Genomic DNA, 57,196 nt, shown 5'->3' on the forward strand with positions numbered 1-57,196 from the left:
CCGCGTAGGCCGGCCCGCTGCGCGTGGGCGTGCGCGGCGGCGTGGACGAGGAAATCTGGGAAGTGGTGACCCGCGTGGCACGCGAGCAGGGTCTGCAGGTCAAGCCCGTGGTCATCAGCGGCGCGGCCAGCCCCAACGAGGCGCTGAACAACGGCGACATCGAGGCCAACTCCTTCCAGCATGTGCCGTTCCTGCGCGACCAGAACCAGCAGCGCGGCTACCGGCTGGTGGCGGCGGGCGACACCTACATCTCGCCCATCGCCTTCTATTCGAAAAAGCACAAACGCCTGGCCGACCTGCCCGCTGGCGCGCGCCTGGGCATTCCCAACGATCCCAGCAACCAGACGCGCGCGCTGGTGGTGCTGCAGGACCAGGGCATCCTGAAGCTGCGCGAGGGCTTCGACCCCTTCAAGGGCACGGCGGGCCTGGCCGACATCGCCAGCTACCAGAAGAAGGTGCAGCTGGTGGAGGCGGCCTCGGTGGTGCTGGCGCGCTCGCTGGACGATCTCGATGCCTCGGCCATCGTCAACAGCTTTGCCTACCAGGCGGGGCTGATCGCCACGCGCGATGGCATTGCCGTCGAAAGGCGCGAGCGCAATCCCTACGTGAACATCATTGCCGTGCACGAGCGCGACCGCGCTGCACCCTGGGTCGCGGCCCTGCTGCGCGCCTACCAGTCCGAGCCCGTGCGCCAGTTCATCGTGAGCAGGTACCAGGGCTCGGTGCTGCCGGCCTTCTGAGGCGTGTAAGGCAATGAAGGTGGAACAGGCGGCGGCCGGCGAGCCCCATGCAATCGATGCGCTGCAGCGGCCGCACATCGTCTTCGAGGGCGTGCGCAAGCACTACCCGGGAACGGGCAGGGGCGCGGGAAGGAGCGCGGGCGAGCCCGTGCACGCACTGCAGGCGCTGAGCTTCGAGGTGGCGCGTGCCGAGGTGTTCGGCATCATCGGCCGCAGCGGCGCCGGCAAATCCACGCTGCTGCGCACCATCAATGCGCTGGAGCGGCCCAGCAGCGGCCGCGTGCTGGTGGACGGCACCGATGTCGCCACGCTGGACGAGGACGCGCTGGTGGCGCTGCGCCGGCGCATCGGCATGATCTTCCAGCACTTCAACCTCCTGTCCTCGCGCACGGTGTACGAGAACGTGGCCCTGCCGCTGCAGGCCGCAGGCTGGCGGCCCGCGCTCGTGCGCGCACGGGTGGACGAGCTGCTGGCCCTGGTGGGGCTGGCGGACAAGAGCGGCGCCTATCCGGCCCAGCTCTCGGGCGGGCAAAAGCAGCGCGTGGGCATTGCGCGCGCGCTGGTGCACGAGCCCGAAATCCTGCTGTGCGACGAGGCCACCTCGGCCCTGGACCCCGAAACCACGCAGTCCATCCTGGAGCTGCTGCGCGAGATCAACCGCAAGCTGCGGCTGACCATCGTGCTCATCACGCACGACATGGCCGTGATCCGCGAGGTCTGCGACCGCGTGCTGGTGCTGGACCAGGGCCGGCTGCAGGAGATCGGCGAGGTCTGGCAGCTGTTTGCGGCACCGCGCTCGGAAGCAGCGCGTGCGCTGCTGCGGCCGCTGCGGCAGGCCTTGGCGGCGGACCTGGAACTGGTGGCAGCGGCCGATGGCCCGGAGGCCGTCGCCGTGCTGGCCATCGGATGGGCCGACGGCGGCAGCCAGCAGGGCCTGCCGCTGGCGCAGCTTCAGGTGCTGGGCCCGCGTGCCCGTTTGTTGCAGGGTGGCCTGGACTGCATGCGCGGGCGTTCGCAGGGCCGCCTGCTGGTGGGCGTGCCGGTGCAGGATCTGCCCTCGTCGCTCTCCCCGCTCTCGCCGGCCGCGCTGTCTTCCCTTCAACAGGCGCTGGGCGCCGATTCACTGCAACTGCTTGGCCATGTCCCTGCCCCCGCTCGATAAATACCTGCAGGCCTTTCTGGAAACCCTGCTGATGGCGGGCGCGTCCTCGCTGATCGCCATCGTTGCCGGGCTGGCGCTGGCCATCGTGCTGCACACCACGGCGCCGGGCGGGCTCTATGCCAGGCCGCGGCTGTACCGGGGGCTGTCGGCGGCGGTGAACATCGGCCGGGCCATTCCCTTCATCATCCTGCTGGTGGCCCTGCTGCCGGTGACGCGCGCCATCGTGGGCACCACGCTGGGCACCTGGGCGGCGGTGGTGCCGCTGTCGGCCAACCTGATTCCGTTCTTTGCGCGCATCGCCCAGGTGAGCCTGGGCGAAGTGGACGGCGGCCTGGTGGAGGCGGCGCGCGCCATGGGCCTGCGCCGCCCGCAGATCGTGCGCCAGGTGCTGCTGCCCGAGGCGCTGCCGGGCCTGATCGGCGGCATGACCGTGAGTGTGATCGCCATGGTCAATGCCTCGGCCATGGCGGGCGCCGTGGGGGCGGGCGGCCTGGGCGACCTGGCCATCCGCTACGGCTACGAGCGCTATGAGACGCGCGTGATGTTCGAGGTCATCGTCATCCTGGTGGCCCTGGTGTCGGTACTGCAGTTCGGCGGCGAATGGCTGGCACGCCGTGCCGACCACCGGCGTTCGATCTCTTGAGATGATTTGGAAATAATAGACTGAATTTTTATTATTTTTGGTTTTTTCGACTTGTCTCGACAATGGCCTGCAGCAGCATTCGGGCTGCTGATTCTTTTCCGAGATGCTTCGATGACCCACACCACACGCCCCGCCTGGCCTTCCCCTCTTGCCGGCCGCACTGCCATGAAGCCTGGCGTGGCCATCGTCTGTGGCGTCCACCATGTCCAGCTGTCCTTTCCGGCGCGCGCCCAGGCGGCCATGGAGCGCTTTTATGGCGAAGTGCTGGGCCTGTCTGCCCTGACCGTTGCCGGGCGTCCGGGCCTGAGCTTTCTGGCCGGCGGGCAGCGCATCGATCTCGTGCCCTACAAGGGGCAGTCCGGCGGCACCGAGCGCGCGGCGGGCAACCTGGTGCACCTGGCGCTGACGGTCAGCGACGTGGATGCGCTGCGCCAGCAGTTGCTGGTGCACGGCGGCCTGGCGCTGGAGGTGGCGCCCGTGAGCGAGGGCCGGCGCTGCTATGCGCGAGACCCCGCAGGCAATCTGATCGAGCTGCTGGAGCTGCCCCGCGAGGCAGCGGCCGATGCTCCGGATGAGCCGGCCGTGGCCTGTTCGGCCTGAAGCCTCTCGCCGTCCCCCTCTCTCTTCCCTTTCTGCTTTTGCCTTCCACAGGCCCGGGCCGCACCGGCCCCGGGCGGAGCCTTGCCCATGAACTTCCAGCAACTGCGCTATGTGCGCGAAACCGTGCGCCGCGGCTACAGCCTGACCGAGGTGGCCCACACGCTGCACACCTCCCAGCCTGGCGTGAGCCGTCAGATCCGCGAGCTGGAGGAAGAGCTGGGCGTGGAGATCTTCATCCGCGCAGGCAAGCGGCTGACCGGGCTGACGCCGCCCGGCGAGGCGCTGCTGCCCATCGTCGAGCGCCTGATGCTGGAGGCCGACAACCTGCGCCGCGTGGGCGCCGACTTCAGCGCCAGCGAGCAGGGGCGGCTGTCGATTGCCGCCACCCACTCGCAGGCCCGTTATGCGCTGCCCCATGTGGTGCGCGACTTCCGCCAGCGCTATCCGCAGGTGCGCCTGCACCTGCACCAGGGCTCGCCCGAGCAGGTGGCGCAGATGCTGCGCAGCGGCGAGGCCGACATCGGCGTGGCCACCGAGGCGCTGGCCGGCTATGAAGGCCTGGTCGCGCTGCCCTGCTACCGCTGGACGCACGGCGTGGTCGTGCCGCCCGGCCACCCGCTGCTGCAGTCGCAGCAGGCGCTGACGCTGGAGGCGCTGTCGCGCTTTCCCATCATCACCTACGAGCAGGGCTATACGGGCCGCGCCCACATCGACGAGGCCTTTGCGCGCGAGGGCCTGGAGCCCGACGTGGTGCTCACGGCCATGGACGCCGACGTGATCAAGACCTATGTGGAGCTGGACATGGGCGTGGGCATCGTCGCCTCGGTGGCGCTGGATGCCGAGCGCGACCAGGGCCTGCGCACGCTGGACGCCGGCCACCTGTTCGAGGTCAACACCACGCGGCTGGGCCTGCGCAAGGGCGCCTGGCTGCGCGGCTATGCCTATGCCTTCATCGAGACCTTCGTGCCCACGCTGACGCGCGAGGTGGTCGAGCAGGCCGTGCGCCAGGGCGTGGAGCCCGAGTAGGCAGACGAAGGGGGCCGGCCTCAGGCCGGCTCGCGCGCCATCTCCAGCAGGGTGTCGCCCGTCACGCGGTAGCGGATCCACTCGGTCTGGGGCAGGGCGCCCAGGCGGTCGTAGAACTCGATGGAGGGCAGGTTCCAGTCGAGCACGCTCCACTCGAAGCGGCCGCAGTCCTTCTCGACGGCGATCTGCGCCAGGCGGCGCAGCAGCGCCGTGCCCGCGCCCAGGCCGCGCGCCTCGGGCGTGACGTAGAGGTCTTCGAGGTACAGGCCGTGGCGGCCCTGCCAGGTCGAGTAGTTGAAGAAGTAGACCGCAAAGCCCACGGGCTGGTCGCCATGCAGGCAGATCAGGCCAAAGACGGCGGGGTTGTCGGCAAACAGGGTGCGCTTCACATGCTCTGGCGTGGCCAGGACTTCATGCTCGGCTTTTTCATAGACGGCGAGTTCGCGCACGAAGCGGACGATGAGCTCGGCGTCATCGGGGGTGGCGGGTCGGATCTGTAGGGTGGTAGTCATTCAAACGCGGGGGGACACGGGGAGCCCGGAAAAACGGTATTGCGACGCAAGATGGCGCCGCAATCTCCGGTTTTAGCCGATTTTCACGGCCGTGTCCGCCAGGGGCTGTTGCACCGGAAGGGGCAGGAACTGGCGCAGGATCTGGAAATGGTCCTCGAAGAACGCGCTTTCCATGGCGGGCAGGTCGCAGACGGCCACCCAGCGCGCCAGTGCCGCATCGTCGTCGCCCTGCACGGGCGGCAGCGAGGGCAGCACGCCCAGGTCCAGATAGTGCACATGGGTGATGGTGCGTCCGCGCAGGCTGCGGTCGGGATGGTCGAAGACCTGCACGGACTGCAGGGCCGCCTGCAGGTCGGCCTCGCTGAGCGTGGAGCAGGTCTCCTCGCGCAGCTCGCGCAGGCAGGACTGCCACAGCGTGTCGCGCGGCTCCAGGAAGCCGCCCGGCAGCGCCCACAGGCCCAGGCCCGGGGCATGGGCGCGGCGTATCAGCAGGATGTGGTCCTGTTGCGCGCCTTCGTGCGGCACGCGGCAGCGCAGCAGTGCGTCCACGGTCACGAAGACGGGCGGGTAGGGCGCCGCAGCCCAGGCCTGGCGGTACCGGGCCAGCATGCGCCATTCCTCGCACATCTGCGCATGGACGGGCGTGGTGGCCCATTGGCGCAGGAACTGCAGGGTGGCGGGCGGCACCTGGGCGGCCAGGGCCTCGAAGTCCACGCCGGATTCGCCGAAGTAGATGTCGCGCAGCGGCGTGGCGTCGAACTGGCCCAGGCGCGGCAGGCTGATCAGTTGCCAGCGCGGAAAGCGCGCCAGGTAGCCGCTGGTCGCGTCCTTGAAATGGCCGACCAGGGCCACGCTGGCGCCTTCGGGCACGCAGGACTGCACGGCCTGCTGCACGGCCTGTACCCACAGCGGTTCGTTGTAATAGTCGCGCACGGGCACGCAGTGCAGGCGGGCCGCGTCCGCGGGCGGCAGCGCCTCGCGCAGCATCTGCGCGCGTTCCTGCCAGCTGAAGGGATTCTTGGGATTGGGCGCCTGCCAGGCGCTGCCCAGCACGACGACGATCTGCTCGGCACGCTCCAGCGCCGCGCGCAGCAGGGCCATGTGGCCGTTGTGCAGCGGCTGGAAGCGCCCGATCAGCACGGCGGTGTGCACGCGCTCGCTGGTGGCCGGGGTTTCGGTGGGGGCGTCCATGGCGGCAGTCTCTTGCATAAACAGGCTCGGTGGCTTCACTCTGGCTTCATTCGTAGTGGGCGGCAATGGGCATCTGGCGGCCCGTGCCGAAGGCGCGCGGGCGCACGCGCAGTATGGGCGGGGCCTGCCGGCGCTTGTACTCGCTGCGGAAGATCATGCGCTTGACGCGGTCAACCAGCTCGGCACCGCCGGGTTGGCCCAGCAGCTGGGTCACAAAGCGCTCGGCCGTGCCGTATTCGGCGGTGGACAGGTGCCGGCCTTCGATGGCGTATTTGAGGATTTCGTCCAGCACCGCATAGGGCGGCAGGCTGTCCTCGTCCTTCTGGTCGGGCGCCAGCTCGGCCGAGGGCGGCTTGTCGATGATGGCCTGGGGAATCAGCTCTCGGCCCGCACTGTGGTTGATGTGGCGCGACAGCTCGAAGACCTCGGTCTTGTACAGATCGCCCAGCAGGCCCAGGCCGCCGTTGGTGTCGCCATACAGCGTGCAGTAGCCCACCGAGATCTCGGACTTGTTGCCCGTGGTCAGCAGCAGGTGGCCGAAGGCGTTGGAGTACTCCATCAGCGTGGTGCCGCGGATGCGTGCCTGCAGGTTCTCCAGCGGCAGGCCTCGCAGCGGCTGGCCGAAGCTGGCCTCGAACTGGCGCGCATAGCCGTCAACCAGCTCGCGTATCGGGTGCTCATGCAGCGTGATGCCCAGGTTGCGGCACAGGATCACCGAGTCATCGACCGAGCCGCTCGACGAAAAGCGCGAGGGCATGGTGACGGCCACCACGTTGTCCGCGCCCAGGGCCTCGGCGGCCAGGGCCAGGGTCAGCGCGCTGTCTATGCCGCCCGAGCTGCCGACGACGGCGCGCGTGAAGCCGCAGCGGCGCGCATAGTCGCGCAGGCCCAGCACGATCTGGCGGCGGTAGAACTCCATGGTGGGCAGGCCTTCGGCCGTCACGCTCATGCAGGGCTGGCCGGCCGCGTCGAGGAAGCGCCCGTCGTCGAACTGCAGCGTGCGCAGGTCCTCCACGAAGCGCTCGGCCTCGAAGACCACGCCGCGCCCGGGCTCCACCGCGAACGAGGCGCCATCGAACACGATCTGGTCCTGGCCGCCGATCTGGTTCACGTAGAGGATGGGCAGGCCGTGGCGCGTGGCCGCCTGGCCGAAGATCTCGTGGCGCTGCTCGCGCTTGCCCAGGTGGCTGGGGCTGGCGTTGATGCTGACCACCAGGTCGGGCGCGGCGTCGGCCATGCGCGCGAAAGGGTTGGTGGCGTAGTCGGCACCGGCGTCGTTCCAGCCGTCCTCGCACACCAGAAAGCCCACCTGGGCCTGGCCTATGCGCAGCACCTTGGCCGCGTCGGGGCCGGGCTCGAAGTGGCGGCGCTCGTCGAAGATGTTGTAGGTGGGCAGCAGCTGCTTGTCGTAGCGCAGGCGCACGGCGCCGTCCTTGAGCACCAGCAGGCTGTTGTGCAGCGGCTTGCCGGGCCCGCTGGCGCGCGTGGGCGCGCCGATGACCCAGTGCAATTGCGGCCACTGGCGCGTGGCCTGCAGCAGCTGCTGCAAGCCTTGCTCCAGGCGCTCGCGAAAGGCGGGCTCGTCCAGCAGGTCGCCAGGGTAGTAGCCGCACAGCGACAGCTCGGGAAAGACCAGCAGGTCGGCCCGCTCGTGCGCGGCGCGGGCAGCGGCCTCGGCCATGCGGGCCACGTTGCCGGCGATGTCGCCGACGGTGGGGTTGAGTTGGGCAATGGTGATGCGCAGCATGAATGGAGCCTTGGCGGTGTCAGGCGGTGTCAGGCGGTGTCAGACGGCGACAGGCTGGGCCAGGCCGAAGACCTGGCGCAGATAGGCCAGATAGGTTTCGTCGTTGCACAGCGTCTTGCCCGGCGAGTCCGAGATCTTGGCCACGGGCTGGCCGTTGGCATGGGTGAGCTTCATCACGATGTTGATGGTCTCCAGCCCCATGTCGTTGGTCAGCCGCGTGCCGATGCCGAAGCCCAGCTGTATGCGGTCGGCAAAGCGCTGGTACAGGGCCAGGGCCGTGTCCAGGTCCAGCCCGTCGGAGAACACCAGGCGCTTGGCCTGCGGGTCTATGCGCAGCTTCTGGTAGTGGGCGATGGCCTTCTCGCCCCAGGCATACGGGTCGCCCGAGTCGTGCCGCAGCCCGTCGAAGAGCTTGGCGAAGTACATGTCGAAATCGGCCAGGAAGGCATCCATGCCCACGGTGTCGGTCAGGGCCACGCCCAGGTCGCCCCGGTACTCCTGCACCCAGGCCTCCAGCGCGGCGATCTGGAAGTCGCGCAGGCGCACGCCCTGGGCCTGGTAGCTCTGCAGGTACTCATGGGCCATGGTGCCTATGGGCACGATGCCGAAGTCGCGCGCCAGCAGCACGTTGGACGTGCCCTTGAACCACTGCGCCGTCTGCGTGGCAAAGGCCTGGACCACCTCGCGCTGCCAGGCGCCCGAGAAGCGCCGGCGCACGCCGAAGTCGAACAGCTCGAACGGGTTGCGCAGCCTGGCCTCGCAGGCCAGGTGGCGCAGGCGCTCGATCTTGCCGGCCAGGCGCCTGCGGCCTTCGGCCAGCGCCGCCTCGGCGTCGAAGCGCCGGAAATACAGCTCGTTGACGATGGCCAGCACATAGATCTCGAAGCCCATCACATGGACCTGGGGGCCCTTGGCCTCGATGTGCAGGGTGTCGCCATCGGCCCAGGCACGGATGAAGGCGCGCTGGAACTGGAAGATGCGCAGAAAGTCGATGAAGTCGCTCTTCATGAAGCGCAGCCCGCCCAGGTAGGCCAGGTCTTCGGGCGTGAAGCGCAGCGCGCACAGCGCGTCCAGCTCGCGCTCCACCTCGGGCAGCAGCTCGGCCAGCGGGAAGGCGGTCTTCGTGCGGCAGACGAATTCGTATTCGGCCTCGGTCTGGGGATTGCGGTGCAGCATGGCCTGCCACATCGTGAATTTGTAGAGATCGGTGTCGAGCAGGCTGGTGATGATGGGAGCCATGGTGCGATGCTGGGGAAACAGGAAAGGGGGCTACGCGCGTGAAGGCGGTCCGCCCCTACAGGTGGAGTTCTTGGCTGGAGGCCAGCCGCAATCCGCGGGCCTGCATGGCTGCAAGGAAATCATGGTGCGCGGACTCGAAGCCCGGCACCGGGCTCATGGCGTCGTGCATCAGCACGATGCGCTCAGGATGGGGAAGGTGCTCGACCAGATGCTCGACCGTGGAGCGCACGCAGTGACTGCTCGCCTCGCCCGCGACCACCAGCATGTCTGCCTGGGCCAGCCGCTCCAGCAAGGCCGTATTCAGCAAGGTCGCCGGATCGGCCGGGTCGGGGACCTCGGCCAGCAGCGCGCTGTAGTGCTCGGTCCAGGGATTGAGCCCCTTGAAAACGTTGTACACGGCGCGCTGGCGCTGCTGCTGCCAGTCGCCGCAGGCCGCCAGCACATCGGCATGGATACCGTGGCCCCAGCTGCCCACTTCGCAGTGCACGGGCCAGACCATCAGCATGTAGCGGCTGTTGGCTTCGAGTGCATCCAGATATTCCAGGCTGCGCTGCAGCGCCTCGGCGTTGCGCGGCCGGAACACCCCCGCCCGCACCTGCGCCGCCGTGATCGCGGTGAACGGCACCACATCGCCGCTGTCGTCGCCATTGCCCTGTTGCCAGAAAGCCGGATGGGCGATGTCGTAGCGCTGGTGCGAGTCCAGCGTCACCGTGATGGCGTCCACCTTCGCCCCCTCGCGCCGTATCCAACCGGCAAGCCGCTGCATGTCGGCATGAGCGCCCGCCACGGGAAGGCTGGGACGTTGCCGGCCAGGACACCAGTCCTCAGGCAGATCGCAGAAGTCGTTCTGGGGGTCTATGACCAGGAGCTGGGTGGTGGAAGATGGCATATATGAAGGTGCACGCAAGCAACAGTGCGTGGTCGGTGCATCAGGTCAATGCTTCAGTGTAGTGCTGCAGGAGCGTCGCCTGTCACCAAGGCTTGATCCTTCCGCTTCTGCAGGGGCTGTGAAATACGGCGCCACATCCCTGTCAAGGCCAGGGCGAAACGAGAGGGGGAAGCGACTTCGGAACATGATGCGGAACCTACAATGGGAGGTTTTACGTATTTCGTTGGCGGCTTGGCCTGTTTCAGACCGCCATTGCGCTGTTTTCAGGCGTGCCCTGCATCAACCGAATGGGTTCATTCGGTAGCTTTTGATTATCAATATGGCATCCCTTCAGGTAACAACGACTTTCATGGGTGTAGGGTTGGCCGCGCTGATTCTGTACCTGATCCGGCGCGACCATCTCTACCTCATGCACGGCCTGTTCTGGGTGGTCGTTGCCGTTGCCGCCGTCGTGCTGGGCGTCTGGCCCGGGATGATCAACCGCCTGGCAGCGGTGCTGGGCATCAGCTATCCACCGGCCATGCTGCTGCTGCTGGCCAGCATCGTCCTGCTCATCAAGGCCTTGCATGCCGACATGGTCAACACCCGCATCGAGCGTGATGTGCGGCGGTTGAATCAGCGGTTGGCGATGCTGGAGGCGGATGCTGAGGATTTGCGTCTGCCTCTTTCTAACAAGACCCCGTCATGAGCACCCCCTTGCTTCCCGTCATCTTTTGCGGCGGCTCTGGAACCCGCCTGTGGCCGCTTTCCCGTGAGAGCTACCCAAAGCAATTTTTGGCGCTTCACGGGGACGGTATCTCCATGTTGCAGAAAACTGTCGAGCGCTTAGACGGTATGGCCGAACATATACCGAAGGCTGCTCCCGTCGTGATCTGCAATAACGAGCACCGTTTTTTGGCCGCGCAACAACTGCAGGAGACTGGAATAGAGGGCGCCAGGCTGGTGTTGGAGCCTGTTGGTCGAAACACGGCTCCGGCTTTGACCCTGGCGGCCCTGATTGCAGAGCCCGGCACCGTCATGCTGGCCATGCCTGCAGATCATGTCATGACCAAGCTTTCGGACTTTCACGATGCCGTGTCTGTGGCTTGGCAACTTGCAAAGGAAGGCTCTATGGTGACGTTTGGCATTGTGCCCAGCCGTCCCGAGACTGGTTTTGGCTACATAGAGAAGGCTGAAGCTATCGATTGCGGTGCATTCGCGATAAGCAGCTTTACTGAGAAGCCGAGTCAGGAACTGGCAGAAAGCTATGTGAGAAGCGGCAATTATCTCTGGAACAGCGGTCTTTTTATGGTGCGAGCAGACGTGTGGCTTAAGGCTATCGCAGAGCTGCAACCGCAGATTCTGCACGCTTGTCGAGCCTCGATAATTCAAAGCAGCCAAGATATGGACTTCATCCGTCCCCATGGCGAGCTCTTCGCTGGATGCCCTTCAAACTCGATCGACTACGCAGTAATGGAGCATTTGCCAGGTAACAAAGATCTGGGAATACCTGCATCGGTAGTGCCGCTGGACGCGGGCTGGTCGGACCTAGGGGCTTGGGACTCTCTGTGGGACGTGTTGCCACGAGATTCATGTGGCAACGCCCACGTGGGCCACACGCTGGCTATTGACACTCAAAACAGCCTTCTCTTCTCGGAGAGTTGCCTAGTGACTACCGTTGGAGTAGACAACCTAATCATCGTGGAAACTCCAGACGCCGTCCTAGTGGCTGACAAGAGCAGGAGTCAGGATGTAAAAAAGATCGTCACCGAATTGAAGGCGCAAAATCGGCAGTTGGCAGCCTCGCATCGTAAGGTGCATCGCCCCTGGGGTTGGTACGACAGCATAGATCGCGGTGACCGCTTCCAAGTCAAGCGTATCGTTGTCAATCCGGGATCCAAGCTTAGTCTTCAGATGCATTATCACCGGGCTGAGCATTGGATCGTAGTGAAAGGAACTGCAGAAGTGACTAATGGCGATAGAACTTTCCTGCTTGGGGAAAACGAATCCACTTTCATCCCTGTCGGACATGTTCACCTTTTGTCAAATCCAGGAAAACTACCGCTTGAAATCATCGAAGTACAGTCGGGCGCGTATTTGGGCGAAGACGATATTGTTCGCATTCAGAGCGAATACTAGTTTTTTAAAAAAAATCAATTCATCAATATATGGCTTTAGACAGTGTAAATATATTTGCTCCTATAATAATATTTTTTAAATACAGAGGGCTTATTGCGGATTTGGCTAAGCGAGAAATTGTAAGCCGTTATAAAGGGTCGATTGCTGGATTGCTTTGGTCTTTTTTAAATCCATTGTTGATGCTGGCTGTTTATACCTTTGTGTTTAGTATAATATTTCAGTCTAAATGGTCGGGTGGTAATGGGTCGAGAACAGAGTTTGCATTGGTTTTATTTGCAGGATTAATAATATTTGGATTATTTTCGGAAGTGATCAGTCGTGCACCAGTGCTAATTATTGGTAATATTAACTATGTTAAGAAAATAATTTTTCCCATTGAGATATTGCCGTATATTGCATTGGCTTCGGCCTTTTTTCAATTTATGGTGAGTACTTTTGTTTGGATAATATTTTATATTATTTTCTTTGGCGTTCCGCATGCAAGTATTTTTTTGTTGCCAATTACTCTTTTGCCATTGATATTACTCACTTTGGGGATCTCGTGGATTCTTGCATCATTAGGTGTTTACATTCGAGATACGCCACAGTTTGTTGCAATCATAATCACAATACTTATGTTTCTATCTCCTATTTTCTATTCGACGACTTCAATTCCCGTTGAGTACAGAAAATTGCTAGAGATTAATCCGCTGACCTTTTCAATAGAAACTGCTCGCGACGTGATGCTGTGGGGGAAGTCTATTAATTGGAAGGCATGGTTTCAGCAAGCTGTCGTGTCAGCATCTGTCTTTTGGATAGGGTTTGCTTGGTTTCAAAAAACCAAGGGGGGGTTCTCTGATGTCCTTTAAATCTATCATTGAAGTCGAAAATATAAGTAAGTGCTACGAGATTTACAAAAAGCCGCTTGACCGTCTGAAGCAATATGCCACTCAGGGAGTGGGGGCTATTAGTCAAAGCTCGAAAAAAAAATATTATCGTGAGTTCTGGGCATTGAAAGATGTTTCTTTTAAGATTGGCAAAGGGGAAACGGTTGGTATTATTGGGCAAAATGGCAGTGGCAAATCTACGTTACTACAACTTATTTGCGGCACATTAAAGCCAACTAGTGGTCGTGTCAAAGTTCATGGCCGTATTGCTGCGCTGTTAGAATTGGGTGCTGGATTTAACCCTGAATTCACTGGACGCGAGAATGCATATCTCAATGCGGCAATTTTAGGTATTCCTCGTGAGGCTATGCAATCACGAATGCAAGATGTTCTGGAATTTTCCGAACTAGGGGATTTCCTTGAGCAACCAGTTAAAACCTATTCCAGCGGCATGTACGCACGCTTAGCGTTCGCTGTTGCTATCCATGTGGATCCGGAAATCTTGATTGTTGACGAGGCACTGGCTGTCGGGGATGCTCGCTTCATTGCTAAATGTATGCGTCGGATAAAGGATATACAAGCACAAGGTACATCTATCTTATTCGTAAGCCACGATGTTGGATCTGTTCGAACCTTGTGTCAGCGAGCTATTTGGATTAATCAAGGTAAACTGATTGATGATGGAGATGTTTTTCCCGTTACTGGCCAATATATGGCGTATATGTTTCGCGATGAGGTGGTTGAAGAACAAAAAAGAATGCAGGATGAAGATGTTTCTACAAGTATGCCTGCCTTGTCGGATCGAATAGATTGTCCAGCATTGGAAAATACTAAAGATGATTCTCTCAAGCCAATCAACCATTGGGGTTCTGAGGTTGGTATTGTTAAAGTCGCAGAGCTTTTGGATGCAAGTCAAGTCAGGAAAAATGTATATGCTTGGGGCGAGTCACTTAAAGTTGTTATAGAAGTGGCACTGCCTTCTCATTTGCCTAAAGAGAATATCAGCTTGGCATTTTCTATCAAGGATCTGAAAGGAACAGATCTTATCGTGTCGACTACGCATGATTTCACCAAGCTTGATTTCTCAAAGGGAGAGTGCTTTAAAGTATCTTTTGGCTTTACTAACTATCTTACAGCGGGAAAATATCTTTTGGTTGTAGCTGTGGAGAATAGAAAAAATAAAGATATCCACTACTATGAATATATAGAGGGAGTTCAGTATTTTGCCTCCGAATCGGAGCATCGCCTGTTTGGCGTATTCCAGCCTTCTGTCACACAATCATCCATTCAGCTAGTGCCATGACTACCGATAAAAAAATCAATTCTCAACCCTACTGGGATATGCGTTTTGTCACTGACTGGGAAAAAATGAGTGGTCCTGCTCAATCAAGAGAATTTTCTTGGCTTGCTGTGAATCAATTACCTGAGTGGATTTTTCGAGCCCTGCAGCGAGATGCTCTGACATTAGTGGATTGGGGTTGCGCGCAAGGAGATGGTACGGATGTGTGGGCTAGTCAAATGCCAGTCGCAAATATTTGCGGGGTGGATTTTTCTGCTCCCGCGATAGAACAGGCATCTAAGAGATATCCTGCCATAAATTTCAAATGCCAGAATTGGCTCAACCCGATTCAAGATACTTTAGATGAGTATGATATCGTTTTCTCATCGAACACACTGGAGCATTTTTCTAATCCATATGAAGTATTGCGACGCATAACTGAGCATGCTAGAAAAGCCATAGTGCTGCTACTGCCTTATCAAGAGTTCCAGAGGATTGATGAGCACGAGTTTACTTTTCTTGCGAAAAATATTCCTACTAAACTGGATAACGGTTTTTCTTTAGTGTGGAGTAAGGTTTCTGGACCACATAAATTTTGGGCAGGGGAGCAAATACTCTTGATTTATGGCAAAGATCAATGGATTGCTGAGCAGAAACTGACGTTAAACGATGTTTTTATAGATAAAAATAATATAAATAGTCAGAGCCATGAATTGCATCGCCAACATGAGGAAATTGCTGAACTGAACCAGCGCCTAAAAGGTCTTAAGGACAATAGCCAAAGCGCACAAGCTGAATTTGAAAAGCGGTTAGCTGATGTCATCCACACAAGTCAAGAAGCACAAGCTGGATTGGAGAAACGGTTAGCTGATGTCATCAACACCAGGCAAGGGGCAGAAGCTGAACTTGAGCGGCGGTTAACGGATGCGATCCATGCCAGTAAAAGCGCACAAGCTAAGGTCGAAATACTTGAAAATTCCATTGCTGAACATTCAAGACAATCTGAAAGAAATCTGAAAAAAATCGAGAATCATGAGATTGAGCTAAACTCTGCTGCCTTGGTTGCAGAGGAGATGCATCAAGCCAATGCCGAATTGCAAAACATCCTTGTTTCGCGTAATGCAGAAATTGAGAAACTGCAAAAAGAACTACAGAATTTCAGGACATCTGCCTCTTGGCGGATCACCCGGCCGTTGCGCGCTACTTATTCACACATAAGTAGACTAGGAACGCCTGTTTTTCTTAAGCTACCGCCACACATCAGGCGCAATATATTGCATAAGATCAATCCAACAATACATCCGATTGATCTACAGCAGGTGTCCTTGCCAACGGTGACTCATCCAGTTCTTTCGGAATATCCGAATCAGCACCATAAAGGTATATATATAGCAGATCAAGCTCTTTTGGATGACGATTTAGTTATCATTGCCGGGGTGCCTTTTGATGATATCGGTGGCGGGCAGCGCTCTGCACAACTGGCTCGCTGTGCTTTGAAAACTGGGCGGCGAGTTACCTATATACATATCTATAAGAAGTTTGATTTTGAAGTCAATGATTATGTTGACTCTAATGTCTCCCTTTATGGATTGAATCATGTGCATATAGACTCCATTTCTCCGGACGCACTGCTTAAAAAGATTTCAAGTAATGCAACTCTGTTAGTAGAGTTGCCTCACCAAGCTGCGTTGGAGTATCTGAATAAATTCAGCATTTGCGGTATGCGTACCGTATTTGAATTGATAGATGATTGGGAAACAAGCCTTGGCGGTGATTGGTTTAATCGGGATGTTTATTGCGAAATTGTAAAAAAATCTCAAATTGTGGTTGGTACAGCAAAGCTTCTAGTTCATCGCCTTAATAATTTGGGGCGTGACGATGCTTTATATCTACCTAATGCTGCGAATGAGTATATTTTCGATAAGTATAAAAGTTATACACGCCCTGATGATCTCCCGAGAAATGGGGGGATCGGCCTGTATTTTGGTTCGCTTTATGGTGAGTGGTTTGCTTGGGATTTCCTTGAAGAGGCGGCACGCAAAAACCCTAGTATTAACTTCGTGCTGATCGGTGATCGCCCGCAAAGAGAGAATCTTCCAAAAAATATTTATCTTTTGGGTTCTAAGCGCATTGAGGATTTGCCCGCCTACTTGGCGTACTCGGATTTCTGCTTGCTTCCATTTTCCCCTGGGAAGATCTCTGATGCTGTATCTCCCATTAAGGTCTTTGAATATTTGTTTGCCGGTAAACCTGTCGTCTCCACTGATTTGCCAGAAATAAATGGATACCCTGGCTTGATGATTGAGAAAAATCCAGAAGATTTTGCCCAGGCTTGCGCTAGGGTCATACATAGAGATAACAGTAGCATCAAGGAATATGGTGATCAGTTTATTTGGGAGAATTCATGGTTTTCTCGGCTTGATGTCATCACTGCAAAGCCGGAAGTAACAAATTTTCGAAATTCAGTTAGTGTTGTAATTCTTATACATAACAATCGAAAAATCATTGAGCGTACGCTAGCCTCTTTGTTGCACCATTGCTCCGTATATATAAAAGAATTGATTGTTGTAGATAATTGCAGTACTGACAATGGAGCTGAATTTGTCCAAGAAAATTTCCCTTTGGCACGAGTGATTCAGAACCCCGTGAATGGTTGCGCATCCGGGCGTAATTTAGGAATCGCAGCTGCTACTGGAAAATATATCTCCTTCTTTGATTCCGACCAATGGTTTACTTCATCAAGCTGTTTTGAAGAGGCTCTCTCTATTCTGAGTCGTGATGCCAATGTGGGTGCTGTTGGATGGGCTGCAGGTTGGTTCGATGCTGGTCGAACGGATTTTGGTGGAATGATCACGGACTATTGTCCTAATCGTGCCATGAATGCGAAGGCCATTCGTGAAGGCTATCGATCAGATATCGCATATTTGGGTACTGGTGGTTTTTTCACGCGAACGGCAGTGATCAATTCTACTCAGGGATTTGATACCGCTTATGACCCGACTTGCTTTGAAGATACAGATATTTCACTTCAGATAAAACAATTGGGTCTGGATATCTGTTATCGCGACTTGACGGGTATTCGCCATCAACCACATCAAACTACCAATGCCAGTGCTAGCTCTGATTCTTATGCAAATCTTTTTAAAAGAAATGCTGACTATTTCAGAGAGAAATGGAAGCATCGCAGCGATTTTTTTATTGATTACACTGAGTGAAAATGTCTAATATTCATACTTCAAAAAAGAATATTCTTTGTGTTGTAGGAACTCGCCCGGAAGCTATTAAGATGGCTCCGGTCATCATTGCTCTTAAAAAAGAGCCATGGGCACGGGTCCGCGTATTAGCTACGGCGCAGCATCGCCAGATGCTGGATCAGGTATTGGATTTTTTCGGAGTGAAGCCTGATATTGATTTGAACATAATGCGGCCAAATCAAGCACTGACAGAGCTTACGGGACGTTTGCTCTTGGAGTTGGATGCGGTGCTTAAAGAAGAGAAGCCAGACGTTGTATTAGTTCAAGGGGATACCACTACGGTAATGACTGTGGCTTTGGCTTGTTTTTATCATAGGGTTCCGATTGGTCATGTTGAAGCTGGTTTGCGTACATGGGATATGCAGAACCCCTTCCCAGAGGAAGCAAATCGTGTAATTGCTGGAAAACTTGCTCGTTGGCATTTCGCTCCAACAGAAGAATCAAGAAAGAATCTTCTTAGGGATGGGATTGTGGATAAGGATATTATCGTGACCGGCAATACGGTCATAGATGCACTGTTAGCAACTGCTGAAAAGAAATTTGAGCTAGATTTGCCGTTAGACCCTGAAAAACGTCTTGTGCTTGTTACTTCACATCGTAGAGAAAATTTTGGTGAACCATTTAGGAGTATTTGTCGTGCGTTGAAGGAATTGGCTCGGAAGAATCCTGAGATTCAATTTCTTTATCCTGTTCACCCAAATCCAAATGTAAAGAATGTGGCTTACGAGTTTTTGAGTCAAGAACCCAACTTCCTTCTTTGCGAGCCTTTGGATTACGCACCTTTTGTTGCAGCAATGAAGAGATCAGTCCTGATCTTGACCGATTCCGGAGGCGTTCAGGAAGAGGCTCCTGCACTTGGCAAGCCTGTACTTGTATTGCGCGAGGAAACAGAACGCCCTGAAGCAGTTGCTGAAGGAGTTGTGGAATTGGTGGGATCTGATAGTGAGCATATTGTTCAAAGAGTGCAGTGCTTGCTAGATGATGAAGCGGAATACAAGAAAATGGCACGAGGTGTTTCTCCATACGGAGATGGAAAGGCCGCTGAAAGAATAGTTGCCGTTCTGAGAGAGCAAGCTTAGTGAAAGTATTGCTTATTGCATATGAGTTTCCTCCAATATTGGCTGCCCAGGCATTGCGTTGGTTTTATTTATCCAATGAGCTGGCCGATATTGGTGTAGACATCCATGTCGTATGTCCAGATATTTCGACAGAAAACGCGTTTCCCATGGATATGGATGCGCGTATTACTATCCATCGAGTCTGGCCAGGGCCTTTTATCGGATTTAGCCAGAGATTGGCAGGAAATGTCTGGAGAAATAGTAAAGCTGAGAATGGCAGAAATGCGTCAAAGCCATCTCGGCTATTTCAGGCTTATCGAATAGTTCGATCGATTTTGAATGCTATTTTTTATCCGGATGTAAGGTCTGAATGGTATCCTTTCGCACTTCGAAAGATAAAGAAGTTGTTGAGGGATGAAAAATTCGATGCCGTAATAAGCTCACATGAGCCGGGTGTTGATATTTTTGTTGGAAATTATGCTCGTAAGTTGGGAATTCCTTGGGTTATTGACATGGGTGATCCATTGCTAACCCCATACTCGCCAAAATGGAGGCGCGGAATTGATCTGAAAGTGGAGCGAAAGGTTATTCACTCAGCCTCTTCCATCTGGGTAACGGCTGGCAGTGTGTTGGATTTGTTGATAAGTCGTCATGGTGCCAGTGTCGAGAGAAAAATATCAGTATTGCCTCAAGGTTTTTCGTATAGGCGAGTAGGTCGGAAAACTAAAGAAAGTGAACAACGCTTTCTTCTGGTGTTTACAGGAAATTTCTACAGAGATTTCAGGAATCCGATAGAGTTGGCAAAGGCACTTGTTGGATTGCAGGATCTAGAAATATCTTTTGTCATTGCTGGGGATAATTCTGAATTTGAGCCCATGTTTCAAGGGATTTTTGGTGTTGAGTTTGCTGGGAAAAAAAGTCATTTTGAGTGCCTTGAGTTGCAAAGAAAGGCAGATGTACTAGTGAATATTGGAAATGTCCAAAGCTACCAGATTCCAGGAAAAATATATGAATATCTTGGTGCTGAGAAGGCCATACTACACATAAAGACTGCTGAAGGTTTTGACCCAAGTGTCGAACTTTTGGAAGAGACAGGTTCAGGGATTGTTGTGAAAAATTGCAGCAGACAAATTGAGGCTGTGCTAAGAGATATGTATAGGCAATGGGCAGATAATCCAGAGCAACTGACTGATGGAAGAAAAGAGGATGTTATTAAGGCTCATTCTTGGAGTCATCGAGCTCGTACTTGTAAGGAGCTGTTGAAAGAAATATTGCATTGACACTGATCGCTCTGATAGGGTAATAGATTTTTAATATATTCTGGTGTCAGATAATGCTCTTATGAGACTTGATGTAATTTTTGCCGCTGATGCGCTTCGCCCACCACTGACTGGTATCGGGCGATATACCTATGAGCTGGCGAAGCGGCTGGGTTGTCATGAGCGTATTGATAGATTGCGGTATTTTTCTTCCGGGCGATGGGTTGATGATCCCATGGCTGCTTTGGAAACCACCGCCCCTTTGAAATTATCCGTAACTAAGACCAAAGCGGCTTTGCGGGATAGGGTTGCGGGGAGTAGATTGGCTGTTCGTTTATACAAAAGGATCACCCCTGCTCTTTTTGGATGGCGGCTGCGTGGAAATGACGGGTGTGTATATCATTCACCTAATTATATTGTTCCGAATTTCAGTGGTAGGACTGTAAGCACAATACACGATCTCTCTCATATCGTTTATCCGAATTTTCATCCCCAGGCCCGTGTTGAATATATGAATATGGCTTTGGGTGAAAGTTTGGCGAGGACAGATCATGTAATTACGGTATCCGAGACTGTTCGCCAGGAAGTGCTGGCTCATGGATTGATGTCGCCAGAACAAGTGACCGCTATACATTTGGCGGCGGGTAATGATTTCCGACCTCATACATCAGAGATGCTAGACTCTGTACTTAATGCTTTGGGGCTTAAGTCTGGGAGGTATAGCCTATTTGTCGGTACCATAGAGCCACGGAAAAATATCCAACGCCTTGTTGAGGCATATGGAATGCTACCCAAAGAGGTGCGGCACAATTGGCCTTTGGTGATTGCCGGGGGAAATGGCTGGAACTCTAGTGCGATTCACTTGTGCCTTGCAAAAGCACAAGCCCAAGGCTGGTTGCAATATATATCCTATGTCGACCAAAGCTGGCTTCCGGCATTGTATGCGGGGGCGCGGCTGATGGCCTATCCATCACTTTATGAAGGTTTTGGATTACCTATTGTAGAAGCAATGGCGAGTGGAACTCCTGTGCTCACATCCAACGTTTCCTGCATGCCAGAGATTGCCGGAGGTGCCGCTAGGCTGGTGAATCCCTTGAATCTGGAGGAAATCTCGTATGGCCTTCAGACCTGCCTGACTGATGAGCATTGGCAAAGGCAGGCGCGAACCTTAGGGTTGGTGCGATCTGGTCAAATGTCTTGGGATCAATGCTCCGAGCGAACAATAGAAATCTATGCCAAAGTAGCTCAATTGGTTCGATAAATCAGCGGGAGGTTTGAAGTGGATTTCGCCTATCTCTGCCATGTGCAATACTCAGTAATGAAGATACAGCTACATATCTCACTGCATTGCCCCATGATCTGAAGATTTTCGATCGATTGACTTTCGCAGTATGTAGTGGCAGAGCGATCTCTGTAACTTGTAGTCCCTGCCTGCGCATAAGCAGCAGCGTGCCGATGTCTTGATAGTCAAGCATTGTGGCCTCCGTAGAGGCTGCTACCTCCAATGCTTGGCGGTTGTACAACCGGAAACCGGACACAAAATCCCGCAGTCCAAACCCCGTCAACCAGCGAAACCACTGCCACGCGATGCGGCGCACCAGGCTGTTGCGCTCGGCGAAGTAGGCTACGACCATGTCCGCCTGCTGGCGTTGTGCCAGCAACGTGGGCAGCTCCTCCACCTCATAGCGACCTTCGGCGTCGATGGTGACGACGGTCTGGAATCCATGTGTCTGCGCGTAGCGCAGGCCCGTCTGCAGGCTGCCCCAGTTCGTCATGGCCAGCAAGGGGCGCAGCACTCGTGCGCCGCATTGCTCTGCTTCATGGCAGGTGGCGTCGGTACTGCGGTTGTCCACGACGAGCACGCTGGCCTCTACCAATGCATGCACGCGGCGTATCAGGTGCGCAATCTCGGCCTCGTTGTTGTGCGTGGAAATGACAACCAACAAGTCCTCGCGCGCTCTTGCAGGGCGGGTGTCAGGCGCGAGGCTGCGGTAGTGGCGCGCCACGCTGCGTTCACAAGGGCCGATGCTGAAAAACCGATGCAAGGCCTTGTGGCCCGATTGGCCCAGTCGTTGCCTGAGGGCCGTGTCGTGCTGCAGGCGAGCAATGCTGCTGCGCCAGGCATCAATGTCTTCAAACGGTACATGCAGGCCGGCGTGCGAGTGGGCTACCACCCAGGGCATGCCCGAACCGGGAAGGTCGGTGACCAGGCAGGGCCTGCCGTGCAGCATGGCCTCCAGCAATACTATGCCGAAAGCTTCCGTGCGTTCGCGCGAGGCAAGGCAGAAGATGTCGCACCCTGCGAACAAGGCATGTTTTTCCTCGTCCGAGACCGAGCCCACCAGTCGCACGCAGGCCTGTCTGCCCTCTGGAGTGCATTGGCGTATCAGCTCTTGCAGGGATGCTCGCAGCTCGCCTTCTCCCGCAATCAGCAACTCCACGCCAGGCATGGCCGAGACGGCTCGGATCAAGGTCTCGAAGCCTTTGTAGTAGGTCAATCGGCCGATGGACAACAGGCGCAGCCGGGTGTCGGGGCGCCAGCCTTGGCCGTGCTGCAGCGGTGCTGGTGCGGGAATGGTTTCGAGGTTCAGGCCCAGCGGAACGATCTCGCATTTGCTGCGCCAGGTACGCAGGGCATTGCTGGCCTCAAGATAGGGTGGCGACGTTGCGAATACCTGTTGGGCGCGTTCCAGCAAGGCCTGCTCGAACGGCCGGTACAGCATGTAGGCCAATGCCACGGACCACTTGATGTTGGACACCACCACATCGGAGTGCCAGTGGATGACCCAGGGCACGCGCCGCGCGATGGGCAGGGTCAGTGCCCAAAGCGCCGAGTTGTTGGGCAGATGCAGGTGCAGTACGTCGGGCTGAATGCGTTCGATGGCGCGGCCCAGTGCGCGCCGGAATCCCATGGCCATGGGGGCATAGACCAGATTGAATTGAACGGGCACGCGTTCCAGCCAGGCGGGATCATCTGGCTCCGGATCACCATGGACCAGGGCATGGGCATCGACACCCTGGCGTCGTTGCTCGTGTATCAGGTCGGCCAGAAAGACTTCCATGCCGCCCCGGTAGGGAGGGAAGAATTTACCGACGTGAAGTATGCGCAGGGCCATGGCGGACAGCGCCTACTTCGTCGTCTGAGGCTTTGCGGTAGCCGGGCTCAGCTGATTGCGGACCTGCCGGTACTGCGGATTCTGTGGCTCCAGGCGTATTGCCTGATCCAGACTCTTCAGTGCTTCCGGCAGGTTGCCCAGGCCGTGATAGGCCATTGCACGCCCGTAGAAAGCGGGCGCGCTGGGGCTGCGAGCAACCAGTGGTTCCAGCAGCTCTTTGGCTTGAGCGCTATCACCCTGGCCGACAAGGGCCAGCCCCAATCCGACGATCAGGCGAGGGGCGTTTGGCGAGGTCTGCAGCAGAGTTCGGAAGTCGTCGGCTGCAACTTTGTATTGCTGCGCACCTATGGCCGCCTCTGCGCGTTTCAGGCGCAGCGTCTGCTCCATTTGCTTGGCGTTGGCACTGTCTTCAGTGGGCTCGCCCAGGGCGCGCGAGTATTCCTCGAATGCTGCGCGCAACTGGCCTGTGGCCATCAACGCTTCGGCTTTCTGGTAGTACAGGGCTTGGCCATTGAAGCCTTTGGCCTGGGCTGCGGCAAAGGCATTGAGGGCTTCGGGGAATTTCTTTTGCTGGGACAGAACGGCACCCATATTGAACAGCGCATTACCGCCCAAGTCTCCAAGTGCGTTGGCCGTGGCGAAGTCTTGCAGCGCCTGGTCGAGCATGCCCTTGTCTGCGTGTGCTGTTCCTACGTTCAGGAAGGCACGGCCACGTCCCACGGCATTGGCGGGGGCTTTTTTGTCGATTTTTTCAGCGGCATCGGCCCAGGATGTGCCTGCATCCTGCAGAGAGAGCACGCGTTCGAAAGCGAGGGCTCCGAACACCACGCCGATGACGATGCCGACGATGTAGATGGTGCGTGGCTTGACCCCCGTCAGCGCAATGGCCGCCAATCCCGGGATGGCCACAGCCCACAGATAGCTGCGATACAGAACGAAGGGGTCCTGCAGCCAGACCGTGGCGAATTCGGTCGCATACCAGAGCAGGGGAAACAGGAGGCAGAGCGCGACCAAGCCAATGACACCGGGACGCCTAAGCACGGCCCAGATTGAGCAGGCCAGCAGGGCCAGGTAACCGAGCGCGCCGGCTAGGTGCCAGATCGAGCCGAAGCCGAGAGGAAATGCCGGTCTCAGGTCGATGGACATCCAGCCCACATAGGGAACGATCCACAGAAAGCCATAGGCAAAAAACAGGGCCGCTTCATTGAGGATGCTCAGGGGATAGATCTGTGAGGTGATCCCGGGCCGAAGGGCTTCCAATTGCCTTGCATAGCCTTGGGATTGCTCGTCGAAAATCTGGCCCACCAGACTGCCGAAGAAATGAAAGACTGCCGCCGAGGCAACGGCCAGCAGCAGCAAGGCCATTCCCACAATGACCATGGCAGCCTTCAGGCCGGGGCGCTGCACAAAGATATAGAGCGGCACCACCATGGCGACCGTCAGAAAGGCATGCTCCTTGGACAGGATGGCGAGCACATAGCAGATCAATGCCGCGATATGCCAGAGGGCTCGCCCGCCCTGAAGCCCGCGCACAAAGGCCCAGCATGCCATAACGGCAAAGAAGGTTGCCATGACGATGGATCGCTGCACCAGGTATCCAACGGCGTAGACCGCGACAGGGTTGAGCGCGAAAAGGACCAAGCCCAGTTGCAGGGCTGCATCGCGCGACGCGTGGAAGTGGGGTTGCTCCTCGATGTCGTGCGGAAAGCGCGTCTGTGTCAGCAGTGCCTTGAACAATGCATAGAGAGCCGCCACGGTCGCGAGATGCAAGGCGATATTGAAGACGCGCTGCTTCCACCAGCCGTCTCCGAAAATCTGTTCGATCCAGACGAAGCTGCCATACGACAGCGTGCGCTGCTTGAAGTCCAACAGGCTGCCATAGTTGCCGAAAATCGTTCCATCCGTCAGACGCATATCGTCGAACAGCAGCCCGTTGTTCAGGCCGGGCAGATACACCCCCAATATGGCCAGCAAAAGAAGGGCACTGAACCAGTAAATCGCTTTGGAGGGGGCAGCCATTGCTTCTTGTCTTGTCTCGGATGTGGCGGAACTTGGAATGGTGGGCCGGGAAATGGCCGCTCTTGGGAAGAGCGCAGGCAGTTTACCAGCCGAGCAACCCGCTACCGCAGCCTGCTGCGCCGGTTTGACGTGAGTGTTGTGAGAAGGACCGAGATGAAAAAAGCCCCATGCTGCGTCAGGCGCGGCATGGGGCCGGGAGGCCATCAGATGGGCGTGGACGCCCCTGGCATTTTGCTTACAGGCCAGCCGCAGCACGCAGCGCCGCTGCCTTGTCCGTCCGCTCCCAGGTGAACTCGGGCTCTTCACGGCCGAAGTGGCCATAGGCAGCGGTCTTGCTGTAGATGGGGCGCAGCAGGTCCAGCATCTGGATGATGCCCTTGGGACGCAGGTCGAAGTGGGCGGCCACCAGCTTGGCGATCTCGGCGTCGGGGATGACGCCCGTGCCTTCGGTGTAGACCGTGATGTTCATCGGGCGTGCCACGCCGATGGCGTAGGCCACCTGGATCTGGCACTGGCGCGCCAGGCCGGCGGCCACGATGTTCTTGGCCACGTAGCGCGCGGCGTAGGCGGCGCTACGGTCCACCTTGGTTGGGTCCTTGCCGCTGAAGGCGCCGCCGCCATGGGGGCAGGCACCGCCGTAGGTGTCGACGATGATCTTGCGGCCGGTCAGGCCGCAGTCACCCTGGGGGCCGCCCACGACGAAGCGGCCCGTGGGGTTGATCAGGTACTTGGTGTCCTGCAGCCACTCGGAGGGCAGCACGGGCTTGATGATTTCCTCGATGATGGCTTCGGTGAAGCTGGACTTCATCCTGGTGGCCGATTCCGACTGGTCGGGGCTGTGCTGGGTGGACAGCACCACGGTGTCGATGCTGTGGGGCTTGCCGTCCACGTAGCGCATGGTCACCTGGCTCTTGGCGTCAGGACGCAGGAAGGGCAGGCGGCCGTCCTTGCGCAGCTGGGCCTGGCGCTCGACGAGGCGGTGCGCGTAGTAGATGGGCGCGGGCATCAGCTCGGGTGTCTCGTCGCAGGCGTAGCCGAACATCAGGCCCTGGTCGCCGGCGCCGGTGTTGAGCTCGTCATCGCTGGCCTTGTCCACGCCCTGGGCGATGTCCTGGCTCTGCTTGTCGTAGGCCACGAGCACGGCGCAGCCCTTGTAATCGATGCCGTAGTCGGTGTTGTCGTAGCCGATGCGCTTGATGGTGTCGCGTGCGACCTGGATGTAGTCGACGTTGGCGCCCGTGGTGATCTCACCTGCCAAAACCACCAGGCCCGTGTTGGTCAGTGTCTCGGCCGCCACGCGGCTGTACGGGTCTTGGGCGAAAATGGCGTCCAGGATCGCGTCAGAGATCTGGTCGGCCACCTTGTCCGGATGGCCTTCAGAGACGGATTCCGAGGTGAAAAGAAAATCGTTCGCCATGTGAATAAACTCCTTGGTTGCAGCTTTTTTTGATGGGCGTTGCCCAAGCTGCAGGAGCCCTGGCGAACGCTTTAGCAGACTTGTTTTACGTCGCTCTGCAAGTTGCTCAGTTAACTCAGCGACCCGCACATTTTAATGCCTTCCTTGTTCCGACTGTTTGCTGCACTGCCTTTGTGGCTATTGCACCCCCTTGGCGCGCTCATCGGCTGGGTGGCTTTCGTGGCCTCCGGCACGTACCGGCGCCGCTTTCTGGCCAATGCCCGCCAGGCCGGCTACGGCTTCGTCGCCGTGGCGCCGGCCGTGGGGCACGCGGGGCGCATGGTGGCGGAACTGCCGCGCATGTGGATGGGCAGGCAGCCGAGCTGCCAGATGCACAACGAGGAATGCGTGCGCCGGGCCTACGCTGCCGGGCGCGGAATCATCTTTCTGACGCCCCACCTGGGCTGCTTCGAGCTGTCGGTGCAGCATGCGGCACGGCAATGGTCGGCCGAGCATGGCGAGATCACCATTCTTTACCGGCCCGCGCGCCAGCCCTGGCTGGCCCGCGTCATGGAGACGGCGCGCAACCGCCCCGGCGTGCAGGCCGTGCCGACCACGCTGGCTGGCGTGCGCCAGATGATCAAGGCGTTGCGCAAGGGCATGGCCGTGGGGCTGCTGCCCGACCAGGTTCCGCCCGAGGGGCAGGGCGTCTGGTTGCCGTTCTTCGGCCGTGATGCCTATACGATGACGCTGGCGGCGCGCCTGGCGTTGCAGACGGGGGCCGCGGTGATCGTGGCCCGTTGTGAGCGCTTGTCCTGGGGGCGGGGCTATGCGCTGTATCTTGAGGAGTTGCCCGTGCCCTTGTCCGAGAATCTGGAAGCTGCGGTGCAGCAGATCAACGAGGCGATGGAACACACCATCCGCCAATGCCCGCAGCAGTACCTGTGGGGCTATGCGCGCTACAAGCAGCCGCGCCGTGAAGCAGCTGCCGGCGAGGTGGGTGCATGAGCGGGCGCATCGGCGTGTGGCTGATGCGGTCGCTGGCGTGGATGCCGCTGCCGTGGCTGCGGGGGCTGGGTGCGTTTCTGGGGCGGCTGCTGTTCGTGCTGGCCGCGCCGCGCCGCAAGGTGGCGCTGCGCAATCTGGCGATGTGCTTTCCCGAGCTGACCGAGGCGCAGCGCGTGGATCTGGCGCGCCGCAACTTCATCGTCTTTTGCCAGACCTGGCTGGACCGCAGCTGGCTGTGGGCGGCGCCGCGCGAGGTGGTGGCCGAGCGCGTGAAGCTGCAGGGTGCCGTGCATGAGCTCGATGGCGACACCCCGACCATCCTGTTCGCGCCGCATTTCTACAGCATGGACGCGGGCGGGCTGGCCTTGCCGCTGCACACCACCCGGCCCTTCACCTCGATCTTCTCCACCCATCCGGACCCGGCGGTCGATGAGTGGTTCATGTCGGGGCGCCAGCGCTTTGGCGACGTGCGCATGCTCAACCGCGCCGACGGGGTCAAGCCCATCATCTCCAGCCTGCGCAAGGGCGGTTTGCTGTACCTTTTGCCCGACATGGACTTCGGTCGCAACGACTCGGTCTTCGTGCCTTTCTTCGGCGTGAACGCGGCCACCATTCCCTCGCTGTCGCGCTTCGCGCGCCTGGGCCGGGCCAAGGTGCTGGGCATGTACACGCGCATGACGCCCACGGGCTATGTGGCCGAGATCACGCCGGCCTGGACGGATTTCCCCACCGACGATGTCGAGGCCGATACGGCCCGCATGAACCGTGAGCTGGAGGCGGCCATCCGCACCATGCCCGACCAGTACTACTGGGTGCACAGGCGCTTCAAGACCCGGCCCGAAGGCGAGTCTTCGGTCTACTGAAGGGGGCGGGACAGGAACTGCTCCAGCGCTTGCCGCACCGCATCGGGCTGCTCGTGCACGACCCAGTGCGAGGTGCCGGCCAGGTGCTGCACCGTCAGGCGCGGCACCCACGGCTCCAGGCCTTCGACCAGGGCGGGCTGCAGCGCCGGGTCGCTGTCGCCCCAGAGCACATGCGTGGGCACGCCGATGTCCAGCATCTCGGGCGGCAGCCTCAGGTTGCGCAGTGCGTCGGCTGAGGCCGGATCTTCGGGCCGGGGCGGCACCAGGGGACTGGCGCCATAGTAGTGGCAGGAGCCTTGCACGCCCAGGTCCCAGTGCTCGCGGTAGCGCTGCTGCAACTGCGGCGTGAGCCATCCGGGCAACTCGCCCTGCGGCGTGCGGAAAAAGCCCAGCATGCGCTGCCAGTCGTTCGCGGCCAGCAGGGTGGGCGCATCAGGTCGGCGCAGAAAATGCATGTACTGGCTTGCGGCCTGCTGCACGGGATTGTGCAGCAGTTCGCGCAGAAAGGCGCCCGGATGCGGGGCGTTGAGGATCATCAGCCGCTGCATCAGCCCGGGATGGCGGTTGGCCAGACCCCAGGCCAGGGCACCGCCCCAGTCGTGGGCGATCACGCAGGCTGCGGGTGCGCCAGGGCTTTCGATGGCGATCAGCGCCGCCAGATCCTGCAGCAGGTGCTTGGCCTTGTACTGCTCCACACCGGCCGGCTGGCTGGAACGGCCAAAGCCCCGCAGATCGGGGGCGACGCAACGCCATTGCGTGCCGAACTGCTCCAGCATGCCTTCCCAGATGAAGCTGCCTTCAGGAAAGCCGTGCAGGAACAGCAGCAGTGGCTGGCCGGGTTCGCCGCTGACGCGGCAGTGCAGATGGATGCCGTGAGGCAGCTCGCGAATGCAGGTGGTCACCATGTTGCGCTCCTTGCGGGGCGCTGGCTACACGAGCGCCTCCAGGCGCTAATCTTGGGGGCTGTCGGTCGCGGCGGGCGTCGCAGTTGCGACGTTCGTGACGTTCGCGACGTCGGAGGGCCCGTCCGTGGCCGCCGGCGGATTCAGGCCTTCGGGATGGCTCCAGTGCCACAGCAGCTGGGCCACCTCGTCCACGCCCTGCTTCTTGAGCGCGGAGAACATGCGCACTTCGCCACCACCGGCGTTGAGCCGCGTGATGGACAGTACCTTGGCCTGCTCGGCGCGCGTGAGCTTGTCGGCCTTGGTCAGCAGCACGAGGAATTTCAGGCCTTCCTGCACGCGCGGGCGCATGGCGTCGAGCAGGGCTTCGTCCAGCTCCGTCAGGCCCAGGCGCGGATCGCACAGCAGCACGATGGCCGACAGGCTCTCGCGGCTGACCAGATAGTTCAGCATCACGCGCTGCCAGCGCTGCTTGTCCGTGCGCGAGACGGCGGCATAGCCGTAGCCGGGCAGGTCGGCCAGCACGGCGTCGGTCACGCCCTGCTTGCCCAGGGAAAACAGGTTGATGTGCTGCGTGCGGCCAGGCTTCTTGGAGGCGAAGGCCAGCTGCTTTTGCTGCGTCAGCGTGTTGATGCAGGTGGACTTGCCGGCGTTGGAGCGGCCCACGAACGCGATCTCGGGCACATCGACCTTGGGAAGATGGTGCAACTGCGCAGCCGTCGTCAAAAAGCGCGCCGTGTGCATCCAGCCCATGGCCAGCTTGGGATCGATCAGGGAGGAAGTGGGGGCGGCATCGCCAGCCGGCGCAGCAGGATTCATGGTGTGGTCAGTCTCTCGGGGCCTCATTGTAGGTTCCCCCATGGAACCGGCGCGCCCAGCGGGCTATAGGCAACGGTGCTGACAAAGAGTGGCGCACGAAACTGGCGCACTCCAAAGTCGGAGACAGCGAGCAAGGGCCGCCCCGCCGCGAAGCTGTCGTCCCCCTCCCCCGCGAAGCGGGCAGGGAGGGGGAAGGCGCGAAGCGCCTCAGGGGGAGCCTAAACCTCTTCGCTCCAGCAAAAACCATCCCTCGCAATCATGGCGCTGGCTGCGCTGGGCCCCCAGCTGCCCGCCGCATAGCCGCGCGGCCCCGAGGTGTCGCTGCGCCAGTGCTGGAGGATGGGTTCCACCCAGCGCCAGGCCTGCTCCTGCTCGTCGCTGCGCACAAAGAGGTTCAGCCTGCCGGCGATCACGTCCAGCAGCAGGCGCTCGTAGGCGCCCACGCGCTTGGCACCGAAGCGCTGGTCGAAGTCCAGGTTCAGGTGCACGGGGGCCAGCGAAGGCTCGGCCTGCTGCTGGGTGGCGCCCTGTGCCAGCAGGTGCAGCTCCAGCCCGTCCTTGGGCTGCAGATTGATCACCAGGCGATTGGCTTCGGACAGGGGCGAGCGGAAGATCGGGTGGGGCACGGGCCGGAAGTTCACGACGATGCGCGCGTCCCTTCCTGCCAGCCGCTTGCCGGTGCGGATGTAGAAGGGCACGCCGGCCCAGCGCCAGTTGCAGATCTCGGTGCGCAGGGCGACGAAGGTCTCGGTCTGGCTGCCCGCCGCCACGCCTTTTTCCTGCTGGTAGGCGGATACGGGCTGGCCCTGGCTGGCGCCGGCCAGGTACTGGCCGCGCACCACGTGCTGGCTCAGGGTTTCCGGCGTCCAGGGCCTGAGCGACTGCAGCACCTTGAGCTTTTCGTCGCGGATGGCATGGGCCGATGCGTTGATCGGCGGCTCCATGCCGATGGCGCACAGCAGCTGCAGCGCATGGTTTTGCACCATGTCGCGCAGCGCGCCGGTCTGTTCGTAGAACGCGCCCCGGCTTTCCACGCCCAGTTCCTCGGCGATGGTGATCTGGATGTTGGCAATGGTCTCGCGCCGCCACAGCGGCTCGAACAGCGCATTGCCAAAGCGCAGCGCCAGAAGGTTCTGCACAGAGGGCTTGCCCAGGTAGTGGTCTATGCGGAACACCTGCTCTTCGCGCAGCACCTTGCGCAGCGTGGCATTGATGGCCTGGTTGGAGGCCAGGTCGTGGCCCAGCGGCTTTTCCAGCACCACGCGGGTGCGCGGGCCGTTCAGGCCCACGGCGGCGATCTGCTCGCAGACCGTGGTGAACAGGCTGGGGGCGGTGGCCACGTACATCACCACCGTTTCTGCGTCGCGCGCGGCCAGCGCCTGTGCCAGCTTCCCGTAGTCGGCGGGCTGCGACAGGTCCATGCGCAGGTAGTGCAGCAGGTCTGCGAAGCGGGCGAATTCCTCGGGGCTGGGGCGCTTGGACAGCTCGACGCCGTCAAAGCGCGACTGGATGAGGGCGCGGTACTGGTCGTCGCTCAGGTCATCGCGGGCCACGCACAGGATGCGGCCGCCCTCGGGCAGGGTGCCGTGGCGAAACGCCTGGAACAGCGCCGGCATGAGCTTGCGCCATGCCAGATCGCCCGTGCCGCCAAACAAGACCAGATCGAAACCCATGTTGCCTCCCGAGGTGAATATTTTGGTAACTTAGTTACCAATTTTTGAGGAAATCGAATAAATTATAGAGGCACCACGTCATTTGATTGAAGCTTCAGATGATGATTGTTGTAATTTGATTACTTCTCTGCAAGCAGCCCTGTCGGTGAACCCCATGCTTATCCGTTGCGATCACGCCCTCGCCTGGCCTCTTTTGCAAAACCACGCCCGGGCCGTGATGCCCGATTTCGACCTGCGCGGTGCCTTCGCCTCTGACCCCGCCCGGTTCGCGCGCTTCAGCCAGGAGGCTCCGCACTGCTTTGCGGACCTGTCCAAGAATCTGTGGGACGCGCAGGCCGAAGACCTGCTGCTGCAGCTGGCCCGCGATTGCGAGGTGGAGCGCCAGCGCGACGCCATGTTCGCGGGCGAGGCCGTCAACTCCACCGAGGGGCGTGCGGCGCTGCACACGCTGCTGCGCCATCCGCCCGGCAATGCGCCGCCGGGTCTGGCCTGGGCGCTGGCCCAGGTGCACGAGACGCTGGATGCCATGCTGGCCTATGCCGAGCGCGTGCGTGCGGATGCGGATATCACCGACGTGGTGTGCATGGGCATAGGCGGATCGGGTCTGGGGCCGCAGATGGCGGTCCAGGCGCTGCAAGGCCTGGGCGATGCGCGCCGGCGCATGCACTTCGTCTCGAACGTGGATGGCCACGCGCTGCAGGCCGTGCTCGTGGGCCTGCAGCCGCGCAGCACGCTGTTCATCGTGGCCTCCAAGGTGTTCAACACGCAGGAGACGCTGACCAATGCGCGCAGCGCACTCGACTGGTTCCACGCAAACGGCGGCAGCGAGGTGTCCCGCCATTTCGTCGCGCTGACCACCCATGCCGCTGCGGCGGCGCAGATGGGCATCACCACCACCTTCGGCTTCTGGGACTGGGTGGGCGGGCGCTATTCGCTGTGGTCGTCCATCGGACTGCCGGTGGCCGTTGCCGTAGGCGCTGCCGCGTTTCGCGCCATGCTGGCCGGTGCGCACGCCATGGACATGCATTTCCGCACGTCGCCGCTGCAGGCCAATCTGCCCGTGCGCCTGGGCCTGCTCGACGTCTGGTACCGCAATCTGCTGGGCTTTGGCAGCCGCTGCATCGCGCCCTACCACGCAGGCCTGCGGCGCCTGCCGGCCTATCTGCAGCAACTGGAGATGGAGAGCAACGGCAAGCGCGTGGACCGGCAGGGCCGGCCGCTGGCGCTGGGCTCGGCACCCGTGCTCTGGGGTGAGCCCGGCACGGATGGGCAGCATGCCTTCTTCCAGATGCTGCACCAGGGCAGCGACATCGTGCCGCTGGAGATCATTGCGGTGAAGCAGGCTTCGCACACCTTGCCAGGCCACCAGGAACAGTTGCTGGCCAACGCGCTGGCCCAGGCCCAGGCCCTGATGCAGGGGCGCGCCAGCGACGACGGGCACCGCCATTTCCCCGGCAACCGTCCCAGCAGCTTCCTGCTGCTGGACGCGCTCACGCCTGCGGCGCTGGGCGCGCTGGTTGCGCTGCAGGAGCACCGCGTGTTCGTGGCCGGCGCGCTGTGGGGCATCAACAGCTTCGACCAATGGGGGGTGGAGCTGGGCAAGCTGCTGGCGCGTGACCTTCAGCTGCGCCTGGGCAATGGCGACATGGCGGGGCTGGACGCCTCCACCGCCGGCCTGCTGCAGCGGCTGCGGGCCTGATGGCCTGAGGGCCTGGCCCCGCTCTACGCCTCCCGGAAGCAGTTGACCGGCAGCCCTGGCACCTCGACGCGGCAATGCATCAGCGCCCCGGCAGGCACGGCGGCCCGGCGTTCTTCCTCGGGGCGGCCGTGCGCGGCGGAGGTGATGTAGAGCGTGCGCAGGTCTTCTCCGCCCAGGCAGACCATGGTGGGGCAGCGCACGGGCGTCTCGATGCGCTGCACGACTTCGCCCTGCGGGTCCAGCCGCAGCACGCAGCCGCCTTCGTACATGGCCACCCAGTAGTGGCCCCGGGTGTCGACGCAGGCACCATCGGGCCGGCCGCCGTACAGGCGCCCTTGCGTGCGGGGCGCGAAGGCCTTCCACAGTGCGCGGGCGCCCAGCGTGCCGGTGTCCAGGTCGAAGGCAAAGCGGTCTATGCGGTGTGCGGGCGTGTCGGCCCAGTACAGCCATGCGTCGTCGGGGCTGAAGGCCAGCCCGTTGGCCGTGGTGCAGTCGCCTGCCATGCGCTGGACCGCGTAGCCGCCGTTGTCCACCGCGCGCAGGCACCACAGTGCCGCCTCGGGCGCGGTCTTGGGCGCGAACAGGGAGCCCGCCCAGAAGCGGCCGGCTCGGTCGCAGCGGCCGTCGTTGAGGCGGAACTGGCGTGGATCGTGGTCCAGGCCGGCCAGCATGGTGATGTGGCCGGTGGCCGGCTCCAGCAGGCCGAAGCCGTCTCGCAGGCCGATGACGATGCGGCCCTGGTCCGTGGGCGCGCAGCAGCCGGGCTCGCTGGGCGTGGCCCAGCTTTGCTGCTGGCCGCTGGCCGGGTCCCAGGCATGGATGCGCAGGCCCTGGATATCGCACCAGTAGAGCCGGCGATCAGCGGGGTGCCAGAAGGGCGATTCGCCCAGGGCGCTGGGAGGAACCGGGGCGATCTGCATGGCCATGGTCTGCTCGCTGGAAGTCATGGCCAGCATTCTAGGAGCGGCTCCCGCCAGACCGCTGCTCGCAGATAGTGTGTTGCGCAGATCAGGGATATCTCTAGCCAGGCATGTGCATAGAAGTATCGGCGGCCGGGCTGCCCGTACCAATGCACCCGCAGGCCTGTCCCCACAATCGGTCACCAGCGGCAGGGATGGACCGCGAAGACCACAGCATTCATTGCGAAGGAGACAGACATGCACAGCTTGCTCAGGGCGGGCGCGGCGCTGGCGGTGGCCGCATCGGCCGCCGGCGCACAGGCCGACACCGAACTCGTGATTGCGACCGTGAACAACGGCCACATGATCGAGATGCAGAAACTCTCTGCCCGCTTCGAGCAGGCCCATCCCGGCATCACGCTCAAATGGGTCACGCTGGAAGAGGGCATGCTGCGCCAGCGCGTGACCACCGACATCGCCACCAAGGGCGGCCAGTTCGACGTGATGACGGTGGGCCTGTACGAGGTGCCGATCTGGTCGAGGAATGGCTGGCTGCTGCCGATTGCCACCGATGCCGCCTATGACGCAGACGACTTGCTGCCTTCCATCCGCAAGGGCCTGTCGCACGAAGGCAGGCTCCACGCCCTGCCGTTCTATGGCGAGGCATCGATGCTCATGTACCGCCGTGATCTGGCCGAAAAGGCGGGTTTCACCATGCCCGCGCAGCCGAGCTGGGAGCAGGTGCTGGAATTTGCCGCCAAGGCCCATGATCCCAAGGCTGGCGTCTACGGCATCTGCCTGCGCGGCAAGCCGGGCTGGGGTGACAACATGGCCCTGGTCACCACCATGGTCAACACCCACGGTGGCCAGTGGTTCGACATGCAATGGAAGCCGCAGCTGGACACACCGGCCTGGAAGAAGGCGGTGGGTTTCTATGTGGAGCTGCTGAAGGCCTACGGGCCGCCCGGCGCATCGGCCAACAGCTTCAACGAGAACCTGGCGCTGTTCAACGAGGGCAAGTGCGCGGCCTGGGTCGATGCCAGCATTGCGGCCTCGTTCGTGGGCGATCCACGGCAGTCCAAGGTGGCCGGCAAGGTGGCGTATGCGGCCGCTCCCGTGGCTTCCACGCCCAAGGGGGCGACGTGGCTGTGGACCTGGAACCTGGCCATTCCCGCCAGCTCCAGGAAGGTGGATGCGGCCCAGGCCTTCATCAAATGGGCCACTTCCAAGGAGTATGTGCAGCTGGTGGCGCGCGAGCATGGCTGGCGCGCCGTTCCCACGGGCACGCGGCAGTCCACCTATGCGAGCGCCGAGTTCCAGAAGGTCGCGGACTTTGCCGGCGCCGAGAAAAGCGCCATCGACAGCGTGAGCCTGAGCGATGCGACCGAGCCGCGCTCACCCTACATCGGCGTGCAGTACGTGGCCATCCCCGAGTTCCAGGCCATAGGCATTGCCGTGGGGCAGCAAGTCAGTGCGGCGCTGTCGGGCAAAGCCACGGTGGAGCAGGCGCTCAAGACCTCGCAGACCCTGGCGGACCGCGAGATGAGGAAAAGCGGCTACTACAAGTGATGGCTGCCTCGATGCTTCGACCAAGCCCCGCGCCCATGACGCGCCTGCTGCCCCGCGCGCTCATGGCTCCCGCCGTGGCCGTGCTGCTGTGCTGGATGCTGGTGCCGCTGCTGATGACGGTGTATTTCTCGTTCGTCGACTACAACCTCATGCAGCCGGGCGGCCACCCCTTCGTGGGCCTGCGCAACTACGAGTTCTTCGTCACCGACCCGGACTTCATGCCCGCCGTGCGCCAGACCCTGGTGTTCCTGGCCAGCGTGGTGTCGATCACCGTGGTGCTGGGCGTGCTGCTGGCGCTGCTGGTCAACGAGCCATTTCCGGGCCGCGGCATGGTGCGCGTGCTGCTGATCTCGCCCTTCTTCGTGATGCCCGCCGTCAACGCGCTGCTGTGGAAGCACATGATGATGAATCCCATCTACGGCGTGCTGGCCAGCCTGTGCAGGGCGCTGGGCCTGGAGCCTGTGGACTGGCTGACCGAGGTGCCGCTGCTGTCCGTGGTCATCATGGTGTCCTGGCAGTGGCTGCCTTTTGCCTGCCTGATCTTCATCACCTCGCTGCAGTCGCTGGACCGCGAGCAGATGGAGGCGGCGCGCATGGACGGCGCCAATGCCCTGCAACGTTTCCACCACCTCACGCTGCCCCATCTGGCCCGCCCGATGGCGGTGGTGGTGATGATCGAGATGATCTTCCTGCTGGGCGTGTTTGCGGAGATCGCCATCACCACGGCGGGCGGCCCGGGCAACGAGAGCACCAACCTCACCTATCTCATCTACAAGCAGTCGCTGATGCATTTCGACGTGGGCGTGGCCTCTGCGGGGGCATTGTTCGCCGTGGTGCTGGCCAACATCGTTGCCGTCTTCCTGATCCGCATCGTCGGCAAGAGCCTGGACTGAGCGCATGACGGCCCCTTCACTTTCCACCGCCTTGCGTGCCGCCGCGGCCTGGGCGCTGGCGCTGCTGCTGTTCTTTCCGCTGGGCTGGCTGTTCCTGACCGCGTTCAAGACCGAGCTGCAGGCCATTGCCGTGCCGCCGCTGTTCGTGTTCGAGCCCACGCTGGCCAACTTCGGCGAGGTGCAGCAGCGCAGCAACTACCTGCTGCACGCGCGCAACTCCTTGGTCACCAGCCTGGGGTCCACCCTGGCGGGCCTGGCCATCGCCGTGCCCGCCGCCTACTCGATGGCCTTCTTTCGCACGCGGCGCACACGCGATGTGCTGATGTGGATGCTGTCCACCAAGATGATGCCCGCCGTGGGCGCATTGCTGCCCATCTACGTGCTGGCCCAGGGCGCCGGCCTGCTGGACACGCTCACGGTGCTGACCGTGGTCTTCACGCTGTCCAACCTGCCCATCATGGTGTGGATGCTCTACAGCGCGTTCAAGGACATCCCGCACGAGATCCTCGAAGCCGCGCGCATGGATGGCGCCGGCCTGTGGGCCGAGTTCCGCCATGTGGTGCTGCCGCTGGCGCTGGGCGGCATTGCCTCCACGGGCCTGCTGTGTCTGGTGCTGAGCTGGAACGAGGCCTTCTGGTCGCTCAACCTCAGCAGCGCGCGCGCCGGCACGCTGGCCACGCTGATCGCCTCCTACTCCAGCCCCGAGGGGCTGTTCTGGGCCCGTCTTTCGGCCGCCTCGCTTTTGGCCATCGCGCCCATCGTGGTGTTCGGCTGGTTCAGCCAGAAGCAACTGGTGCAGGGCATGACCTTCGGCGCCGTCAAGTAGCCGCTCTTCAAACCAAGAAAACCATGGCCTATCTGCAACTGCAAGACATGCGCAAGAGCTTTGGCGAGGCGCACATCATCCGTGGCGTGGACCTCGCCATCGAGCGCGGCGAGTTCATCGTCTTCGTCGGCCCCTCGGGCTGCGGAAAATCCACGCTGCTGCGCCTGATCGCGGGGCTGGAGTCCGTCAGCGCGGGCCATCTGCTGCTCGATGGGCGCGACATCACGCACGCGCCCTCGGGCCGGCGCGATCTGGCCATGGTGTTCCAGAGCTATGCGCTGTACCCGCACATGAGCGTGTACGACAACATGTCCTTTGCGCTGCGCCTGGCGGGCGTGCCGCGCAAGGAGATATTGCGCAAGGTCGGCCGGGCGGCAGAAACGCTCAATCTCACGGCCTGCCTGGAGCGCCGCCCGGGCGAGCTGTCGGGCGGGCAGCGCCAGCGCGTGGCCATCGGACGCGCCATCGTGCGCGAGCCCAAGGTCTTCCTGTTCGACGAGCCGCTGTCCAATCTGGATGCGGCGCTGCGCGGCAACACGCGCGTGGAAATCCTCAAGCTGCACCGTGCATTGGGCGCCACCACCATCTATGTGACGCACGACCAGGTGGAGGCCATGACCCTGGCCGACCGCGTGGTGGTGATGCGCGACGGCGCCATAGAGCAGGTGGGCTCTCCTCTGGAACTCTATGACCGCCCGGCCAACCGCTTTGTCGCGCAGTTCATCGGCATGCCGCCGATGAACCTGCTGGCGGCCCATGCCGTGCCGGGCCTGTCGGCCAGCACGCAGGGGCGCTTGCCGCGGGACGGCACGCTGGGCATACGCCCCGAGGCGCTGCGCCTGTCCCGGGCAGATGCAGGTCCCGGTGATGGGGCTGGCGTCCAGGGGCGCGTGGACCTGATCGAAGCCTTGGGTGCCGACACGCTGGTCCATGTGGATGTGGCCGGCGTGCCGCTGGTGGCACGCCAGACCGAGCGCATGCCGCTGGCCGTGGGCGATGGGGTGAGGGTGTCCCTCGACCCGGGCTGCATGCTCCATCTGTTCGACCGCGATGGCCGTGCGCTGGCGGCCTGCTGAGCCTGGCGGCCGAGCCCTGCCTTCTTCTTTCCGTCTCTTCCCATCCCTTTGTCCGGGACACCATGAACGCGACTGCCCCATCCCTTTCCCGCCCCACGGTGCTGCACCTGGGGCTGGGCTCTTTCCATCGCGCGCACCAGGCTGCCTACCAGCAGCGATTGATGGATGCGGGCGACACGCAGTGGGCGCTGGTGGGCGCCAACCTGCGCCCTGACATGGCGCAGACGCTGGACGCCCTGGTGCGACAAGGCGGTGCCTACACGCTGGAGACGATTGCACCCAACGGCACGGTGCACTACCAGTGGATGGATGCCTTGAGCGAGGTGATTCCGTACGCGCCCGGGCTGGCCGCCGTCGTGCAGCGGGGCGCCTGGCCGGCCACCCGCATCATCTCCTTCACGGTCACCGAGGCCGGTTACTGCCTGGATGGTCAGGGAGCGCTCGACGCCGCGCATCCCGATCTGGCGCAGGACCTGGAGCGCGCACGCCGGGGCGAGGCGGGGACCACCCTCTATGGCGTGCTCTGCGCCATCCTGCAGGCGCGCCGCGCCACCGATGCCGGCCCCGTCACGCTGCTGAGCTGCGACAACCTGCGCCACAACGGCGACCGCCTGCGCGCCGGCCTGCTGGCCTTCATGCGCCAGGCACAGCTGCATGGGCTGGCCGACTGGGCACAGCGGCATACCAGCTGCCCCAACGCCATGGTCGATCGCATCACTCCCCGCCCGCCACCGGAGCTGCGCGCGCGCGTGCTGGCCGCCACCGGCCGCGACGACGAGGCCGCGGTGATGGCCGAGCGCTTCACGCAATGGGTGATCGAGGACCGCTTCATTGCCGGGCGCCCCGCCTGGCAGACGGTGGGCGTGGAGCTGGTGCCCTCAGTGGCGCCTTACGAAGAGGCCAAGATCCGCATCCTCAACGCCAGCCACAGCTGCATCGCCTGGGCCGGGACGCTGGCGGGCCTGGAGCATATCCACGAAGGCTGCGCCGTGCCCGCGATACGCCAGATGGCCTGGGACTACGTGACCCGGGATGTGATCGCCTGCCTTTGCGCACCGGGCCGGCCCAGCCCGCTGGACCTGCCGGCCTACCGTGACACGGTGCTGGAGCGCTTTGGCAATGCGGCCCTGCGCGACACCAACCAGCGCGTGGCGGCCGATGGGTTTGCCAAGATCCCCGGCTTCATCGCGCCCACGCTGCGCGAGCGGCTGGAGGACAACGCCGCCATCGATGCCGCGGCCATGCTGCCAGCGCTGTTCCTGGCCTTCCTGCAGCGCTGGCACCGGGGCACACTGCCCTATGCGTACCAGGACCAGGCCATGGACCCGGCGGTGGCGCATGCCATCTGCGCGGCGCCCGATCCCGTGGCCTCGCTGTGCGCCGAGCCGCTGCTGTGGGGCGAGGTGGCAGGCCATCCGCAGCTGGTGGAGTCGGTGCGCCGGGCCTCGGAGCGGGTACGGGCATTTGTGGACAGAACCGAAACATGCACAAGGCGGAGCTGACATGCGCATAGCCATCGTGGGCGAGGCCCTGATCGATTTCACCGCCACGGGTGGCCTGGCCTTCCAGGGCCATGAGGGCGGGGCGCCCGCCAATGGCGCCATCGCGGCGGCGCGGCTGGGGCAGGCCACGGGCCTTGTCTCGCAGCTCTCGGAGGACCTCTTTGGCGAGCGCCTGTTCGCGCACCTGCAGCGCAACGGCGTGGACATGCGCCTGGTGCAGCGCTGCAGCGCGCCCAGCACGCTGGCCTTTGTGGAGCGCGGCGAACACACCAACCGCTATGCCTTCTACATGCAGGGCACGGCCGACACGCTGTGGGCGCCTGCCGAGCTGCCGAAGTTGCCGGACGAATGCCGCATCCTGCAGTTCGGCTCCATCGCGCTGCTGCATGCGCCGGCGGGGCCGCGCATCCTGGATCTGGTGGCCGCGCAGCGCGGTCGGCGCCTCATCGTCTTCGACCCCAATGTGCGCCCTACGCTGATCCGCGATGCGCAGGCCTTCCGGCGCGACTGCCGGGACTGGCTGGCCCTGGCCGACCTGGTCAAGCTCAGCGACGAGGATGCGGCCTTCATCGCGCCCGGTCAGCCGGTGCTGGAGGCTGCCGGGAGCTGGCTGTCGCGCGGGCCCAGGGCCGTGGTGCTCACGCAGGGGGCCGAGGGCGCCACCTTGCTGCGCGCAGGCCGCGCTCCGCTGTCGGTGCGCCCGCCTGCAGTGCCGCTGGCGGACACCATCGGCGCGGGCGACACCTTTGGCGCGGCACTGTCCGTGGCGTTGCTCGAGCGCGGCGTGAAGCAGGCGCAGCAGTTGCAGTCCCTGCCAGATGCCGCGTGGCGCGAGGTGCTGCGCTTTGCGGCCACGGCAGCCGCGCTCAACTGCACGCGCGCCGGCGCCCAGCCGCCCTGGCGTGCGGAGCTGGATGCCGCGCTTGCGGGCCTGGATGCTGCGCAGGCGCAGCAGCACCACAGGGCGTAGCGGCCGCCGGTGTTACCGTGCGCCCTGTGCCCGTCTCATCGTCCCTGATTGACCGACTGCCATGCCCAGCACACGCCGCCGCCCGCCGCGCCAGCGCCATCCCGAACTGGAGCGCGACTTTGTCCGCACGCCCGCCCTCGGCTATGAAGACGTGGAGGGCAGTGGCCTGGTGCGCTGCCTGGCGCATGGTTTCCCGAGTCCGCTGGTGCGCTGGCATTTCCATGACGAGTACGAGCTGCATCTCATCACCCACACCTCGGGCCGTGCCTTCGTGGGTGACTGGATAGGGCCGTTCGAGCCGGGCCACCTCGTGCTGTGCGGGCCGCGCCTGCCGCACAACTGGATATCGTTCGACGTGCCCGAGGCCGGCGCGCCCGAACGCGATCTCGTCATCCTGTTCAACCACGATCCCATTGCCCGTGCGGCCGAGCAGATCCCCGAGATGCGCGAGGTGCTGCAGCTGCTGGACCGCGCGCGCCACGGCATCGAGTTCTTCGGCATGGCCGAGGCAGCGCGCGTGCACTGGGAGGCGGTCCGGGGTGCGCGCGGCATGCGCCGCTTCACGGCCTTTTGTGATCTGCTGTCCGATCTTTCCGAATGCACCGACTACCGGCTGCTGTCGGCCGTGCAGATGCAGGGCGTGCAGGCCGAGGCCCAGGTGGACCAGATCAACGAGGTGGTCAACCGCATCATGGCGCGCGTGAACGAGCCGCTGAGCCTGGCGGACGTGGCGGCCGAACTGGGCATGAGCGAAAGCCGCTTCAGCCGTTTCTTTCGCCGTGCCACAGGCAACAGCTTCACCGACTTTGTCAGCCGCGTGCGCATCAACAGTGCCTGCCATCTGCTCATGCAGACCGATTGCTTCATCGCCGATATCTGTTTTCAGGTCGGCTTCAGCAATCTGGCCAACTTCAACCGGCGCTTCCTTGAAATCAAGGGGATGACGCCCTCGGAATTCCGCAGGCAGGCCGAAAGCCGCTTCGGCGCGGGCTGAGGCGGGCGAGGGACCTGGAATCCGGGAAAGAAGGGGTGTGGTATTGCGCGCCACATGGGTAGAGCCCTTATTGCCGCGCTGGCACAGATCGATATGCTGGGTTGCGAAAAACACATGTTCCGCACCGGATCCGTGGCCAGTTTGTGACCACGATCAAGGAATGTGTCTTCCTCTGCGCGCAGGGGCGAAAGCAGGGTTCCTGACGATATCAATCACAGGGGGCCCCATTGTAGAATCCGCCGAATTTTGCGCTTTCAACAACAGAACCACGCCCTCGATATGAAGTTGCTTGCCTCTTTGCTGACGGCTGCCATTCTTGCTGCAGCCCCCGCCTTTCCCGCTTTCTCCGCTGGCGAGGCACCTGCTGCCCCGGCTCAGCCGAAGGCGGCCAAGGCCGATCTGGCGAAGGGCGAGGCCAGCTACACCGCCGTCTGCGCGGCATGCCATGCGGCCGACGGCAATTCGACGGTGCCCATCCAGCCCAAGCTGGCCGGCCAGCATCCCGAGTACCTGGTCAAGCAGTTGCTGGAGTTCAAGGACGACAAGCGCAAGGACCCGGTGATGAAGGGCTTTGCCAGCATGCTCAGCGAGCCTGACATGAAGAACATCGCCGCCTGGCTGCATGCGCAAAAGCCCAAGGACGGCTTTGCCAAGGACAAGGACCTGGTGGCCATGGGCGAGCGCATCTACCGTGGTGGCATCCAGGAGCGCAACATCGCCGCCTGCGCAGGCTGCCACAGCCCCAACGGCGCCGGCATCCCGGCCCAGTACCCGCGTCTGGCCGGCCAGCACGCCGACTACACCACCACCCAGCTCACGGCCTTCCGTGACGGCAAGCGCGGCAATAGCATTCAGATGACGCAGGTTGCTGCCAAGCTTAACGATCGCGAAATCAAGGCCGTGGCAGACTACATCGCTGGCCTGCGTTGATGTGCTCCCGGAACCGATGCGGTTCCCAGGGTAATCACCGGGAACCTATTGCCCTATAGACGCCCCAAGCCAGGCGGGTCCATCGCATGAATGCAGATGGTCCCGCTTTTTTCATTCGGGTTTTGGTTTTTCGCTCTTCATGTCAGACAACTCTTCCGGTGCCGCTCTTGCCTCTCCCCGCCCGCAGGCCGCGCGCGCGATGCTGGAGCTGCTGGCATCGATGCGCTTTGCGATCTCGCTGCTGACGGTCATCTGCATTGCCTCGGTGATCGGCACCGTGCTCAAGCAGCATGAGCCGGTGGGCAACTACGTCAACCAGTTCGGACCGTTCTGGGCCCAGCTGTTTCTTGCGCTCAAGCTCAATGCGGTCTACAGCGCCTGGTGGTTCCTGCTGATCCTGGCCTTTCTGGTGATCAGCACCTCGCTGTGCGTGGCACGCCATGCGCCCAAGTACCTGGCCGATCTGCGCAGCTACAAGGAAAACGTTCGCGAACAAAGCCTCAAGGCCTTCGGCCACCGTGCGCAGAATGTGGTGCCCGGCAGCACCGAGGAAGCCGCCAGGCGCCTGGGCCAGCAGCTGGTGTCGGGCGGCTGGAAGGTGCGGCTGCAGCAGCGGGACACGGCGGCCGGTCCCGGCACGGGCTGGATGCTGGCGGCCAAGGCGGGCGCGGCCCACAAGCTGGGCTACATCGCCGCCCATGGCGCCATCGTGCTGATCTGCCTGGGGGGGCTGTTCGACGGTGACCTTATCGTGCGTGCGCAGATGTGGCTGGGAGGCAAAACACCTTATACCGGCGGTGGCCTGATCTCCGAGGTGTCCGAGCAGCACCGGCTGAGCGAACGCAACCCCACCTTCCGCGGCAACCTGCTGGTGACCGAGGGCGGCACGGCGGGCACGGCCATCCTGTCGCAGTCCGATGGCGTGCTGCTGCAGGAGCTGCCCTTTGCGGTGGAGCTCAAGAAGTTCATCGTCGAGTACTACTCCACGGGCATGCCCAAGCTGTTTGCCAGCGAGGTCGTCATCCACGACAAGGCCACGGGCGAGAAGCTGGAAAAGCGCATCGAGGTCAACCACCCGGCCAGCTACCGCGGCATCGAGATCTACCAGTCCAGCTTTGATGACGGCGGCTCGTCGGTGAAGCTGCATGCCGTGCCGCTGGAGGCCGGGACCAAGCCCTTCGATGTCGAAGGCGTGATTGGCGGCTCCAGCCAGTTCACGCGCAAGCTCGCCGACGGCAAGGACGAGGCGCTGACGCTGGAGTTTGCCGAGCTGCGCACCATCAACGTCGAGAACTTCGGCGGTGCGGGCGGCGCCAGTGGCAGCGCCACCGATGTGCGCAAGGTGGACCTGAAGCAGGCCATCGACGAGCGCCTGGGCGCGGCCCACAAGACCGTGACCAAGAAGGAACTGCGCAACATCGGCCCCAGCATCCGCTACAAGCTGCGCGATGCCGCGGGCCAGGCGCGCGAGTTCCAGAACTACATGCTGCCCGTGGACACGGGCGACGGCCAGCGCGTGTTCCTGCTGGGCGTGCGCGACAACCAGGCCGACGCCATGCGCTATCTGCGCATTCCCGCCGACCCCGAAAGCGAAATGGACACCTTCCTGCGCCTGCGCAGCGCGCTGCAGGATCCCAAACTGCGCGAGCAGGCGGCCCGGGCCTATGTGGCCAAGGCCATCGATTCCTCGCGCTCCGAGCTGAGCGGTGCGCTGGCGCAGTCGGCCACCAAGGCGCTGGAGCTGTTCGCGGGACAGACCGACAAGAAGGGTCCCGATGGCAAGCCGCTGGGCGGGCTGCAGGCCATCTCCGATTTCATGGAAAGCAATGTGCCCGCGGCCGAGCGTGAACGCGCGGGCGAGGTGCTGGTGCGCATTCTCAATGGCGTGCTGTTCGAGATGGCCCAGATCGTGCGGGCCCAGGCCGGCCAGGCACCGCTGGAGCCCAGCGAGCAGACGCAGTCCTTCATGACACAGGCCGTGTTCTCGCTCAGCGACGCGCAGTTCTACCCCGTGCCCATGGTCTTCATGCTGCAGGACTTCAAGCAGGTGCAGGCCAGCGTGTTCCAGGTGGCGCGTGCGCCGGGCAAGAACGTGGTGTATCTGGGCTGCCTGTTTCTCATCATCGGCGTGTTCTGCATGCTGTACGTGCGCGACCGCCGCATCTGGATCTGGCTCACGCCTCGCGATGGCCAAAGCCATGCCGAAATGGCCTTGTCCACCAATCGAAAAACGCTCGATGGTGATAGAGAATTCGCCATGCTGGCCGGCAAGCTGATAGGCGCCGAGCCCATCCACAAGAAACCCCCCGGAGGTTCCGCATGAACACCGCCACCACGACGACTTTGACGCTCAACGAGGGCTTCTTCGCCCGCCGCAACTGGTTCGACTGGGTGTTTGCGGCCCTCGTGGCGGCGGGGCTGCTCTATGCGCTGCAGCGCTATGGCGAGTACATGGATGTCTACGAGAAGTGCATCCTGGTCGGCACCATTCCCGCGGCCATCTGGCTGGGCTGGTTCTGGCGCTCGCTGCGGGCGCTGATGCTGGTGGTGGCCGGGCTGTCGCTGCTGGCCATTGCGCTGTACCAGGGGCCGGAGGGGGCGCAGCTGGCGCGCTCGGACACGGTGTTCGGCCTCAAGTACTTCCTGTCCAGCCAGTCGGCCATCCTCTGGATGAGCATGGTGTTCTTCATCAGCACCGTCTTCTACTGGATCGGCATGTTTGCGCGGGGCGAGGGCACGGCGCTGTCGCTGCTGGGCTCGCGCCTGGCCTGGCTGGCCGTGACGCTGGCGCTGGTGGGCACCATGGTGCGCTGGTACGAGAGCTATCTGATCGGCCCTGACGTGGGGCACATCCCGGTCAGCAACCTCTATGAAGTGTTCGTCATGTTCTGCTGGATGACGGCGCTGTTCTATCTGTACTACGAACAGCACTACGACACGCGCGCCCTGGGTGGCTTCGTGATGCTGGTGGTCAGCGCGGCCGTGGGCTTTTTGCTGTGGTACACGCTGGTGCGCGAGGCGCACGAGATCCAGCCTCTGGTGCCGGCGCTCAAGAGCTGGTGGATGAAGCTGCATGTGCCGGCCAACTTCATCGGCTACGGCACCTTCGCGCTGGCTGCCATGGTCTCCTTCGCCTACCTCATCAAGCAGCAGGCCACGGAGACGCGCTGGTACAAGCTCGCCCCGCTGTGGATGCTGGGCGTGGTGCTGTGCTTCGAGCCCATCGTTTTCCGCAAGGGTGCGACCGACAACGGCGGCAGCTACTGGATGGTGTACTTCGGCGTCTCGGCGCTGATCGTGGCCGGCATCCTGCTGGCGCGCAAGCGCATCGCCGAGCGGCTGCCCAGCTTCGAGCTGCTGGACGATGTGATGTACAAGTCCATCGCCGTGGGCTTTGCCTTCTTCACCATCGCCACCGTGCTGGGCGCGCTGTGGGCGGCCGAGGCCTGGGGCGGTTACTGGAGCTGGGACCCCAAGGAAACCTGGGCGCTGATCGTCTGGCTCAACTACGCGGCCTGGCTGCACATGCGCCTGGTCAAGGGCCTGCGCGGCACCGTGTCCGCCTGGTGGGCGCTGGGCGGGCTGGCCATCACCACCTTCGCCTTCCTGGGCGTGAACATGTTCCTGTCGGGACTGCACAGCTACGGCGAGCTGTGATCCGCTGCTGATTCGGACCGCCGCCGAACAAAGGGCTGCATGCGCCGGCGCGCATGCAGCCCTTTTTGTATCCGGCTCTTTTTCATGGCAGTTGAGGCTGGGGCGTAGCATGGAACTTGCGCGGGCCTGCAAGGCTCCCAATCGTCATGCCGCCCGGCACCCCTGCCTCAGCAGGCACTTTCGGAGATTCCCATGCTGATCCGCTCCCACGACAACGGCTTCCAACATCCGCAAGGCAGCGAAATCACGCCCCGGGCGAGCTACCTGCAGCGCCGGGCCTGGCTGCAGTACCTGGCCGCAGGTTCGGCCGGTGCCGCCTTGCCGGGCTGGGCGGCAGGCGTGCAGCGCCCCGGCAAGCTGGCGGCGCTGGCTTCCGTGCCTTCGCAGGTGCCGGGTGCGAACTCCATGGAGCGCGTCACCGCCTATGCCGATGCGTCGCAGTACAACAACTTCTACGAATTCGGCCTGGACAAGGACGATCCTGCCAAGAACGCCCACACGCTCAAGACGCGGCCGTGGACGGTGAAGATCGAAGGCCTGGTCCAGCAGCCGCAGACACTGGACCTGGATGCGCTGCTCAAGCTCGCACCGCTGGAAGAGCGCATCTACCGGCTGCGCTGCGTGGAAGGCTGGTCCATGGTGATTCCCTGGGTCGGCTATTCCCTGGTCGAGCTGCTGCGCAAGGTGCAGCCGCTGGGCAGTGCCAAGTACGTGGAATTCGTGACCCTGGCCGACAAGGCGCAGATGCCGGGCCTGCGCAGCGGCGTGCTGGACTGGCCTTACACCGAGGGGCTGCGCCTTGATGAAGCCATGCACCCGCTGACGCTGCTGGCCTTCGGCATGTATGGCGAAGTGCTGCCCAACCAGAATGGCGCGCCCGTGCGGCTGGTCGTGCCGTGGAAATACGGCTTCAAGAGCGCCAAGAGCATCGTTGCCATCCGCCTGACTGACAAGGAGCCGGGCACGGCCTGGAACAAGGCGGCGCGCAACGAGTACGGCTTTTATTCCAATGTGAATCCGGACGTGCCGCACCCGCGCTGGAGCCAGGCCACGGAGCGGCGCATTGGCGAGGATGGCCTGTTCGCCAAGAAGCGCAAGACGCTGCTGTTCAACGGCTACGAAGCCCAGGTCGGCCAGCTCTACACGGGCATGGATCTGAAGAAGTTCTATTGATGCGGCCCATGCAATGACGGTGTTACAGCGCCTTTTGCTGCACCGGGCGGCCAAGCCGCTGGTGTTTCTTGTGTGCCTGCTGCCGTTTGCGTGGCTGCTGGCCGGAGCCATCCTGAACACTCTTGGCGCCAATCCGGCCGAGGCCCTGCTGCGCTCCACGGGGGACTGGACGCTGCGCTTTCTGTGCGTGGTGCTGGCCGTGACACCGCTGCGCCAGGCGCTGGGGCTGACGGCGCTGGCGCGCTTTCGGCGCATGCTGGGCCTGTATGTGTTCTTCTACGCCGTGCTGCACCTGCTGTGCTATGCGTGGTTCGACATGGGGCTGGACTGGGGCGAGATCGTGCTCGACATCCCCAAACGCCCGTTCATCCTCGTGGGCTTTGCGGCCCTGCTCTTGCTGACCGCGCTTGCCGCCACATCGCCGCACCGTGTGCTCCGGGCCATGGGCGCAAAGCGCTGGCAATGGCTGCACCGCTGCATTTATGCGGTGGCGCCGCTGGCCCTGCTGCATTTCTTCTGGATGCGCGCGGGCAAGAACAACTTCGCCGAGGTCGGCGTATACGCCGCCATTCTTGCGCTGCTGCTGGGCTGGCGTGTGGCCCATGCACTGCGCCGCCGGCGCGCCAGAAGCTAGCCCGCGACGGCGCGCAGGGCAGGGCGCAACTGGCGGGTGACGGGGTCGATGTCCGCCATGGGCAACTGGTAGTTGCGCTGGTCGAACAGATCAATGCCGCACTGCAGGCCTTCCAGCCAGTTGAACAGGTCGGCAATCGCCTTGGCGCCCATGATGGGTGCGCCGTGCTGGGGCACGATCATGTCGATGGGCAGCTGGCGCGCCATCTGCACCCACAGCCGCAGGATCTTGTTGGAGACCATGTAGCGGCGGTGAAAGCCTTCCATGCGCGCGATGTGCGGCACCAGATCGGTCACCGGCACCTGTGCCTCGATGCCGTTCATCAGGGACACGCCCAGGTCGCCCGTAAACAGGATACGGCTGACGGGATCGTAGAAGTGGAAGTTGCCCTCGGCATGCAGGAAGTGGGCGGGCAGCAGGTGCAGCTCATGGCGGCCCAGCGGCAGCCGGCCGCCGGCGTCCGGCACGCCGATCACGCGGTTCTCGGTCTTGCCGACCTTGGTGAAGTGGGGCGCAAAGCGCTCCCAGATGCGCGAGATCACCAACTGGGCCTTGGTGCTGGTCATCCAGCGATCCAGCGAGGCAATGATGTCGGGATCGGCGTGGGAGGCAATCAGATAGGAAAGCTTGTGCGGCGCGAAATGCCGAGACATGCCCATGAACAGCTCGTTGAACGCGAGATTGCCGCCCGGATCGATGATGGCGCCCGTGTCATCATCGACGATGAGGAACTGGTTGGCCTGGATGGCCTGTCCATCTTCCTCGATGAGGTCGGTGAACATCAGGCAGGCGTGGTTTTTGTCTCGGTAAAGCTCTACGGGCATGGCGGGTTGTCGAGGGACAAGATGCGGTCACTCTAAGCGCCATGCCATGCAGCGGGGTTGACGTGCATCAAGCCGCAGTGCGGCTGCCGCGTCAGTCGGCCTGTGGCCTGCGGGAGTCCGAGGCGCCCGTGGGCGTGGAGCTTTCCTCGACGGCTGCATTGGAGGGGCCGGTCGGCAAGGTGGTGGGCGCCGGTGCGGGCGTTGCCCGCTCGGCCGGGCTGGAGATGCCCAGGGTCTGCGGCAGCGTGGCGCGGTGGCTGGCGGCTGGCGAGCTGGGCAGGAACAGAGGCCCCTTCTGCCCACAGGCCGCAAGGGACGCCGCACAGGCCCCAAGGGCAATGCACCTGACTAGAATTTGCGAGGCTTTCAACATAAGCGAATTGTAATGACCGACCAAGAATTTCTGGACCTTGCCGAACGACTGCTGCTGGCGGTGGAGCAAGACTGCGATCGCATCAACGATGAAACCGATGCCGACCTCGATGCCCAGCGCGTGGGAGGCATGGTGACCCTGGTCTTTGCCAACCGCAGCCAGATCGTGATCAACCAGCAAAAGCCGCTGCACGAGATCTGGCTGGCCGCCAAGGCCGGCGGCTTCCACTACCGCTACGACGCGTCGCAGGGCGCCTGGCTCGATACCAAGGGCGCGGGCGAGTTCTTCGCCAACCTGAGCCGCTACGCCACCGAGCAATCGGGCCTGGCGCTGCAGTTCTCGGCGCGCTGAGACCCCGGCTTTCGGCTGGCTCCAAAAGAAAAGCCCGGCATGGCCGGGCTTTCTTGCGTGGTCGACCGCCTCAGTTGCGGAACAGGTCGAGGATGCGGTTGCGCTCCTCGGTGGCGGGCGGGGGCGTGGCGCCTGCGGCGCTGCCCGTGGATGCACTGTCCATGCCCAGGCTGCTGACGCCGCCGTTGCGCGCGTTTTCCTCGTAGTACCACTCGCCGCCCATGTTCACGACGCCGGGCGGCACGGGCATCTCGGCCACGGGAACGCCCTTGAGCGCGTGCTGCATGAAGCTGATCCAGATCGGCAGGCTCAGGCCGCCGCCGGTCTCGCGGCTGCCCAGGTTGCGCGGCGTGTCGTAGCCGATCCAGGATACGGCGGCCAGCGTGGGCTGGAAGCCCGCAAACCAGGCATCCACCGAATCGTTGGTCGTGCCGGTCTTGCCATACAGGTCGGGGCGCTTGAGCGTGGACTGCGCGCGCGCTGCCGTGCCCACGCGCGCCACGTCCTGCAGCAGGCTGTCCATGATGAAGGCGTTGCGCGCGTCGATGGCCTGGGGCAGTTCCTGCACCGGGGGCGGTGTGAATTCGGACAGGATGCGGCCCTTGTGATCGGTGACGCGGGAAATCAGCCAGGGATTGACGCGGTGGCCGCCGTTGGCGAACACGGAGTAGCCGGCCGCCAGCTGCAGCGGCGTGACGGCACCTGCGCCCAAAGCCATGGTCAGGTAGGCCGGGTGCTTGGCGGCATCAAAGCCGAAGCGCGTGACCCACTCCTGGCCCTGCTTGGGTCCCACGGCCTGCAGCAGCCGGATGGAGATCATGTTCTTGGACTTGTTCAGGCCCGTGCGCATGGTCATCGGCCCGTCGTAGCGGCTGTCGTAGTTCTTGGGCTCCCAGGGCTGCCCCCCAGTCACGCCCGCACTGAAGAACAGCGGCGCGTCATTGATCATGGTGGAGGGCGAGAAGCCCTTTTCCAGCGCCGCGGAGTAGATGAAGGGCTTGAAGGCCGAGCCGGGCTGGCGCCAGGCCTGGGTCACATGATTGAACTTGTTCTTCTGGAAGTCGAAGCCGCCGATCAGGGCGCGCAAGGCGCCCGTCTGGGGAACCAGGGCCACGAAGGCGCCTTCCACCTCGGGCAGCTGCGTGATTTCCCAGGTGTTCTTGGGCGTCTTGACCACCCGGATCACGGCGCCGGGACGGATCTTGATGTTGGGCGGTGCCTTGGGGTTCAGGCCCGATTCGGCAGGCTTGAGGCCTTCGCCCGTGATCTCGATCTGCTCGCCGTCGGCACGGGCCGCCAGGATCTTGCGCGGGTTGGCATCCAGCACCACGGCGGCGAGCACGTCTCCGTTGTCGGGGTGGTTGGCCAGGGTGTCGTCGATGGCGTCTTCACGGTCCTCGGCGTCGGCGGGCAGGGCCACGAACTTCTCGGGGCCGCGGTACTTCTGGCGGCGCTCGTAGTCCATGATGCCGCGGCGCAGCGCGGCGTAGGCGGCTTCCTGTTCGCCGGCATTGATGGTGGTGTAGACGTTCAGGCCGCGCGTGTAGGCCTCGTTGCCGTACTGGGCAAAGATCAGCTGGCGCGCCATTTCGGCCACGTACTCGGCATGCACCCGGGTGTTGAAGGAGCCTGTGCGGATCTTCAGCGGCTCGGCCTTGGCTTCAGTGGCCTGGGCCGCCGTGATGAAGCCGTTTTCCTCCATGCGCTCGATGATGTAGAGCTGGCGCGAGCGGGCGCGCTTGGGGTTGCTGATCGGGTTGTAGGCCGAGGGCGCCTTGGGCAGGCCGGCCAGCATGGCCGCTTCGGCGACGGTGATGTCCTTGAGCGGTTTGCCGAAATAGGCTTCACAGGCGGCGGCAAAGCCATAGGCCCGATTTCCCAGATAAATCTGGTTCATGTAGATCTCGAGAATCTGGTTTTTGCTCAGCAGATGCTCTAGCTTGAAAGTCAGTAAGACTTCGTAAATTTTGCGTGTAAAAGTTTTCTCGGAAGACAGATAGACATTGCGTGCCACCTGCATGGTGATGGTCGATGCGCCCTGGCTTTTCACGCGGCCCAGATTGGCCAGCGCGGCGCGCGCCATACCTTTGTAGTCGACGCCACCGTGCTCGAAAAAGCGGGTGTCTTCAATGGCCAGCACCGCGTCGGTCATCACTTTGGGGATGTCCTGGATGGGTGTCAGCGTGCGCCGCTCCTCGCCGAACTCGCCCAGCAGGGCGCCTTCGCTGGAGTACACGCGCAGCGGCAGCTTGGGCCGGTAGTCGGCCAGCTCGGACACGTCGGGCAGGTTGGGGTAGGCCATGGCCAGGGCCACGGCCACGGTCAGCATCAGGGCCAGCGCGCCGGCGACGGCGATGCCCGCCAGCCATAGCAAGGCCTTGGGAAACCAATGCATGGGCTTGGACGGAGCGGAGCGAGGCTTTCCAGCCTGGGGTTCTCGGGAGTCTGAGGACGGCATGTCGCAGGGAGTGCTGAGGAGTGCCGCATTATAAAAATGCGTTCCCCAGGGGGTCGGTAGGAGGCGGCTGCACACGGTTGCCAGCATGGCCGCAAGCCTCGCATCCTAAGCCAGGCGTACAGGCCGACATGCAAGCAGGGGTGCATTCCTGTCGCATTTGATGGCCCGCAACAATGTCTGTTTTTGGCCACTACCGTCAACCGTGCTCCGGCAGGCATGGTGAGTTGCGCGCAGTCTTGCTGATAGCATTCAACCTATATGTGAAGGTTTGTTGCGTTCTTTACATACACAAGAAGAGGGAGGGCAAGTTGATTGCTATGGGATCCTTATTCAGTCGCCAGCCCGCACCTTTGCTAGGCATCGACATCAGTTCTTCGAGCGCCAAGCTCGTTGAGCTGTCTCGTGCCAGGTCGGGCGAACTGTTGCTGGAGCGCTGTGCCATCGAGCCGCTGGAGCGGGGATGGATCACGGATGGCAACATCGAAAAGTTCGACGAAGTGGCAGAGGCTGTACGGCGGCTGGTCAAAAAAAGCGGCACGCGGACCAAGAACGTGGCCATGGCATTGCCGGCTTCGGCCGTGATCACCAAGAAGATTTCGCTGCCCGACGGCATGAGCGAGCAGGAACTGGAGGTCCAGGTCGAATCCGAGGCCAATCAGTACATTCCTTTTTCGCTCGACGAAGTGAGTCTGGACTTCTGTGTCATAGGCCCGTCATTGAATTCGCCTGGCGACGTGGATGTGCTCATTGCCGCCTCCCGCCGCGAGAAGGTGCAGGACCGCCAGGGCCTGGCCGAGGCGGCCGGCCTCAAGCCGATGGTCATCGACATCGAGCCCCATGCCTCCCGCATGGCCGCCGGACGGTTGATCGAGCGCCTGCCCAATCAGGGCAACAACGCTTTGGTGGCACTGTTCGAGGTAGGCGCCATGACGACCAGCATGCAGATCCTGCGTGACGACGAGGTGCTGTACGACCGTGACCAGGCCTTTGGCGGCGCCCAGCTGACGCAGCTGATCGCGCGCCAATATGGCTTCTCCCTTGAAGAGGCCGAGTCCAAGAAGCGCAACGGCGAACTGCCGGAGGACTACGCCTCCGCCGTGCTCAAGCCCTTCGTGCAGAGCATGACGCAGGAAGTGTCGCGCGCACTGCAGTTCTTTTTCACCAGCACGCCCCACAACCGCATAGACCACATCCTGCTGGCTGGCGGCTCGGCACCGCTTTCCGGCCTGTCCGAGGCCATCACGCAGCAGACCGGATTCGCCTGCAGCCTTGCCAATCCCTTCGATGGCATGGAAGTCGGCAGCGGCGTGCGCCTCAAGCGCATGTCGCGCGAGGCCCCCGCCTACCTGACCGCCTGCGGTCTGGCCATGCGGAGGTTTGTGTCGTGATCCTGATCAATCTGCTTCCTCACAGAGAAGCCACACGCAAGCGACGCAAGGAAGCATTCCAGGCCACGATGGTCCTTTCGGCCCTGATAGGGGTTTTGATCATTGGTGCTGTCTACTGGTGGTACCAGATGATGATCGAAGCCCAGCAGGCGAAGAACAGCATGCTGCGCGCCGAGATCACGGTGCTGGAGTCCCAGATCAAGGAAATCGCCGGGCTGGAGGATGAGATCACTGCCCTGCGCGCCCGGCAAAAGGCCGTGGAAGACCTGCAGTCCGATCGCAATCTGCCGGTGCACATGCTCAACGAGCTGGTGTCCCAACTGCCCGATGGCGTCTATATCACGAGCATCAAGCAGGAAGGTCTGGCCGTGACCATGCAGGGCACGGCGCAGTCCAATGAGCGGGTGTCCGAGATGCTGCGCAATCTGTCCGAGGGAACGCCCTGGATCTCCAAGCCGGAACTGGTGGAGATCGTGGCCAAGACGGTCAACGTCACGCCCAAGGACCAGCGCCGTGCTGCAGCGTTCAATCTGCGCTTCCAGCTCACGCGCGCCAGCGTTGCGGAGAAAGGCCTTCCGACGGCGGCCAACCCAGGAAAGTCCCAGTGATGGCCAAGAAGAAAAAGAACGACATCGACTTCTCCGCACTGCAGGAGAACATCCAGCGCCAATTCCGTGGTCTTGATCCCAATGATCCTTCGCGGTGGCCCTTGCTGCCGCGTTTTCTGTTGTGCGTTGCCATTGCGTTGGGCGTTGCCGCCTTGCTCTGGTACGTACTGATCAAGGACTATGAGGACATGCTGGAGCAGGAGCGCAACACCGAAGTCACGCTGCGCCAGGACTTCAGCCAGAAGCTGTCCAAGGCGGTCAGCCTGGATGGCCTGAAGAAGCAGCGTGAACAGGTCCAGCAATATGTGACACAGCTGGAAAAGCAGTTGCCCAGCAAGGCGGAAATGGCTGCGCTGCTCTCGGACATCAACCAGGCCGGACTGGGGCGCAGCCTGCAGTTTGAAACGTTCCGCCCCGGGGCGATGGTGGTCAAGGAGTACTACGCCGAGCTGCCCATTGCTTTGAAGGTCACAGGACGCTTTCATGACATCGGTTCATTCGCTTCCGACGTGGCCTACCTGTCTCGCATCGTGACCTTGAACAACTTGTCGATTGTCCCTGTGGGCAAGGACGGAAGCGAGGTCCTGAGCATGGAGGCGACGGCGCGAACCTTCCGCTATCTGGATGCCGATGAAGTGCAGGCGCAGCGCGCGGCTGCCGGGAAGGGCAAGAAGAAATGAGACACATGCGCTGCAGCGTCTTGCTTATGTTGTCTGGCTGTTTGGCCGTCTCGGGCTGCACTTCTTCTGATCAAGAGGAGTTGCAAACCTGGATGGCTCAGGAGAAAGCCAATGCAAAGCCTCGGGTCAAGCCTTTGGAAGAGCCCAAAGCGTTTACGCCCCAAGCCTACCTGGGGGCTGATGGCATGGACCCCTTCAATCCCTTGAAACTGATGCAGGTGCTGCGCAAGGAATCGGCCCAGACCAATGCGAATACCAGCCTGATTGCCGCAGAACTCAACCGCCGCAAGGAGCCGCTGGAAGCAGAGCCCCTGGATGCAATGACCATGGTGGGCAGCCTGGACAAGAAGGGTGTGCCTACGGCGCTGATCAAGGTAGGAGCCTTGCTATATCAGGTTCGTGCAGGAAATTACCTGGGACAGAACTACGGAAAGATCACCCGGATCACGGAGACTTCCATCCAGTTGCGGGAAATCGTCCAGGATGGCAGCGGCGACTGGATAGAAAGAAATAGCACACTGGAGTTGCAGGAGGGAAGGAAATGATGGGTACACATCGCAGCATGTCTCATAAAGCTCGCTGGGGAATCGCCTTGGGCGGTTGGTTGCTGGGCTCTTTTGCATGGGCGCAGTCCGCGATAGAGTCGGTCTCCGGTTCCCTCCAGGGGAGCACCGAGGTGGTGCGCATCGAGCTTTCCGAAGCGCTGGCTGCGGACCCGACCGGATTTGCGATCCAGTCGCCTGCACGGATCGCGCTGGATTTTCCTGGCGCAACCAATGCGACGGGCAAATCGATGGTCGAGCTCAACCAGGGCAACCTGCGTTCCATCAATATCGTGGAGGCCTCGGGCCGTTCCCGGCTGGTGCTGAATTTGAAAACGGCGACTTCCTACCGCACTGAGCGCCAAGGCAAGGCGTTGCTGATCCTGCTGGATCCTGTAGCTGCGTCTGCTGCGGTGAAGCCTTCTGCACAGCAGGGTGTGTTCGAAGCCAAGACAGCCGTCGGTAGCGATGTCCAACCCATTCGGGATGTTGATTTCCGTCGTGGCAGCGATGGCTCGGGCCGCATCGTCGTGGGATTGAGCAATAGCCAGGTCGGCGTGGACCTGCGCCGCGAAGGCAAGGAACTGGTCGTCGATTTTCTGCGTTCCTCCCTGCCTGAAGGCTTGCGCCGCAAGCTGGATGTTGCGGATTTCGGAACACCGGTGCAGACAATCTCATCGGTGCAGCAGGGGGAATCCGTGCGCATGCGTATCGCTCCCGTCGGTGACTGGGAGCACAGTGCCTACCAAAGCGACAGCCAGTTTGTGATCGAGGTCCGCCAGAAAAAGGTGGATGTGAGCAAGCTCACGCAGGGCCCCGGCTACAGCGGTGAAAAGCTCTCCCTGAATTTCCAGAACATCGAAGTGCGGTCCCTGCTGCAGGTGATTGCCGACTTCACGAACTTCAACATCGTGACCTCGGACACGGTTTCCGGGGCGCTGACCCTGCGTCTGAAGGATGTTCCCTGGGACCAGGCGCTGCAGATCATCATGGATGCCAAGGGCCTGGGCATGCGCAAGTCGGGCTCGGTGCTCTGGATTGCGCCCAAGGATGAGATCGATGCGCGCACCAAGCGTGACTATGAAGCCGCCATGGAAATCCAGAAACTGGAGCCGCTGCGGACCCAGAGCTTTCAGCTGAACTATGCGAAGGCAGCCGATATTCTTCAACAGATCAGCGCAAGCAGCGGTGGTGGCGGCGGGACTGGCGGAACCTCCACCAGATTTCTGTCTGAGCGCGGATCTGCGATTTCGGAGCCCCGAACCAACCAGCTGTTCGTGACCGACACAGCCACGAAACTGGAAGAAGTGAAGGTGCTGCTGGCGACACTGGACGTGCCTGTTCGCCAAGTGCTGATCGAAGCTCGTATCGTTGAAGCCCGTGACACATTTGGCCGTGCACTGGGCGTCCGTCTAGGCGGCGGGGATTTGCGGGCTCAACGCGGTGGCGATGGGGGATACAGCATTGGTGGGGATAACCGCGTGGCCATCGGTACGGGTTTTGACAATGCCAATGCTTCAGCTGGGGCAAGCGGGCAGGCTGTGAATACCTCGGGAAATTTTGTCAATCTGCCTGGGAAGCTGTCAAACGTGGCGAACTCCGGGACGTTTGCCATGTCTATTTTCAATGCGGCTGCAAATCGATTCCTGACTCTTGAGCTTTCTGCCATGGAGTCCGATGGCCAGGGAAAGATCATTTCCAGCCCGAGGTTGGTAACGGCTGATCAAACCAAGGCATTGATTGAGCAGGGTACTGAGTACCCCTACTCTGT

General features: G+C 61.7%; 48 protein-coding genes and 1 pseudogene (1 of these 49 cut by a window edge). 34 read left to right on the top strand and 15 right to left on the bottom strand.

Translation table 11 applies throughout. From position 1 onward, the window contains the following. Positions 1-14 precede the first annotated feature (14 nt). From L995_RS21205 to L995_RS21225, 5 genes and pseudogenes are all read left to right on the top strand, one after another. Positions 15-740: pseudogene (locus tag L995_RS21205) on the top strand (MetQ/NlpA family ABC transporter substrate-binding protein); the annotation flags it as partial. A gap of 13 nt (positions 741-753) precedes the next feature. Then, positions 754-1,902, top strand: a complete 1,149-nt coding sequence (locus tag L995_RS21210) for a methionine ABC transporter ATP-binding protein (RefSeq protein WP_047473524.1) — start codon at positions 754-756, stop codon at positions 1,900-1,902. Next, complete coding sequence (locus tag L995_RS21215; protein ID WP_013800725.1) at positions 1,880-2,545, top strand: methionine ABC transporter permease; 666 nt, start codon at positions 1,880-1,882, stop codon at positions 2,543-2,545. The genes L995_RS21210 and L995_RS21215 overlap by 23 nt, the downstream gene beginning before the upstream one ends. Before the next feature lie 111 nt (positions 2,546-2,656). After that, positions 2,657-3,145, top strand: a complete 489-nt coding sequence (locus L995_RS21220; protein ID WP_012207409.1) for a VOC family protein — start codon at positions 2,657-2,659, stop codon at positions 3,143-3,145. 87 nt (positions 3,146-3,232) lie between these two features. Continuing rightward, positions 3,233-4,171, top strand: a complete 939-nt coding sequence (locus L995_RS21225) for a CysB family HTH-type transcriptional regulator (protein ID WP_013800726.1) — start codon at positions 3,233-3,235, stop codon at positions 4,169-4,171. A gap of 20 nt (positions 4,172-4,191) precedes the next feature. On the opposite strand, the gene L995_RS21230 is transcribed toward L995_RS21225, so the two are convergent. The 5 genes from L995_RS21230 to L995_RS21250 form a co-directional block, all read right to left on the bottom strand. Further along, on the bottom strand, positions 4,192-4,683 hold the full coding sequence (locus L995_RS21230; RefSeq protein WP_034397032.1) for a GNAT family N-acetyltransferase: 492 nt from the start codon (positions 4,681-4,683) through the stop codon (positions 4,192-4,194). A 72-nt stretch (positions 4,684-4,755) separates the two neighbouring features. Then, positions 4,756-5,874, bottom strand: a complete 1,119-nt coding sequence (locus L995_RS21235; RefSeq protein ID WP_047473639.1) for a bifunctional nicotinamide-nucleotide adenylyltransferase/Nudix hydroxylase — start codon at positions 5,872-5,874, stop codon at positions 4,756-4,758. A 46-nt stretch (positions 5,875-5,920) separates the two neighbouring features. After that, positions 5,921-7,621, bottom strand: coding sequence for an NAD+ synthase (locus L995_RS21240; RefSeq protein ID WP_047473527.1), 1,701 nt, complete (start codon positions 7,619-7,621; stop codon positions 5,921-5,923). 39 nt (positions 7,622-7,660) lie between these two features. Next, on the bottom strand, positions 7,661-8,860 hold the full coding sequence (gene pncB, locus L995_RS21245) for a nicotinate phosphoribosyltransferase (protein WP_047473529.1): 1,200 nt from the start codon (positions 8,858-8,860) through the stop codon (positions 7,661-7,663). Positions 8,861-8,915: 55 nt separating this feature from the next. Continuing rightward, positions 8,916-9,749, bottom strand: a complete 834-nt coding sequence (locus tag L995_RS21250) for a cysteine hydrolase (protein WP_047473530.1) — start codon at positions 9,747-9,749, stop codon at positions 8,916-8,918. Positions 9,750-10,068: 319 nt separating this feature from the next. Between L995_RS21250 and L995_RS21255 the strand changes: the two genes are divergently transcribed. From L995_RS21255 to L995_RS33945, 8 genes are all read left to right on the top strand, one after another. Beyond that, positions 10,069-10,437 (top strand): DUF2304 domain-containing protein, encoded by a 369-nt coding sequence (locus L995_RS21255; protein WP_047473532.1) that lies wholly within the window; start codon positions 10,069-10,071, stop codon positions 10,435-10,437. Then, positions 10,434-11,867, top strand: coding sequence for a mannose-1-phosphate guanylyltransferase/mannose-6-phosphate isomerase (locus L995_RS21260; RefSeq protein WP_047473533.1), 1,434 nt, complete (start codon positions 10,434-10,436; stop codon positions 11,865-11,867). Before L995_RS21255 ends, L995_RS21260 begins: the two co-directional genes overlap by 4 nt. A 29-nt stretch (positions 11,868-11,896) precedes the next feature. Continuing rightward, positions 11,897-12,715: an ABC transporter permease gene (locus L995_RS32195; RefSeq protein WP_082001595.1), complete on the top strand. Its 819-nt coding sequence runs from the start codon at positions 11,897-11,899 to the stop codon at positions 12,713-12,715. Beyond that, on the top strand, positions 12,705-14,036 hold the full coding sequence (locus L995_RS32200) for an ABC transporter ATP-binding protein (RefSeq protein WP_082001596.1): 1,332 nt from the start codon (positions 12,705-12,707) through the stop codon (positions 14,034-14,036). Before L995_RS32195 ends, L995_RS32200 begins: the two co-directional genes overlap by 11 nt. Beyond that, positions 14,033-17,227, top strand: a complete 3,195-nt coding sequence (locus tag L995_RS33320; RefSeq protein ID WP_156136109.1) for a glycosyltransferase — start codon at positions 14,033-14,035, stop codon at positions 17,225-17,227. Before L995_RS32200 ends, L995_RS33320 begins: the two co-directional genes overlap by 4 nt. 2 nt (positions 17,228-17,229) lie before the next feature. Further along, complete coding sequence (gene wecB, locus L995_RS21270) at positions 17,230-18,345, top strand: non-hydrolyzing UDP-N-acetylglucosamine 2-epimerase (protein ID WP_047473535.1); 1,116 nt, start codon at positions 17,230-17,232, stop codon at positions 18,343-18,345. Further along, on the top strand, positions 18,345-19,604 hold the full coding sequence (locus L995_RS32215; RefSeq protein WP_082001597.1) for a glycosyltransferase: 1,260 nt from the start codon (positions 18,345-18,347) through the stop codon (positions 19,602-19,604). Before wecB ends, L995_RS32215 begins: the two co-directional genes overlap by 1 nt. A gap of 61 nt (positions 19,605-19,665) precedes the next feature. Continuing rightward, positions 19,666-20,844, top strand: a complete 1,179-nt coding sequence (locus tag L995_RS33945) for a glycosyltransferase family 4 protein (protein WP_047473536.1) — start codon at positions 19,666-19,668, stop codon at positions 20,842-20,844. A gap of 1 nt (position 20,845) precedes the next feature. Here L995_RS33945 and L995_RS21280 read toward each other — a convergent pair whose 3' ends face one another. From L995_RS21280 to metK, 3 genes are all read right to left on the bottom strand, one after another. Continuing rightward, positions 20,846-22,699 (bottom strand): glycosyltransferase, encoded by a 1,854-nt coding sequence (locus L995_RS21280; RefSeq protein WP_047473537.1) that lies wholly within the window; start codon positions 22,697-22,699, stop codon positions 20,846-20,848. A gap of 12 nt (positions 22,700-22,711) precedes the next feature. Then, positions 22,712-24,718, bottom strand: coding sequence for a tetratricopeptide repeat protein (locus tag L995_RS21285; protein ID WP_047473538.1), 2,007 nt, complete (start codon positions 24,716-24,718; stop codon positions 22,712-22,714). A gap of 235 nt (positions 24,719-24,953) precedes the next feature. Then, positions 24,954-26,135, bottom strand: a complete 1,182-nt coding sequence (metK, locus tag L995_RS21290; RefSeq protein ID WP_017403953.1) for a methionine adenosyltransferase — start codon at positions 26,133-26,135, stop codon at positions 24,954-24,956. Positions 26,136-26,270: 135 nt separating this feature from the next. Here metK and L995_RS21295 point away from each other — a divergent pair, with 135 nt between their 5' ends. Next, positions 26,271-27,122, top strand: coding sequence for a lysophospholipid acyltransferase family protein (locus tag L995_RS21295; protein WP_047473540.1), 852 nt, complete (start codon positions 26,271-26,273; stop codon positions 27,120-27,122). Further along, positions 27,119-27,985, top strand: coding sequence for a lysophospholipid acyltransferase family protein (locus tag L995_RS21300; RefSeq protein WP_047473546.1), 867 nt, complete (start codon positions 27,119-27,121; stop codon positions 27,983-27,985). The genes L995_RS21295 and L995_RS21300 overlap by 4 nt, the downstream gene beginning before the upstream one ends. Here the strand turns inward: L995_RS21300 and L995_RS21305 are convergent. The 3 genes from L995_RS21305 to zwf form a co-directional block, all read right to left on the bottom strand. Further along, complete coding sequence (locus L995_RS21305; RefSeq protein ID WP_047473548.1) at positions 27,979-28,890, bottom strand: alpha/beta fold hydrolase; 912 nt, start codon at positions 28,888-28,890, stop codon at positions 27,979-27,981. The genes L995_RS21300 and L995_RS21305 overlap by 7 nt on opposite strands. 45 nt (positions 28,891-28,935) lie before the next feature. Continuing rightward, positions 28,936-29,706 (bottom strand): ribosome biogenesis GTP-binding protein YihA/YsxC, encoded by a 771-nt coding sequence (gene yihA / locus L995_RS21310; RefSeq protein ID WP_047473552.1) that lies wholly within the window; start codon positions 29,704-29,706, stop codon positions 28,936-28,938. Between the two features lie 218 nt (positions 29,707-29,924). Next, a complete protein-coding gene (gene zwf / locus L995_RS21315; RefSeq protein ID WP_047473554.1) occupies positions 29,925-31,379 on the bottom strand; it encodes a glucose-6-phosphate dehydrogenase in 1,455 nt (484 codons plus the stop codon). Between the two features lie 154 nt (positions 31,380-31,533). On the opposite strand from zwf, the gene pgi reads away from it, so the two are divergent. Further along, positions 31,534-33,078 (top strand): glucose-6-phosphate isomerase, encoded by a 1,545-nt coding sequence (gene pgi / locus L995_RS21320; protein WP_047473556.1) that lies wholly within the window; start codon positions 31,534-31,536, stop codon positions 33,076-33,078. 23 nt (positions 33,079-33,101) lie between these two features. On the opposite strand, the gene L995_RS21325 is transcribed toward pgi, so the two are convergent. Next, positions 33,102-34,004, bottom strand: coding sequence for an SMP-30/gluconolactonase/LRE family protein (locus L995_RS21325; RefSeq protein ID WP_026062015.1), 903 nt, complete (start codon positions 34,002-34,004; stop codon positions 33,102-33,104). A gap of 231 nt (positions 34,005-34,235) precedes the next feature. Between L995_RS21325 and L995_RS21330 the strand changes: the two genes are divergently transcribed. From L995_RS21330 to L995_RS21385, 12 genes are all read left to right on the top strand, one after another. Beyond that, the gene (locus tag L995_RS21330) at positions 34,236-35,546 is read left to right on the top strand and encodes an ABC transporter substrate-binding protein (RefSeq protein ID WP_047473560.1); all 1,311 of its coding nucleotides are present in this window, start codon (positions 34,236-34,238) and stop codon (positions 35,544-35,546) included. Between the two features lie 35 nt (positions 35,547-35,581). Beyond that, entirely contained in the window at positions 35,582-36,439 is an 858-nt protein-coding gene (locus L995_RS21335) for a carbohydrate ABC transporter permease (RefSeq protein ID WP_016445524.1), read from the top strand. Between the two features lie 4 nt (positions 36,440-36,443). Then, positions 36,444-37,265, top strand: a complete 822-nt coding sequence (locus L995_RS21340; protein WP_026062016.1) for a carbohydrate ABC transporter permease — start codon at positions 36,444-36,446, stop codon at positions 37,263-37,265. A 23-nt stretch (positions 37,266-37,288) separates the two neighbouring features. After that, positions 37,289-38,341 carry an ABC transporter ATP-binding protein gene (locus tag L995_RS21345; RefSeq protein WP_047473565.1) on the top strand — a complete coding sequence of 351 codons (1,053 nt, stop codon included), beginning with the start codon at positions 37,289-37,291 and terminating at the stop codon, positions 38,339-38,341. Positions 38,342-38,403: 62 nt separating this feature from the next. Beyond that, positions 38,404-39,843, top strand: coding sequence for a D-arabinitol 4-dehydrogenase (gene dalD, locus L995_RS21350; RefSeq protein ID WP_047473575.1), 1,440 nt, complete (start codon positions 38,404-38,406; stop codon positions 39,841-39,843). Between the two features lies 1 nt (position 39,844). Beyond that, a complete protein-coding gene (locus L995_RS21355; RefSeq protein ID WP_047473577.1) occupies positions 39,845-40,813 on the top strand; it encodes a carbohydrate kinase family protein in 969 nt (322 codons plus the stop codon). A 61-nt stretch (positions 40,814-40,874) separates the two neighbouring features. Further along, positions 40,875-41,807 carry an AraC family transcriptional regulator gene (locus L995_RS21360; protein WP_047473579.1) on the top strand — a complete coding sequence of 311 codons (933 nt, stop codon included), beginning with the start codon at positions 40,875-40,877 and terminating at the stop codon, positions 41,805-41,807. A 279-nt stretch (positions 41,808-42,086) separates the two neighbouring features. Beyond that, positions 42,087-42,737 (top strand): c-type cytochrome, encoded by a 651-nt coding sequence (locus L995_RS21365; RefSeq protein WP_016445530.1) that lies wholly within the window; start codon positions 42,087-42,089, stop codon positions 42,735-42,737. A 139-nt stretch (positions 42,738-42,876) separates the two neighbouring features. Next, on the top strand, positions 42,877-45,060 hold the full coding sequence (locus tag L995_RS21370) for a cytochrome c biogenesis protein ResB (RefSeq protein WP_034364832.1): 2,184 nt from the start codon (positions 42,877-42,879) through the stop codon (positions 45,058-45,060). Beyond that, entirely contained in the window at positions 45,057-46,394 is a 1,338-nt protein-coding gene (ccsB, locus tag L995_RS21375) for a c-type cytochrome biogenesis protein CcsB (protein WP_016445532.1), read from the top strand. Before L995_RS21370 ends, ccsB begins: the two co-directional genes overlap by 4 nt. Before the next feature lie 192 nt (positions 46,395-46,586). Further along, positions 46,587-47,567: a protein-methionine-sulfoxide reductase catalytic subunit MsrP gene (gene msrP, locus L995_RS21380; RefSeq protein ID WP_047473582.1), complete on the top strand. Its 981-nt coding sequence runs from the start codon at positions 46,587-46,589 to the stop codon at positions 47,565-47,567. A gap of 13 nt (positions 47,568-47,580) precedes the next feature. Beyond that, on the top strand, positions 47,581-48,201 hold the full coding sequence (locus tag L995_RS21385; RefSeq protein WP_026062808.1) for a sulfite oxidase heme-binding subunit YedZ: 621 nt from the start codon (positions 47,581-47,583) through the stop codon (positions 48,199-48,201). On the opposite strand, the gene L995_RS21390 is transcribed toward L995_RS21385, so the two are convergent. Continuing rightward, positions 48,198-49,025 (bottom strand): MBL fold metallo-hydrolase, encoded by an 828-nt coding sequence (locus L995_RS21390; RefSeq protein WP_012207382.1) that lies wholly within the window; start codon positions 49,023-49,025, stop codon positions 48,198-48,200. The two genes, L995_RS21385 and L995_RS21390, sit on opposite strands and share 4 nt — an antisense overlap. Positions 49,026-49,116: 91 nt before the next feature. Continuing rightward, positions 49,117-49,398 carry an LPS translocon maturation chaperone LptM gene (lptM, locus tag L995_RS33325; protein ID WP_082254145.1) on the bottom strand — a complete coding sequence of 94 codons (282 nt, stop codon included), beginning with the start codon at positions 49,396-49,398 and terminating at the stop codon, positions 49,117-49,119. A 12-nt stretch (positions 49,399-49,410) separates the two neighbouring features. Between lptM and cyaY the strand changes: the two genes are divergently transcribed. Continuing rightward, positions 49,411-49,749, top strand: coding sequence for an iron donor protein CyaY (cyaY, locus tag L995_RS21400; protein WP_017406663.1), 339 nt, complete (start codon positions 49,411-49,413; stop codon positions 49,747-49,749). Between the two features lie 70 nt (positions 49,750-49,819). Here cyaY and L995_RS21405 read toward each other — a convergent pair whose 3' ends face one another. After that, positions 49,820-52,144, bottom strand: coding sequence for a penicillin-binding protein 1A (locus L995_RS21405; protein WP_017406662.1), 2,325 nt, complete (start codon positions 52,142-52,144; stop codon positions 49,820-49,822). A 371-nt stretch (positions 52,145-52,515) separates the two neighbouring features. Between L995_RS21405 and L995_RS21410 the strand changes: the two genes are divergently transcribed. The 5 genes in view from L995_RS21410 to pilQ are tightly spaced (each overlapping or abutting the next) and all read left to right on the top strand, a layout consistent with a single transcriptional unit that may run on beyond the window. Further along, positions 52,516-53,595 (top strand): pilus assembly protein PilM, encoded by a 1,080-nt coding sequence (locus L995_RS21410; protein WP_047473589.1) that lies wholly within the window; start codon positions 52,516-52,518, stop codon positions 53,593-53,595. Then, positions 53,592-54,203 (top strand): PilN domain-containing protein, encoded by a 612-nt coding sequence (locus L995_RS21415; protein ID WP_016445538.1) that lies wholly within the window; start codon positions 53,592-53,594, stop codon positions 54,201-54,203. Before L995_RS21410 ends, L995_RS21415 begins: the two co-directional genes overlap by 4 nt. After that, positions 54,203-54,883, top strand: a complete 681-nt coding sequence (locus tag L995_RS21420; RefSeq protein WP_016445539.1) for a type 4a pilus biogenesis protein PilO — start codon at positions 54,203-54,205, stop codon at positions 54,881-54,883. Before L995_RS21415 ends, L995_RS21420 begins: the two co-directional genes overlap by 1 nt. Beyond that, complete coding sequence (locus tag L995_RS21425; protein ID WP_034364816.1) at positions 54,880-55,428, top strand: pilus assembly protein PilP; 549 nt, start codon at positions 54,880-54,882, stop codon at positions 55,426-55,428. Before L995_RS21420 ends, L995_RS21425 begins: the two co-directional genes overlap by 4 nt. Then, positions 55,425-57,196, top strand: partial view of a type IV pilus secretin PilQ gene (gene pilQ / locus L995_RS21430; RefSeq protein ID WP_016445541.1) — the 5' portion only. It continues 382 nt past the right edge of the window; the window shows 1,772 of its 2,154 coding nt (coding positions 1-1,772); its start codon is at positions 55,425-55,427; its stop codon lies off the right edge, out of view. The genes L995_RS21425 and pilQ overlap by 4 nt, the downstream gene beginning before the upstream one ends.

Source organism: Delftia sp. ZNC0008 (assembly GCF_000799035.1).
GTDB lineage: Bacteria > Pseudomonadota > Gammaproteobacteria > Burkholderiales > Burkholderiaceae_C > Comamonas > Comamonas tsuruhatensis.

What these genes read in the sequence shown, in the direction of transcription:
- L995_RS21210 (WP_047473524.1), top strand. Translation starts at nt 754, where the DNA reads ATGAAGGTGGAACAGGCGGCGGCCGGCGAGCCCCATGCAATCGATGCG.
- L995_RS21215 (WP_013800725.1), top strand. Translation starts at nt 1,880, where the DNA reads ATGTCCCTGCCCCCGCTCGATAAATACCTGCAGGCCTTTCTGGAAACC.
- L995_RS21220 (WP_012207409.1), top strand. Translation starts at nt 2,657, where the DNA reads ATGACCCACACCACACGCCCCGCCTGGCCTTCCCCTCTTGCCGGCCGC.
- L995_RS21225 (WP_013800726.1), top strand. Translation starts at nt 3,233, where the DNA reads ATGAACTTCCAGCAACTGCGCTATGTGCGCGAAACCGTGCGCCGCGGC.
- L995_RS21230 (WP_034397032.1), bottom strand. Translation starts at nt 4,683, where the DNA reads ATGACTACCACCCTACAGATCCGACCCGCCACCCCCGATGACGCCGAG.
- L995_RS21235 (WP_047473639.1), bottom strand. Translation starts at nt 5,874, where the DNA reads ATGGACGCCCCCACCGAAACCCCGGCCACCAGCGAGCGCGTGCACACC.
- L995_RS21240 (WP_047473527.1), bottom strand. Translation starts at nt 7,621, where the DNA reads ATGCTGCGCATCACCATTGCCCAACTCAACCCCACCGTCGGCGACATC.
- pncB (WP_047473529.1), bottom strand. Translation starts at nt 8,860, where the DNA reads ATGGCTCCCATCATCACCAGCCTGCTCGACACCGATCTCTACAAATTC.
- L995_RS21250 (WP_047473530.1), bottom strand. Translation starts at nt 9,749, where the DNA reads ATGCCATCTTCCACCACCCAGCTCCTGGTCATAGACCCCCAGAACGAC.
- L995_RS21255 (WP_047473532.1), top strand. Translation starts at nt 10,069, where the DNA reads ATGGCATCCCTTCAGGTAACAACGACTTTCATGGGTGTAGGGTTGGCC.
- L995_RS21260 (WP_047473533.1), top strand. Translation starts at nt 10,434, where the DNA reads ATGAGCACCCCCTTGCTTCCCGTCATCTTTTGCGGCGGCTCTGGAACC.
- L995_RS32195 (WP_082001595.1), top strand. Translation starts at nt 11,897, where the DNA reads ATGGCTTTAGACAGTGTAAATATATTTGCTCCTATAATAATATTTTTT.
- L995_RS32200 (WP_082001596.1), top strand. Translation starts at nt 12,705, where the DNA reads ATGTCCTTTAAATCTATCATTGAAGTCGAAAATATAAGTAAGTGCTAC.
- L995_RS33320 (WP_156136109.1), top strand. Translation starts at nt 14,033, where the DNA reads ATGACTACCGATAAAAAAATCAATTCTCAACCCTACTGGGATATGCGT.
- wecB (WP_047473535.1), top strand. Translation starts at nt 17,230, where the DNA reads ATGTCTAATATTCATACTTCAAAAAAGAATATTCTTTGTGTTGTAGGA.
- L995_RS33945 (WP_047473536.1), top strand. Translation starts at nt 19,666, where the DNA reads ATGAGACTTGATGTAATTTTTGCCGCTGATGCGCTTCGCCCACCACTG.
- L995_RS21280 (WP_047473537.1), bottom strand. Translation starts at nt 22,699, where the DNA reads ATGGCCCTGCGCATACTTCACGTCGGTAAATTCTTCCCTCCCTACCGG.
- L995_RS21285 (WP_047473538.1), bottom strand. Translation starts at nt 24,718, where the DNA reads ATGGCTGCCCCCTCCAAAGCGATTTACTGGTTCAGTGCCCTTCTTTTG.
- metK (WP_017403953.1), bottom strand. Translation starts at nt 26,135, where the DNA reads ATGGCGAACGATTTTCTTTTCACCTCGGAATCCGTCTCTGAAGGCCAT.
- L995_RS21295 (WP_047473540.1), top strand. Translation starts at nt 26,271, where the DNA reads ATGCCTTCCTTGTTCCGACTGTTTGCTGCACTGCCTTTGTGGCTATTG.
- L995_RS21300 (WP_047473546.1), top strand. Translation starts at nt 27,119, where the DNA reads ATGAGCGGGCGCATCGGCGTGTGGCTGATGCGGTCGCTGGCGTGGATG.
- L995_RS21305 (WP_047473548.1), bottom strand. Translation starts at nt 28,890, where the DNA reads ATGGTGACCACCTGCATTCGCGAGCTGCCTCACGGCATCCATCTGCAC.
- yihA (WP_047473552.1), bottom strand. Translation starts at nt 29,706, where the DNA reads ATGAATCCTGCTGCGCCGGCTGGCGATGCCGCCCCCACTTCCTCCCTG.
- zwf (WP_047473554.1), bottom strand. Translation starts at nt 31,379, where the DNA reads ATGGGTTTCGATCTGGTCTTGTTTGGCGGCACGGGCGATCTGGCATGG.
- pgi (WP_047473556.1), top strand. Translation starts at nt 31,534, where the DNA reads ATGCTTATCCGTTGCGATCACGCCCTCGCCTGGCCTCTTTTGCAAAAC.
- L995_RS21325 (WP_026062015.1), bottom strand. Translation starts at nt 34,004, where the DNA reads ATGGCCATGCAGATCGCCCCGGTTCCTCCCAGCGCCCTGGGCGAATCG.
- L995_RS21330 (WP_047473560.1), top strand. Translation starts at nt 34,236, where the DNA reads ATGCACAGCTTGCTCAGGGCGGGCGCGGCGCTGGCGGTGGCCGCATCG.
- L995_RS21335 (WP_016445524.1), top strand. Translation starts at nt 35,582, where the DNA reads ATGACGCGCCTGCTGCCCCGCGCGCTCATGGCTCCCGCCGTGGCCGTG.
- L995_RS21340 (WP_026062016.1), top strand. Translation starts at nt 36,444, where the DNA reads ATGACGGCCCCTTCACTTTCCACCGCCTTGCGTGCCGCCGCGGCCTGG.
- L995_RS21345 (WP_047473565.1), top strand. Translation starts at nt 37,289, where the DNA reads ATGGCCTATCTGCAACTGCAAGACATGCGCAAGAGCTTTGGCGAGGCG.
- dalD (WP_047473575.1), top strand. Translation starts at nt 38,404, where the DNA reads ATGAACGCGACTGCCCCATCCCTTTCCCGCCCCACGGTGCTGCACCTG.
- L995_RS21355 (WP_047473577.1), top strand. Translation starts at nt 39,845, where the DNA reads ATGCGCATAGCCATCGTGGGCGAGGCCCTGATCGATTTCACCGCCACG.
- L995_RS21360 (WP_047473579.1), top strand. Translation starts at nt 40,875, where the DNA reads ATGCCCAGCACACGCCGCCGCCCGCCGCGCCAGCGCCATCCCGAACTG.
- L995_RS21365 (WP_016445530.1), top strand. Translation starts at nt 42,087, where the DNA reads ATGAAGTTGCTTGCCTCTTTGCTGACGGCTGCCATTCTTGCTGCAGCC.
- L995_RS21370 (WP_034364832.1), top strand. Translation starts at nt 42,877, where the DNA reads ATGTCAGACAACTCTTCCGGTGCCGCTCTTGCCTCTCCCCGCCCGCAG.
- ccsB (WP_016445532.1), top strand. Translation starts at nt 45,057, where the DNA reads ATGAACACCGCCACCACGACGACTTTGACGCTCAACGAGGGCTTCTTC.
- msrP (WP_047473582.1), top strand. Translation starts at nt 46,587, where the DNA reads ATGCTGATCCGCTCCCACGACAACGGCTTCCAACATCCGCAAGGCAGC.
- L995_RS21385 (WP_026062808.1), top strand. Translation starts at nt 47,581, where the DNA reads ATGACGGTGTTACAGCGCCTTTTGCTGCACCGGGCGGCCAAGCCGCTG.
- L995_RS21390 (WP_012207382.1), bottom strand. Translation starts at nt 49,025, where the DNA reads ATGCCCGTAGAGCTTTACCGAGACAAAAACCACGCCTGCCTGATGTTC.
- lptM (WP_082254145.1), bottom strand. Translation starts at nt 49,398, where the DNA reads ATGTTGAAAGCCTCGCAAATTCTAGTCAGGTGCATTGCCCTTGGGGCC.
- cyaY (WP_017406663.1), top strand. Translation starts at nt 49,411, where the DNA reads ATGACCGACCAAGAATTTCTGGACCTTGCCGAACGACTGCTGCTGGCG.
- L995_RS21405 (WP_017406662.1), bottom strand. Translation starts at nt 52,144, where the DNA reads ATGCATTGGTTTCCCAAGGCCTTGCTATGGCTGGCGGGCATCGCCGTC.
- L995_RS21420 (WP_016445539.1), top strand. Translation starts at nt 54,203, where the DNA reads ATGGCCAAGAAGAAAAAGAACGACATCGACTTCTCCGCACTGCAGGAG.
- L995_RS21425 (WP_034364816.1), top strand. Translation starts at nt 54,880, where the DNA reads ATGAGACACATGCGCTGCAGCGTCTTGCTTATGTTGTCTGGCTGTTTG.